This is a genomic window from Sphingomonas sp. 28-62-11 (genome assembly GCF_002278865.1).
In the GTDB taxonomy this organism is placed as follows: Bacteria; Pseudomonadota; Alphaproteobacteria; order Sphingomonadales; family Sphingomonadaceae; genus Sphingomonas.
Genome location: NZ_NCGB01000013.1, coordinates 1 through 57215, shown reverse-complemented (window position 1 = coordinate 57215; position 57215 = coordinate 1). Strand labels below are relative to the sequence as shown.

The following is a 57215-nucleotide window of genomic DNA, read 5'->3' as shown; positions in this document are numbered from 1 at the left end:
CTCGATCAGCCGCACGGCGGTGATCGCGAGATCGTTGAAGACGCAAAATCCGGCACCCGTATCGCCTAGCGCATGGTGGCTGCCACCCGCACTGTTCGCTGCAAAGCCGCGCTCGAGCGCCAACAATGCGGCTGCCCAGGTGCCGCCGGGCACCATCTGCGCGCGGCGGGCGACCTGGGGCGTCACGGGAAAGCCGATCCGACGTTCCTTGTGCGCAGGCACCCGCGCCTCGATCACTTCGGCGACATAATCGGCGTCGTGCACTGCCTCCAGCCAGTCGACCGGCATCGGTTCGGGCACATGCCAGTCGATGGCGACGCCGCTGTCGACCAGTAGATCACGGACAAGCCCGTTCTTGTTCCACTGATAGCCGCTGCGCGCGGGTGCGGGGGCGACATAATCGGGGTGATGGACGACGGCGAACACGCCGCCTAGGTAGGGCGCAAAGTGCCAGCATGCCAGTTTGCCAGGAGAGATCGATGACCGAGCATTTCACCCGCCCCGATGTGGCGATGTTCCTTGCCTTCTTGAACGCGCTGCCCGGCCCAAAGACGCATGAACTGCCCCCCGCGATGGCCCGCGCCATGTATGTGGCGAGCAAGGATGCGGCTGACCTGCCGGTGGGCGAGCTTGCAGTTGTGCGTGATTTGTCCGCCCCCGGCCCGGCAGGCGAAATCCCGCTCCGCCTGTTCGATTCGCGGGCCGACCGTCCGGCCGGTCCTGCGCTGGTTTTCTATCACGGCGGTGGCTTCGTGATCGGCGATCTCGATACCCATGCTGGTATCTGCGCGGAAATGGCGCGCCAGCTCGATCTGCCGGTGATCGCGGTCGACTATCGGCTGGCGCCGGAACACCCCTTCCCCGCCGCGACCGACGATTGCGAAGCGGCAACGCGCTGGATCGCGAGCAGCCCCGCCGAACTCGGCTTGAGCGTGACCGGCCTTGTCCTGTCCGGCGACAGCGCAGGCGGCAATCTGACGATCGTGACCGCGATGGCACTGCGCGATTCTGCTGCTGCCGTGCCAGTGATCGCGCAATTCCCGATCTATCCAACCGTCGACCGCGCCGATGCGCATGATTCTTATGAACTTTTCGGCGAGGGTCGGCTGCTCACCAAGGACGGGATGAAGTGGTTCGACGAAGCCTATGCCGCCACCCCCGGCGATTGGCGCGCGGCGCCGCTCCACGCCAATCATCGCGACATGCCGCCAACACTCGTCATCACGGCCGGGCTTGATCCGTTGCGCGATCAAGGCCGCGCCTACGCCGCCGCGCTGATCGCGAACGGCGTGCCGACGGTGTACCGCGAAGCGACCGGCAACATCCACGGCTTCGTCACGCTGCGAAAGGCTATCCCGTCCGCGCAGGCCGAAGTCGACGGCGCGCTGGGCGTGCTGAAGGGGATCATCGCAGAGGCGGTGGCAGCGCAGCGGTGAGCGACCTCGGTTATCGCCCCTGCGCGGGGATCATCATCATGAACGCGGCCGGGCTGATCTTTGTCGGCCAGCGGATCGATAGCGTCGTCGAGGCATGGCAGCTGCCGCAGGGCGGGATTGATGATGGCGAGGACGCCGAGGCCGCTGCACTCCGCGAGCTGGGTGAGGAAACCGGTATTGCGCCCGCGCATGTCACGCTCATCGCCCAGGCACCCGGTGAGTTTTTCTATGATTTGCCCGATGAGTTGATCGGCAAGGTGTGGAAGGGCAAATGGCGCGGCCAGCGCCAACGCTGGTTCCTCTTTCGCTTCACCGGTACCGATACCGATGTGAACATCGCCACCGATCATCAGGAATTCCGTGCCTGGCGCTGGGCAACCCCGGACGAGGTGGTCGCGCTGGCAGTGCCGTTCAAACGAAAGCTGTACGAGGACGTATTTGCCGCGCTTTCAACACATCTGCCTCAATAGGGCTTGGCGACCATCAACCAAACCGCCGCCACCAGTGGCACCGTGCCGATTAGCCCCCAGATGATCCAGTTGAGACTGTCGCGCCGATAGCTGTCGGGGATCTCGCCACCCTGCGCAAATCCCTTGGCGACGCGCGCTTGCCGGATCTGGATAGGGACCAGAATGATCAGCCAGATCATGCCGGCGATCACGAACATCATCTGGCTCCAAAGCAGCCATGCCGATCCGAACAGGTCGAGGCCCGCGATCCACGCTGCGCCATAACCCCCGCCGATCGTCAGAATGATGCCCCAGAAGGTCAGGCTCCAGTCGGTCAATGTCACCAGCCGCTGGGCGAAGCCGATGATGCGCGGATCGCGGGTGCGATCGGCAAACACCTTCCAGAAGGCGGTCGCGGTGATGTTTCCCATCAGCATCACAATGCCGGTGATGTGGAGGAACTTGGCAATGTCATAAGCCATGGGAATGCTGGTTTTCCGTTACGCGACGACTCGCCGCTCCCTGCCGGGTGGTCCCAATCGCGTCAAGCAGGCTCGCCGCGCTCGATCCGCGCCATTTCGAGGAATGCAACAAACTGACGTGCCTGTGCATCGAGGATCAGGCGCGCGACAACCGCCACACCCGCACCCGCCAACCCGCCGCCCCATGCCGATGCATAGCTGAGCAGCACCTGCTGGGTCGCCAGCGGCGCAACCTGCGCCACCAGCGCACCAACCGAAAACGGGATCGAAACATAGGCGATCAAGATTGTCCGTGCGAGATAGCCTTGCCGTTCTGCATTGGTTCGCGCCAGCGCAATCAGATCATCAAGCATCTGCGTATCGAGCTGGTCGAGTAATGCCATTCCTCGAACGACGGACCGGTTCATCCGCATCTGTCGCAGCGCATCAAACCCGGAATGCGGGCGGGACCATGTCCACAATATCGATCCCAGAAACCGCCAGGTCGGAAACAGGCGGTGGAGCGCCTCCCAATGCTGCCAAACCGGCCGCTCAGGTATGGGGCCGGGCGGGGCAACGCCGGTCAGGCGATACATGATCGACTTGCTTGCCAATGGCTTTTGCCGAGACATAATCCGCTCTTTCCCTTGAAACTTCACCATCATGTCGCTGTCATTCAAGTGATGCAATTGGGTGGAGCAAGTCCGATCAAACCGCTATCAGACCGCATGACCACGCTGACTTCCGCCGAGCGCCACCTGATCGATATCGCTGCCGATCAGCCAATGCTGGCGCAAGTCGAGCGCTGGGCGGCGATCAATTCGGGCACGCGCAACCTAGGCGGGTTGGCTGCCGTTGCGATCGAATTGGCCGATGCGTTTTCTGTGCTGCCGGGAGAACTGACGCTGGTCGAAGCGACCCCGGTAGAAGCCGTGACCAATGATGGCTCGATCGCGTTGCTCGATCACGGAAAGCACCTGCACCTGCGCGTCCGGCCAGAGGCACCGGTCCGCATCCTGCTGACCGGGCATATGGACACGGTGTTTCCGGTCGATCACCCCTTCCAGACGCTGGAGCATCGGCCCGACGGAACCATCAACGGCCCCGGCGTGGCGGACATGAAAAGCGGCCTCGCCCTGATGCTCGCGGCGCTGATCGCGCTGGAGGGCAGCCCGGTGGCCGCGCGGATCGGTTATGACGTGCTGATCAATTCGGATGAAGAAACGGGATCGCTCTCCTCCGCCCCGCTGATTGCGGAAGCAGCGCAGGGCAAGATCGCCGCGCTCACCTATGAACCGGCACTGCCCGATGGCACGCTGGCGGGCGCGCGTGGCGGGACAGGGAATTTCTCGATCATAGTGCGCGGGCGGAGCGCGCACGCCGGGCGCAACCCCGATGACGGCCGCAACGCGCTGGTGGCCGCCGCCGATATCGCGCTGCAGCTGACCATGGCCCGCAGCCCGACGCTGTCGGTAAACCCTGCCCGGATCGATGGCGGCGGACCGAACAATGTCGTGCCTGATCTGGCAATCCTGCGTGTGAACTTCCGCCCGGCCTCGCAAGACGAGATTACGCGGGCCAGGGCACATATCGGTGCCGTCGTTGCGGCGGCGGCAGAGCGTCATGACGTCAACATCACCGTTCATGGGGGCTTCAACCGGCCACCCAAGCCAATCGATCCGGGGGCTGCGAAGCTGTTCGCGTTGGTGAAGGAGGCGGGAAGCGATCTCGGCCTCGACATTGCCTGGCGAGCGACCGGCGGCGTATGCGATGGCAACAATATCGCGGCATGCGGGGTGCCTGTGGTCGATACGATGGGCGCGCGGGGCGGCGCGATCCATTCGGCAGACGAGTTTTTGCTGGTCGACAGCCTGGCCGAACGCGCCGCACTTTCTGCGCTGACGATCATGCGCATCGCCGAACGGGGGCATTTGTGACGTTTCGAATCCGGGCTGCACGCGGTGCTGATCTGCAATCACTGTACGAAATGGCGAAGCTGACCGGCGGGGGCTTTACCAACCTGCCGCCTGATCGCACCGCTTTGCGCGCCAAGCTGGACCGCAGCGACGCCGCCTATGCCCGCGTCGGCGACGGGATCGAGGACGAACTGTTCCTGCTCGTGCTGGAAAATGCGACGACCGGCGAGGTGCGCGGCACGTGCCAGATCTTCGCCAAGGTCGGTCAGCATTATCCGTTCTACAGCTACCGGATCGGTGCCCTGACCCAGCATAGCAAAGAACTTGCCCGCACTTTTCGCGCCGATATGTTAGCTTTAACGACCGATCTTGAGGGTTCGTGTGAAGTCGGTGGGTTGTTCCTGCATCCTGGCGAGCGCGCCGGGGGGCTCGGACTGTTGCTTGCGCGCAGCCGCTATTTGTTCATTGCGATGCACCGCGCGCGCTTTGCCGATCGCATCCTCGCCGAATTGCGCGGTATCATCGATGAAGCGGGCGGCTCGCCGTTCTGGGACGGGGTGGCGGGGCGGTTTTTCGGGATGAATTTCCAGGACGCCGATTATTTCAATGCCACGCACGGCCACCAGTTCATCGCTGACCTGTTCCCCAAACACCCGGTGTACACCGCGATGCTCTCCGAAACCGCCCGGGCCGCGATTGGTTTGCCGCACCCTTCGGGTCGGGCTGCGATGCGGATGCTGGAGAATGAAGGGTTTGCGTTCGAAAACTATATCGACATTTTCGATGGCGGCCCGACGATGACCGCCAAGACCGATCAGGTCCGGTCGATCCGTGACGCTAAACCGGCGACGGTGGCCGCGATCGATAATGCCGTGGCGGATCCGGCGCTGATCGCGACCGGGACGCTCGCCGAATTCCGTTGCTGTTTCGGCAAAGTGCGCGGTGAAGGCGACTCGATCACAATCGACCCCGCCAGTGCCGCCACGCTGGCGATCGACGCGGGTGCCGAAATTCGCTGGGTGGCTCGGGCATGACGTTGGTGGAGATCAATTTCGACGGGCTGATCGGCCCCAGCCATAATTATGCCGGGCTGAGCCATGGCAACCTGGCCGCGACGCGCAATGCCGGCGCAATATCACAGCCGCGTGCCGCAGCGTTGCAGGGCATTGCCAAGATGCGCGCCAACATCGCGCTTGGGCTGACGCAAGGGGTGCTGCTGCCGCATGCCCGCCCCAATCATCGCTGGCTGGCAAGCTTGAACACCGATTATGCCACCGCTTCACTGCCGCTGAAGGCGCAAGCGCTGTCGGCATCGGCGATGTGGGCCGCGAACGCCGCGACGGTATCGCCCGCCCCCGACACCGCCGATGCGCGCTGCCATTTGACGGTCGCAAACCTGGTCACGATGCCGCACCGGAGCCATGAATGGCGCGGTACATTGGCGCAGTTGCGGCTGATCTTCGCAAATCCCGCCTTTGCGGTTCATCCGCCCGTGCCCGCGCCTTTTGGAGATGAAGGCGCTGCCAACCATATGCGCATGGCGGATCGGCATGACGCGCCCGGGATCGAGATTTTCGTCTACGGCGTCTCGGGTGGCGGCTTTCCGGCGCGGCAGCGGATCGAGGCGAGCGAAGCAGTTGCGCGCGGCCATCGGCTCGATCCGGCGCGGACCTTGTTCGTGGAGCAGTCCGAGGCGGCGATCGCGGCGGGTGCGTTTCACAACGATGTCGTCGCGGTGGCGAATGGCCCAGTGTTGTTCGCGCATGAACAGGCCTTTGCCGACAAGGCGGGCGTCTACGCCGCGCTTCTTGAACGCATGCCGAGCGCGCAAATCGTCGAGGTGCCCGCGAGCGCCGTCAGCCTCGATGATGCGATCACTTCCTATCTCTTCAACGCGCAACTCGTGACCTTGCCGGACGAAACGTTGGCGCTGATCCTCCCAGAAGAAGCGCGCGCCAACACACGGGTATGGTCATGGCTGCAAACGATGATCGCCGGCAACGGCCCGATCCGGCGGCTCGAGGTGGTGAATGTGCGCGAATCGATGGCCAATGGCGGCGGCCCCGCTTGTCTGCGACTGCGCGTGGTTGCCGATCCCGCGACAATCGATCCGCGGTTCCTGGTTGATGACGCCCTGCTTGATCACCTCGCGGCGGTTGTCGAGACGCATTGGCCTGAAACCATCGATCCAACAGCGATTGGCGACGCCGCGTTGATCAACCAGATCGAACGCGCGCATGCCGCGTTGCTCGACACCATTGGCGTGACGAACGCCGAAGCTGTCGGGTTAATTGACAGTTTACCCTCTTCGTAAACCCGGAATCGCGCTTTTCCGGGATTGGCCCACCGCTTGCTTAATCAGGGCTATGTTGCACAGCATCGGCCGCCTGTTCGTCATCAAGACCAAGTTCGAGGCGTTTCTCGTCATCTACGGGCTTGGCACCGGCGCGATCGAGCGTGGGCTGCATTATGTGCAGCAATATCCCGGCTTCGGGGGCTGGATGCTGTTTGCAGTCTGCCCGATCGCCGTTTTCATGGCCGGTGCGCGCATTCTCGATTCGATCGAGCGTCAACAAGCGGATTGATCCAGCTTTCTGGCACGCAAAGATTATTTGGTGGCAGCGGCGGGACGGAAAGCTATGCCGAGCGCATGAACGCTCCGCTTACCCATTTGCAACGGCTTGAAGCCGAAAGCATCCACATCATGCGCGAAGTGGTCGCCGAGGCGACCAACCCGGTGATGCTCTATTCGGTGGGCAAGGATTCCGCCGTGATGCTCCATCTGGCGTGCAAGGCCTTTTACCCCGCCCCACCGCCCTTCCCGCTGCTCCATGTCGACACCACCTGGAAGTTTCAAGCGATGTATGCGATGCGCGAGCAGGCGGCCGCAGCGGCTGGCATGCGGCTGATTATCCACCAGAACCCCGAGGCGAAAGCACTCGGCATTAATCCGTTCGATCATGGCAGCCGGCACACAGATATGTGGAAGACCGAAGGCCTGAAACAGGCGCTGGAGCAGCACGGTTTCGACGCAGCCTTTGGCGGGGCACGCCGCGATGAGGAAAAATCGCGCGCCAAGGAACGCATTTTCAGCTTCCGTTCCGCGCACCAGCGCTGGGATCCCAAGAACCAGCGGCCCGAACTCTGGCGGCTTTACAACGCCCGCAAAAACAAGGGCGAGAGTATGCGGGTGTTCCCGATCTCGAACTGGACCGAGCTTGATATTTGGCAGTACATTCAGATCGAGGGGATCGACGTCGTGCCGCTTTACCTCGCGGCGCCCCGCCCGACCTATGTGCAGGATGGCCAGTTGTTCATGGCCGATGATCTTGAGCGGATGGAGCAGGTGCTGGGCCGAAAGGTCGATGTCGAGGAACGCTGGGTCCGCTTCCGCACGCTTGGCTGCTTTCCGCTGTCGGGCGCCGTCGAAAGCAGGGCGACGACGCTTTCCGCCGTCATCCAGGAAATGCTGCTGACAACGACCTCGGAACGCCAGGGTCGGGTGATCGATCATGACCAGGCCGCGAGCATGGAAAAGAAGAAGCAGGAGGGGTATTTCTGATGCCCGATACTGCCCTCACCCCAACCGCCGAACCCCACTATGCCGCCGATGATCTGATCGCACGGGATATCGACGCCTATCTGCATGTGCATCGGCATAAATCGATGCTGCGGTTCATCACCTGCGGATCTGTCGATGACGGAAAATCGACGCTTATCGGTCGGTTACTCTATGATTCGAAAATGATCTTTGAAGATCAGCTCGCAGCGCTGGAGGCTGATAGCCGCCGGTCGGGCACCCAGGGCGATGCAATCGATTTCGCGCTGCTGGTCGACGGGCTCGCCGCTGAACGTGAACAGGGCATCACCATCGACGTCGCTTACCGCTTTTTCGCGACCGAAAGGCGCAAGTTCATCGTCGCCGATACGCCGGGGCACGAACAATATACCCGTAACATGGTGACCGGCGCGTCGACCGCCGACCTTGCCGTCATCCTGATCGATGCGCGTAAGGGCGTGCTCACCCAAACCAAACGCCACAGCTTTATTGTCCAGCTGATCGGCATCCGTCATATCGTGCTGGCGGTGAACAAGATGGATCTGATCGATTATGATCAGGCCCGGTTCGATGCCATTGTCGCCGATTACCGGCAGTTCGCCACCTCAATCGGGATCGAAGCCTTCACCGCCATCCCGCTATCCGGCTTCAAGGGCGACAATGTAGCCGCTCGTTCGCGCGCCATGCCCTGGTATGGTGGTCCATGCCTGATCGAGCATCTCGAAACCGTTGAGGTTGCGACTGACGCCGCGGCACAGCGTGCGTTTCGGATGCCGGTTCAATGGGTCAACCGCCCCAATCTCGATTTTCGTGGGTTTGCCGGGTTGATCGCCATTGGCCGGGTGCAGCCGGGGGACCGGGTGCGTATCCTCCCCTCAGGTCGGCTGAGCACGATTGCCCGGATCGTGACAATGGATGGCGATCTTGACGGCGCCGTCGCGGGGCAAGCAGTGACGCTGACGTTGGCCGACGAAGTCGATTGTTCGCGCGGTGACGTGATCGCGCGCGCCGATTCACCACCCGAAGTGGCCGATCAGTTTTCCGCATCGATCGTCTGGATGGATGATGCCCCGCTGCAACCGGGCCGGTCCTATGTGCTAAAGATCGGCAGCCAGACCGTGAGCGCGACGGTGCGCGCGCCCGATCACCGGATCGACGTCAACACGCTGGGCCGGCTGGCGGCACCAACGCTTGGCCTGAACGATATCGGGATCGCGGATATCCAGACCGATCGGCCGATCGTGTTCGAACCCTATGCCGACAGCACCGAACTGGGTGGCTTCATCTTGATCGACCGGACCACCAACGCCACGGTTGCTGCAGGCATGATCCGCCATGCGCTGCGGCGCGCCCAAAATATTCACTGGCAAGCTGTTGAAATCAGTCGCGAAGCGCATGCCAATCAGATGCGTCAGCAGCCACGCATCCTGTGGTTCACAGGGCTTTCGGGTTCAGGCAAGTCGACCATCGCCAATATGGTCGAACAAAAGCTGCACGCGCTGGGCAAGCACACCTTTTTGCTGGATGGCGACAATATCCGCCACGGCCTGAACAAGGATCTGGGGTTCAGTGATGCCGACCGGATTGAGAATATCCGCCGCGTCGGCGAAGTCGCCAAGCTGATGACCGATGCGGGGCTGATCGTGCTCACCGCTTTCATATCCCCCTTCCAGGCCGAACGCGATCTGGTCCGCGCGATGATGCCTGCGGGCGAGTTTCTGGAGATATTCGTCGATACGCCGATCGAGGTTGCCGAAGAACGCGATGCCAAGGGGCTGTATCGCCGCGCGAGAGCAGGCGAAATTGCGAACTTTACCGGCATTTCGAGCCCCTATGAGCGGCCCGAAAAGCCCGATATCCATATCGATACCACGGTGACATCCGCAGAACAGGCCGCTGACATGATCGTCGAACAAGTGATCGGCATCTGGTCGCCGATGGTCTAGGTTCGACGGATGAAAACGGATATCGCGCCGCCCCCGATTGACCCATCGACCCTGACCGACGTTGCGCTTGCCCGCGCGATCGCCGCTGAGGCCGGTGAGTTGCTTGCGACGATCCGGCGCTCAACCGACAGCACCGCGCGTGAAATCGGCGCGCGCGGTGATGCCGAGGCCAATGCGCTGATCCTCGATCGGCTTCGCACCGCACGGCCTGATGATTTCATCCTGTCCGAAGAATCGCATGACGACAGGAAACGATGCGCCGCGCGGCGTGTGTGGATCGTTGATCCGCTCGACGGCACGCGCGAATTTACCGAAGGCCTTGATGACTGGGCAGTCCATATCGGCCTGGCGATCGACGGCGTGCCGGTTACCGGGGCGGTCGCGTTGCCGGCCAGCGGCCGCATATTCGCCACCGACGATCCCGTCCTGCCGCTGCTGCCGCGATCGTCGGCGCCGCCGCGCATGGTCGTCAGCCGCAGCCGTACCCAGGATATGGCGGGGCAGGTAGCGGCGGATATCGGCGCCGAGATCATCCGGATGGGCTCGGCAGGTGCCAAGGCCATGGCGGTGGTTGCAGGGGATGCAGACATTTATCTCCACGACGGCGGCCAGTATGAATGGGATAATTGCGCGCCCGCGGCCGTAGCGCTGGCAGCAGGCTTTCATTGTTCGCGGATCGACGGCAGCCCACTGGTGTACAATTGCGCAGACCCGCTGTTACCCGACCTGTTGATTTGTCGACCCGAGCTGGCCCGGCGCGTCCTTAACGCCGTCGTGCGCCTGCGTCCCGGCAAGGGACCGTCGTGATTGTCACAAAGCCGATTGTTTCGTGATATAGAGCAGGATAACGGCTTGGGGAGGACGTTGGACGGCATGGGGGCCTGAAAGGTCCTAGGGGAGATTGATTGTGCGGCTATCTCGCGGCTTGTTTCTGTTGCTCGCCGCCCAGGCACTGCTGGTCACGGCGATCCCCTCGCTGGCGTTGATCCTTGGCTTGAAATTTACCACCGATCGCTATCTGGCGGCGGCCAGCGTCGTCGGGGGACCGGATGCGGGGGCGGCGCTTTTTCGTGAACAGTTGATCGTGGTGGGTGTCGTGCTCGGCGCCATGCTCTTGCTGATGCTCATCTTCGCCAGCATCGTCGCCAATCGCTGGACGCAACCACAGCGGATTCTGCATGAAGTGAGCGCTGCCGTTGCCGAAGGTAATTTCTCGGGCGAGTTTCTTGAAACCGGACCGCACGAAACCATGGGGACGATGCGCAATCTGGGGCGGATCGCCCGGTCGTTCGATCGGCTTGAAACCGCACGACGCACCTGGCTGGTCGCGATTGCAGAGGAATTGCGCAAACCCGTCGCCACGCTGGACGACCAGATTCGCGCTGCCCGCGATGTGGACTGCACCATCGGCCCCGAAGCGTTCGAAAAGGTCGATGACAATGTTCGCCGCCTCGTCGAAATCACTGAAGACCTTCAGGCGGTGGCGCTCGCCGATCTGGGTCGATTGCCGGTCAACTTTGCGCAAGTCGATCCATGCGCGCTGATCCATAACGCGATCTGGGCCAACAAGCGCCGTGCCTCGATGGCCAATGTCACGCTCGAGGCCGGCCATATGCCAGCGACGACTGTTATCGTGCGCTGGGACGGCGCGCGAATCGAACAGCTTTTCACCGCCCTGATCGAGAACAGCCTGCGCTACACGCCGCCGGGTGGGCGCATCCAGCTGGGGCTTGAGCCGAGCCGTGGCGCCTGGCGGCTGATGATTGATGACAGCGCCCCGGGGATCGATGTCGATCTCGCGCAACGTTTGTTTGAGCCTTTTTACCGGGCAACCGTGCTGCCAGGTGAATCGGTGACGAGCTCGGGCCTGGGACTCGCGACGGCACAGGCCATTGTCGAGGCCCATCACGGTCGAATCGATGCTGGTTCATCCCCGCTTGGCGGCGTTCGTGTTACCGTGGTGCTGCCCGCGACGACGCCCACCGCCTGATCAACCGCGCCTATTGGCCCCCCAGACTTCGAGATTTCCCGCCCGTTCAACTTGCCGATGGGTCACCAGCGTCGGCAAGGCGGACAATCCGGCATCGGCAAGCAACGCCACCATTGCATCGCCAGCGTCGGCGATGGCAGCCTGCACGCGTTGCATCAGGAAAAAGCGGTAGGGCATCACCACCGTGCGGATCGCATGCCCCCGCCACTCGAATTCGGCCGTGCCGATTGCGCGCGTGCCGGGGTCAGGAAGCCCGTTCGTCCCTGCAATCAGGTCAGGATGTGCGTCCAGCCAGTCATTGGCAAACGCAACATGGGCTGAAAGCTCGGGCATATACTCGTCGGCGACGTAACGCATCACTGCAACCAGCGTCTCAGGAATGCCATCGGCGGCAATCAGCGACTGATCGGGCCAAAGCCCATCAAGCAACGCCTGCGCTGCATTCATCCGCTCCACCCAACGCCAGACATGGAAGAAGCGCGTCTTCATGATCATCGCGGGAAATGGATCGCGTGCCAAATGCGGATAGAGCGGCGCAATCAGGCCATAATCGCCGATCGCCGGCCGCCCGCCGAGCAGATAAGGGTGCTTGGCGAAATGGGCGTTGAGCAGAGCCAGAAAGGTCTCATAACTGGCCTGGATCGTCGGCGCCGTCTCAGGCGAGACGCCAAAGGCAGCCTTGGCCTTGCGCATCCGTCCGCTCGCTGCCCCGAACACGGCCTCACGGACTTCTCCTGTGGCACCCGGCATCAGCGCAGCAACAAAGTCGGTGCGCAGGAAATCAATGTTCGTCTCGTCAAAATCCCAACGGTAATGCATCGCAGGCCGCAACAGCCCTTCGCCGCCAAATAACTCGAACAACAGGCTGACTGCCCGGTGCACGGGCGTTTCAGGATAGGCACTCGCCCGGGCAAGACCGGTATCTTCGATATGATCAATAATCGCCGTACCGTCCTGGATGATCTCGCCGGTCGGCGCCACCAGCACCGGAATGATCCAGCGGCCAATCGCCTTGGTGATATCGGGCCAGTCCGGATCGGCGGGGATCGTTTCTTCGAAATCGATTCGCTGCTTGATCAGATAGGATCGCGCTTTGGCGGTGTAGAGCGATCCGGGCATGCCGAACAGGCGATAGGGGGTCATGAAGCACATCTTTCTAGCCCGGCATTCGCCGCCAGTGATGTGTGCTTACTGCCCCGAACGGCAACTCAAATTCAAACTATTTGCACGTCTCGCGCCAAAATCGTGCCGGACGGGTAATCAGGCAGCCTTGCGCTGCTTGGCCAGCTTCTTCAGCACCATGCTGCGCTTCAGCCGCGACAGATGATCGATGAAAATGATCCCCTCGAGGTGATCCATTTCATGCTGGATGCACGTCGCGAGCAGCCCTTCGAGCTGTTCGTCATGCGCCACGCCATCGGCATCGAGCCAGCGCACGCGGCACGTCGCCGGGCGCTCGACCTCGGCATATTGGTCGGGCACTGACAGGCAGCCCTCGTTATAGATATTCGTGTCCTCGTCAGCTTCGACGATTTCGGGATTGATGAACACGCGCGGATCGCGAACCGGCTTGCCGTCTTCGCCCTCTTCCTGAAGGTCGATTACCAGGATGCGCTTGGGCACGCCGATCTGGATCGCCGCCAGCCCGATGCCACGCGAGGCGTACATCGTATCGAACATATCATCGATCAGGGTGCGCACTTCAGCATCCACCGTCGCAACCGGTGTGGAGATGGTCCGCAAGCGCGGATCAGGAATTTCGACGATTTTATGGACGGCCATGCTGGTCAGCTAGGAAAGCCACGCCGAATCGTCAAGGTCGCGACCTCGTTCAGCCGACCGGGCGCCGCGCGCGAAGTGCCTGGGCGAGCGTACCTTCGTCGAGATAATCGAGCTCGCCCCCGACCGGCAGGCCGTGGGCCAGCTGGGTGACGCGCACCGGAAATTGCTCAATCCGCTCGGCGATGTAGTGCGCGGTTGTCTGCCCCTCAAGCGTGGCATTCATCGCCAGCACCACCTCATCGATCCCGCCCGCCTCGATCCGCCGAACCAGCAGATCGATCGATAAATCCTCGGGCCGAACACCGTCGAGCGCGGAAAGCTTGCCACCAAGCACATGAAAATGACCGGGAAATAGACGCGATCGATCAAGTGCCCAAAGATCGGCGACTTCTTCGACCACGCAGAGCAGGCGTGCGTCCCGCCGGGTATCGACGCAGATCCCGCACGGGTTGGTGGTATCGACGTTCCCGCACGTCGCGCATGCCGTCAACCGATCCCCCACCGCATCGAGCGCCGCACGCAACGGATCGAGCGCGGTCTCGCGCTTTTTGAGCAAATGGAGCACCGCGCGCCGCGCCGAACGCGGGCCAAGTCCCGGCAGCCGGGCGAGCGCCTGGGTCAGCGCATCGATTTCTGGAGAAGCCATGGGGTACAGATAAGGGCTTGCGCGCCCCAATGCCAAGCGGCGAAGGAGCGTTATGCAATCGCCCCCCCTCAAGATCATCTTCATGGGCACACCCGCCTTTTCGGTGCCGGTGCTGCAAGCGCTGGTCGATGCCGGGCATGACGTGGTGGCGTCATACAGCCAGCCGCCGCGACCGGCCGGCCGCGGCAAGGCGTTGATGCCCTCCCCCGTCCAGCAGCGCGCCGAGGCGCTGGGCATTGCCGTCAGGACGCCATTATCGTTGCGCGATCCGGCCGCACAGGCTGACTTTGCGGCTTTCGAGGCAGATGTTGCGGTGGTCGCGGCTTATGGACTGATCCTGCCGCGCGCGGTGCTTGATGCGCCACGGCTCGGTTGCCTTAACGTACATGCCTCGCTGCTGCCGCGCTGGCGTGGCGCTGCCCCGATCCAGCGCGCCATTCTGGCCGGGGATGCGGAAACCGGCGTGTGTATCATGCAAATGGAAGCCGGGCTCGATACCGGGCCAGTGCTGCTCGAAGGGCGGACAGTTGTTGGCAGCAAGACGGCAGGCGAACTGACCGACGAGTTGAGCGCGATGGGTGCTCGGTTGATGGCGCAGGTGCTGACCGATCCGGCGGCCTATCCGCCGCGCGCGCAGCCGGAGACGGGGATGACCTATGCCCCCAAAATCGACAAGGCCGAAGCGCGGATCGACTGGAACCGCCCTGCGGACGAAATTGAGCGCCAGATTCGCGCGTTTAACCCAGTACCCGGAGCTTTTTTCGAGGTTCTAGGTGAGCGCGTCCGCATCCATGAGGCGCAAACCGGGGGGGGCTGCGGCGCACCGGGCACCGTGATCAACGATGCGCTGGAAATTGCCTGTAGCGAGGGCAGCATTATCCCGGTCAAGGTCCAGCGCGCCGGGCGCGCGGTGATGACCTCGTCTGAACTGCTGCGCGGTTTCGCCATCCCGGCCGGTACCGCGCTTTGACGCGGTTTGCGCTGACCATCGAATATGACGGTCGGCCTTTCATGGGCTGGCAGCGCCAGCCGCACGGGCCAAGCGTTCAACAGGCAATCGAGGAAGCCGCCGCGCGCATCGTTCACGAGGACGTCATCGTCTATGCGGCCGGGCGGACCGATGCGGGGGTCCATGCATTGGGGATGCGCGCGCATGTCGATATGGCCCGCCCGATCACGCCGTTCCGGCTGATGGAGGGGCTCAACGCGTTGCTTCGCCCCGCCCCGATCGCGATTCTGGCGTGTGAGATGGTGCCCGATGACTGGCACGCCCGCTTTTCGTGCACATCCCGCCATTACGAATACCGGATCGCCAATCGCCGTGCCCCGCTGACCTTTGATCGCGGGCTCGCTTGGCGGGTGCCGAATGCGCTCGACGCCGATGCAATGGCGGCAGGCGCGGCGCGGCTGATCGGGCGGCATGACTTCACCACATTTCGCTCCGTCAACTGCCAGGCCGACAGCCCGCTGCGGACGCTCGACCGGCTGGATGTCGTGCGGGATGGTGAGGTGATTCGAATCTTCGCCTCGGCGCGGTCGTTCCTGCATCATCAAGTCCGCTCGATGGTGGGCTGCCTGTCGCTGGTCGGGCTGGGGAAATGGTCGGCCGATGACATGACGGCGGCCCTTGAAGCGCGTGACCGTGCGGCACTTGGACTCAATGCGCCGCCCGATGGGCTGTTCTTTGTTCGGGCGGATTATCCGTGAGCCCTAAAAGCATTTCCACACTGAATTGATGCACCACCGCCGTTCGCCCTGAGCGAAGTCGAAGGGCAAGCGCTGGGGCTGGGGCTTCGACTTCGCTCAGCCCGAACGGATGGGGGTGATTTAGGGCAGCCCGGTTTTGACCTAGCCTGATCGACTGAACCGCGCTGCCAGCTCGATATGGGTTGACCAGCGGAATTGCCCGACCGGCTGAATCCAGTCGAGCCTGTAACCGCCATCACAAATCGTCTTCGCGTCGCGGCCAAAGGTGCTTGGATTGCATGACACATATGCGATGACGGGCGCTTTGGTGGCAGCAAGGCCGTCCGCCTGTTCCTTTGCCCCTGCGCGCGGCGGATCGAGCACCACGGCATCGAACCGATCGAGCTCCGCCGGGGTCAGCGGGCGACGATACAGATCGCGGTGATCAGCAAACACCGGCATTTGTTTCAATCCCGCCGCCGCCTTCAGCGCAAAAATTGCATCGCGCCCGGCCTCGGCGGCATAAACCTTTGCAGGCGATGCCAACGCCAGTGCAAAAGTGCCAAGACCGGCGAACAGATCGGCAATCGTCGATGCAGGGCCAATTGCCTCGCGCACCGCCGCGACCAGCGCCGCTTCGCCCTCGGGCGTTGCTTGCAGGAACGCCGCGGTTGGAAACGGCACCGGCACGCCGCCCAGCGTAATCGTCGCGCCGACCGGCTCCCAGCGCGTTTCCGGCCCCAGCCCATTATCGATCGACAAACGCGCAATGCCATATTTGGCGCCGAATTCGGAGATCGCCTCCGCTGCTTCCAGCCCCTCGGCGGCGATGCCGGTGATTAGCATATCGATCCCCTGATCGATCAGCGTCAGGTTGATCTCCACCCGGCGCTTGGCCGTCATCAGCCGCACCAGCAACGCCCGCAAGGGCTTCATCAACGCAAACAACGCGGGATCAAGGATCCAGCATTCGCGCAGGTCGACCAGATCATGGCTCCCCGACTGGCTGAACCCCAAAATGATCTGCCCGCCCTTGCGCTCGGCATGAAAGGCGGCGCGGCGCCTGCTGCGCGGCGGCGAGATCAGCGGCGGGCGGATATCGGTCGAGAGCCCCTGAGCGGCGAGTGCTCCAGCGATCCGATCCACAATGAACTGCGCATAGCTTTCATCATCCAGATGCTGGAGTTGGCACCCGCCACAGCGCGGAAAATGCCCGCAAGGCGGCGCCTGATGATGCGGGCCGGGAACCACAGCACCTTCTTCGGTCAGCCAGTCACCCGGTGCCGCCAGCGCCGCGTGACGGCCATCGGCGGTAACGCCCTCTCCTCGCCCCGCAACGCGGACAATGACATCCCGGTCGTTCATACCGCACCTCTGGCCGCGCTGAGCGCAAAGGCAAGATCATCGGCAATAAAAGCACCCTCGCAACGCCGTGCGGCATCGGCATGCAACCAGACCCCGGCCGCGGCCGCATCGACGGGCGACAATCCCGACGCCAGCATCGCTGCAATCGCACCAGCGAGCACATCGCCTGTGCCAGCGGTCGATAACCAGCTGTTTGCAGCCTCAGCGACGAACACCTGGCCATCGGGCGCTGCAAAAACGGTATCCGCGCCTTTATAGACCACCACGGCACCGCTCTGGCGTGCGGCGAGGCGCGCCTGATCGATCTTGCTGCCACGCAACTCGCCAAAAAGGGCGGCGAATTCGCCGGCATGAGGCGTCAGGATCATCGGGCGATCATGCGCCAAAAGCTGATCGACGGTAACGAGGCGAATCGCATCACCATCGATCACCAGAGGGTGGCGCGACGCGAATGCAAGCGCCAGCTTGTCGAGCGCTACCGCCTCCCGCCCGAGTCCCGGTCCGGCCACTACAGCGCCAATTCTCGGTTCGGCGATCGTCATGGCGTCGAGCGGGCGGTGGACGATAGCGTGCGGCCCGCCCCCATTCCCGCCCAGGACCACTACATAACCGGCACCGCTCCGCAACGCGGCGATCGCGGTAAGAAGCCCCGCCCCTGGCATTGCTCCAGCGATGACAGCGACCATGCCGCGCGAATATTTATGCGCATCGGGCGGCGGTGAACCGAGCACAGGGCGACCGAGCACCCGCGTTGCCACGGGCAAATCGAGTCCCAGATCGACCAGATCGATCATGCCGCACAGAAGCGCCGAAGGCTGTAGAAGATGACTGGGCTTCAGCGCCCCCAGCGCAATCGTGTGGTGAAAGCCGGGCACGGGGCCCAGCAGCGCACCATCATCGCTGGCAACGCCACTGGGCAAATCGACCGCAATCGCCAAATCGGCAGCATTCACCAACCGAGCCAGACCCGCGCCAACATCAGGATCAAGCGCCCGTTTCAGTCCGGTGCCGAACAGGCAATCGACCAGCACTGGGGCGGGACCAGCTGACGCAAGGTCTTCAACCGGCCCTGGCCAATTCGCCCGCGCACGAGCGGCAGCATCGGTACGCGGATCGCCAATCGCCGCCACCCGAACCGAAACGCCTGCCTCTGCCAGGCAGCGGGCCGCGACATAACCATCACCACCATTGTTACCGGGACCGCATATCACCAGTACCGACCGACCCTCGGCACGCGCCGCAACGAACGCCGCACCCCCTTCGCCCGCCACCGCCATCAGGTAATCAACCGTCCGGCCAGCATTGATCGCCTGATCCTCGGCGGCGCGCATTTCAGCCGCGGTGACGATCGGCTGGCCAGCGATGTTCCTCACGGCACCGACTTTCGCTTGCCGGATTTAGTCGCGGGCAGCATGTATCGGTCTCCGCCAATCACGACCTCAATTTCATTTTCGCTGACAAGCTTCACAACGGCTACTTCGGCTCCGTCGGCAGCAATGACGCCGCGGCCATCGGTCGTGATCCTGAACCGGCGAAAGCCGCCATCGGGGTGGCGGATCGTCAGGAGCTGGCCTTCGGCATCCCGCGCGGTTTCGACAATGCAGGTTCGGGTCAGCGCGGAGGCTGGTGCGATCGCGCAGGTAATCCGATCGGCTTCATCGACGCTATCGGTAGACACGGGCTGCGCGGGCAAGCTGGCGCCAGTCGGTGCAGCAATCGGCGTTGTGCCGTCACAGCCTGTGGCGGCGAACGATATCAGGCCAAGGATGCAGGCACGAAGCATCTGCCAGCGACTAGGCGGCCTGCCCGGCTTCGGCAATGGTAGTCAGCACTGGGGCTATCACCCCGGCCCATTCGACAACTCCATCACTATGATCGATCAAATCGTTGCGCAGCTCGATCGCAAAGCTCGGAATGCCATTCGCTTCACCGTGGCGGTTGAGCGTGACATTCAGCACACGCCCAGAATAAGGCTGGTTATCGCCGGTTATCACCCCAGCCGCGCCGAACAAATCGATCGCGGCGCGCGCGGCGCGGGTGTCACGGTTGTACAATACGCCGATCTGCCACGGGCGCGGCGCGCTGCCGGTCTCAAGGGCAGGGGTGAAGCTGTGGATCGATGCGAGCAAGCGCGGTCGATGCTGCGCGATCAGGGCAGCGATGGCGCGATGATAGGGAGCGTGGAATCGCGCGATCAGCGCGGTACGATCGGCAGCGACATTGCCGGGGATAGCGTGACCATCGCTCTCAATAGGGACGAGCCCCGGATGATCGACCGGGCGGTGAAGATCGATGACCAACCGCGATACGGTAGCCAGGATGGCGGGCGCGCCGAGGATCGTGGCCAGTGCGCGGGTAACATCGGCTGCGCCAATATCGATCGCAATATGCTTGACGAGCAACGCCGAGGCGATCCCCAGATCAATATCGGGCGGGACCGAATTGGCGGCATGATCGCAAATCAGCAGGATTGGCCCCGTGCCGTCGATGATTTCAGCCGGAGACATGGCAAGTCACTCGAAACGAATGGGCGGTGAAGGGCGGCGACGCGATCGCCGCCCTTCGACCCTGATGATGCCCGGGGGAGCGGGGACCATCCACGGACGCGCCGTGGTTGACGACGGACCCGCTCGACGGTCGGTTAAGCAAGAGCCGGGCCAATCCCGCATTTGCGTCGATTACTCGCTTCGCGTGACGATCCCGTCCCGAAGCGGGGCACAAAACTGTCACGCGAGTGCCGATTCGAGACACCACCAGTCGGGCTGAGCGGCGTGAATGATCGCGGCGGCCCGTTCGCGCGCGCGTGCCGTTTCGAACAATGCGAAACAGGTTGCGCCCGATCCGGACATGCGCGCGAGAAGAACCCCGGCCTGTGCCTGAAGCAGCGTCACGACATCGCCGATCACGGGAGCGAGCGCCCGGGCAGGCGGCTCCAGATCATTACGGCCCGCCATCGCCCGCGCCAGCAGATCGCCCGGCCCGATCGGCCCGCGATCAACCCCGTCCCACGCCCGAAAAACCGGCCCAGTGGATACGGCTACGCCCGGATTGACCAGTAGCACCGGCGTATTAGCCAAGCCGTCGACCGGCACCAGTTGTTCGCCCTTGCCCGTACCGATTGCGCTTCGCCCGAGCAGGCAGGCAGGCACATCGGCACCCAGTTCTTCGGCAATCGTGAACAGCCGGGCATCATCGATCGCCACCGCGCGGAGTCGCGCGAGGGCACGCAGCGTCGCGGCTGCATCAGCCGATCCGCCGCCAATCCCCGACGCGATGGGCAAATGTTTGTCGAGCACGATCGCCAGCGATCCAGGATCACCGAAAGCCTCGCCAAACAGGCGCGCGGCCCGTGTGACGAGATTATCGCCCTCGCCGACCAGACCGGCGGCGAAGGGACCGGTGACACGGAACGACGGCGCGTTGGCCGGTTCTATGCTGATCATGTCACCGTGCTGCAGAAACGCGAACAGCGTTTCGAGCTCGTGATACCCATCATCCCGCCGATGCCGGACGTGCAAGGCAAGGTTGATCTTCGCTGGCGCTCGTTCGACAATCATTGTTGTTGATCAGCGGGCTTGAGGGCCGTTGGCGATCTTGCCCGCCAGCCGTTCGACATCGGCCGAATCAGCCACCACAGATGCAGCACGCCAAGCGTAGCGCGCTTCATACCGCCGGCCCAGATGCCAATAGGCGTCGCCCAAATGCTCGCTGATCGTGCTGTTGGCGGGTTCACCTTTCGCGGCTAGTTCAAGCAACGGCAGCGCCCGGACCACATCGCCTTGCTGGAAATAGGCCCAGGCAAGCGAATCGAGAATCGACAGATCCTGAGGGCGAAGGCTGCTTGCGCGCTCTAGCAGCTTGCGGGCGGTTGCCGGATCGCCACCATTTTCAAGCAAACCATACCCCAGATAATTGAGTGCAACAGGCTGATCGGGGGCCAACGCAACCGACTTTTCAAGCATCGGCCGGGCCTTTTGCCACCGCCCAGCGCGATCGAGGGCGCTGCCGAGCTGAAGATACCCGACCCAGTCAGCCGCCTTGGGATCACGATCAATTGATCGGCGATAGGCGGTTGCCGCGGCATCATATTGCTCGCCCAACGCCAGCAGATCGGCATAGCGACGAATATCAACCGCCGCTGCATCGGGCTTTTCGGCGATCCGCGCGGCGGCGGCGAGCGCAGCTGCCGCATTGCCGCCGCGTTCGAGCAACGCAATGCGCCGTTGGGCGGCGATTTCCTTCAACGGGCTCGACGCTGGGATCTCATCCAATGCCGCCAATGCCATCGTGGGATTGTCGTCTGCTGCCAGCGCCTCCGCCAGAACGAGCCGCGCGCGATCATTTTGCGGATCGAGCCGGAGTGCCGCCCGCACCATAACGATCAGCAAGCGCCCTGACTGGCCGTCATTCAAATCGGCTGAGAGGCGACCAAGAACATAGGAAATACCTATCGCCGTTGTCGCGCGCCGTCCCTTGCCGATCGACTGGCGGACCGCGAGCAACGACTTGTCCGGCCCGGCAAATAAGCCATCGCTGACATCGCTTCGCCCCGAATCGGCGAGTATCTGCGCCGCCGCGATCCGCAAATCGATGCTGCCCCGGTCCGCCCCCAGCATCACCCGAACCAAATCGGCGCCTTGATCAACCTTACCGGCAGCAAGCAGCAGAAGCGCGCGACTTTCCTGCGCATAGCGCCGCTCGATCGGATTGGTGCCAACCGAATCGAGCGCGGTGAGCGCCGCAGCCGGATCAGCCATGGCCGCCCAGGCGCGGAAAGCCGGTGCCAGAAAATCGAGCGGCCCCGTCTTGATCCGATCAATCGCCTTTTGGGTAGCTGCGGTGTCATTATCCCGAACCGCCTCGGCCAGCGCCAGCAGCGCGGCATCGGCCGGTGCGAGGTTGGCGCGCTCGAGCACCATCCGGGCGCGGTTCAGCACCACGAAATCGCCCGCCGTGATTGCCGCGCGATAGGCGCGCAGTGCGATCACAGCATCGCCGGGTGCCGCTTCCAGCGCATTGGCATAACCGCTCGACGCCATCGCCGCCTTACCATCGGCATCTGCAGCCCGCGCACGGACATAGGCGGCGAGATCGCTGGGATTGGTTTTAGCGTGGACAGGCGCCACTGACGCCAACAGCGCCAACATCACCGCTGCAACGCGAATACTGATTGGGCGATTACATATTGGGATAGGTTGGCCCTCCGCCGCCTTCGGGTACCACCCAGTTGATGTTCTGGGTCGGGTCCTTGATGTCACAAGTCTTGCAGTGAACGCAATTCTGCGCGTTGATCACGAACTTGGGATCACCGGTTTCTTCGCCAACCACTTCGTACACCCCGGCCGGGCAGTAACGCTGCGCAGGCTCATCATACATCGGCAGATTGAACGCGATCGGAACGCTCGGGTCCTTCAACTGCAGGTGAATCGGCTGATCCTCGGCATGGTTGGTGTTCGACAGGAACACCGAGGACAGGCGATCGAACGTCAGCACACCATCGGGCTTTGGGTACTCGATCTTGGGTACCAGATCCTTGCGCCACATATCCTCATGGTTGGGATGATGACCGAGGGTGAATGGCATTTTGATACCGAGGCTTTCTGCCCACATCGTCGCATTAGCGAGCGCTGCCCCCGCCAGCATGCCGAATTTTTCGACAAGCGGCAGCGCGTTACGGACAATCGACAGTTCCTTCTTCACCCAGCTATTCTTAAAGGCCTTGGGGTAGGCGGCCAGCTCATCGCTGGTACGTCCTTCGCCGATCGCGGCAAAGGCCGCTTCAGCCGCCATCATGCCCGATTTCATCGCCGTGTGGCTGCCCTTGATGCGCGGCACGTTCAGGAAACCTGCCGAACAACCGATTAGCGCGCCGCCGGGAAACACGAGCTTCGGGATCGATTGAAGCCCGCCATCGCTGATTGCACGCGCACCGTAAGAAACGCGCTTGCCGCCTTTCAGAATCGCGGCGATCGATGGATGCGTTTTCCACTGCTGCATTTCGTTGAACGGCGAGAGATGCGGGTTGGAATAGCTAAGCCATGTCACCAATCCCAACGCGACCTGACCATTGGCCTGATGATACAGGAACGCGCCGCCATTCGCCTTGTCATTCAGCGGCCACCCCTGGGTATGGATCACCCGGCCCGGTACATGGTTTTCGGGAGCGATATCCCAAAGTTCCTTGATGCCGATGCCATAGACCTGGGGCTGGCTCTTCTTTGCCAGATCAAACTGGCGGATCAGCTGCTTTGAGAGGTGCCCCCGCACGCCTTCAGCAAAAAAAGTATATTTGGCGTGGAGCTCAAGCCCCGGCTGATAATCGTCGCGGTGGGTGCCATCCCGCGCAACACCCATGTCGCCGGTAGCGACGCCCTTTACCGATCCATCATCGTTGAACAGGACTTCCGCGGCAGCGAAACCGGGGAAAATTTCAACCCCCAGCCCTTCGGCCTGCTCGGCCAACCAGCGGCACAGGCTCCCCAGGCTGCCCGTATAGGTGCCGTGATTGTTCAGGAATGACGGCAGCAGCCAGTGCGGCACCTCGCGGTGACCCTTTTTGCTGAGAATCCAGTGATGGTTTTCGGTCACTGGCGTATCGGCCATCGGGCAGCCCATTGTGCGCCATTCCGGCAGTAGCTCGTCAAGCGAGATCGGATCGATCACCGCGCCGGACAGAATATGCGCGCCCACTTCGGCGCCTTTTTCAAGGACGCAAACCGAAATCTCACCGCCTTGTTCGCTTGCCAGCTGTTTCAATCGGATCGCAGCAGCCAAGCCCGCCGGGCCGGCCCCCACAATCACAACATCATACGGCATTGACTCGCGTTCGCTCATGATCGTCTCCACTGGCAGACGGCACCGGGCTGTCGTCGCGTTCCGGCAACGTCTTGTCCAATCACGCGTGCCCGTGAATTGACCATCACGTCAACCGGGACTTTAGATGATCGTCATGGGGGCAGATCAGAAATTCGACTGGGCAGCCAGTATCGCCAGCACGATCGATTGGTGGCGCGAGGCCGGGATGGATGTGGCCATCGCCGAAGAACCGCGTAACTGGCTGAAACCCGTAGCGGAAGCGCCAGCCTTTTCCGACGCGCCGGCGGCCAAGCCGACCCCTGTGTCGGTTGCAGCCAGCACCGCACCCGCATCCGCTGCGCCAATCCGCGTCAATGTCGCAATGCCGAGCGAAATCGCCGCATTCGAAGCTTGGCGATTGAGCGATGCTGCACCCGATTCGGCCTGGGGCAGCACGCGTATCGGCGCGACCGGTTCGCCTCAATCACCGCTCATGGTTGTGCTCGAAATGCCGGAACGCGATGACATGGCGACTGGTACACTGCTGAGCGGCGCTGTTGGTATTCTGTTCGATCGGATGCTGTCAGCGATCGGCCGAGACCGGGCTTCCGTCTATCTGGTGCCGATGTGCGTGGTACGGCCAAGCACGGGCAGCATTGCTCCTGATGTTTTGCCCGCGCTTTCGGCAGCGCTTCGGCATCAGGTGTCGCTGGCCGGCCCGACACGGGTTCTATTGTTCGGCAATGCGGTCAGCCGTGCGCTGCTTGGGGCGGATATTGCCGAAATGCGCGGCGCTTTACGGCCAGTTAACCGAAAAGAGAGAAAACAAGTAACGCCGATCGAGGCAGTTGCGAGCTTTCACCCGCGCTTCCTGCTCGAGCGTCCTGCCGCCAAAGCGGAGGCGTGGAAAGACTTGTTGCTGCTCGCCCAGGGAATTGATGCGTGAAAAAACTGTTGCTCCTCGCCACGGCGCTCGGCCTGATCTCGACAACACCAGCGATGGCCGGGGAGATTCCGGTAGCTGCGCAGCCCGAGACTGTTCCCGCGCAGCTCGATGCTGAACAACGCGCCGGTTATCGGACGGTGTTCTCCGCCATTCGTGACAAGAAATGGGTCGACGCACGCCTCCAGTTGACGACGATGAAGCCCGGCCCCCTGCATGCAATCGCTATGGCCGAATTGCTCGTGGCCCCCGGATCGCCCAAGGCGACCGCCGAGGAATTGACGAAATTGCTCGCGGAGGCGCCCGAGCTGCCAGAGGCTGAACAGATCGCCCGCATGGCGAAGGCTCGCGGTGCCAATGAGTTACCGACCCTGCCTTATACCCAGGCGCTCAGCTGGATTGGGGGTGCGCCTGTTCGCGCGCGCGCCAAGAGCCTGAAAAGCGATCAAGTCGCCGCTGATCTCGCGATCCGAATGCAGCCCCTGATCAAGGAAGATCGCGGGGCCGACGCGCAGTTGCTGCTGGAAAGCACGTCCGGATTATCGCCCGATGCGCTGACCGAATGGCAGCAAAAGGTCGCCTGGATTTATTTCGTCTCCGGCGATGACGCAAACGCCCGCCTTATGGCGGCCAAGGCTCGGCAGGGCTCTGGCGACTGGGCGATCCAGGGCGATTGGGTAGCGGGCCTGGCGTCGTGGCGGCAGCAGGATTGCGCCGGGGCGAGCGATGCCTTTGCTGGTGTCGCCAGCCGATCGACCGATATCGAACTGCGCGCGGCCGGACTCTACTGGGCATCGCGCGCCGATATGGCCTGCGGCCGTCCCGAAAAGATTGAAGCTCGGCTGAAGGGCGCAGCGCAATATGACGAGACCTTTTATGGGCTACTCGCGCGTCAAACACTCGGGATTAAATCGCCGGTTGATCGCGCTGACGACACGCGAGTCACCGCCGATTGGGCAGCGCTGAACCGGCGACCGAACATCCGCGTCGCTGCTGCACTTGTCGAAATCGGCGAGCACGATCTGGCCGATGAAGTGCTCAAGCGCCAGGCGCGGATCGGCGACTCAGCCGACTATGCCGCCCTTTTGCGGCTGGCGGGATCGCTGAACCTGCCGGCGACGCAGATCTGGCTATCTCACAATACACCCGCCGGAGCATCGCCAAGCGTTGCCGCGCGCTACCCCGCGCCCAACTGGACCCCCGATGGCGGCTGGCGCGTCGATAAGGCGCTGGTTTACGCTCACACGCTGCAGGAATCGAAGTTCCGCACCAATGTGGTGAGCGCAGCGGGCGCCTATGGCCTGATGCAGGTGCGCCCGGGCGCGGCCAGCGATATGGGTCGCACGCGCGGCATGCGGGCGGATCGGGCAGCGCTTACCCGTCCGTCGACCAATTTTGAAATCGGCCAGAGCTATCTTGAATGGCTGCGTGATCAGCCAGCAACCGGCGGTCTGCTCCCAAAAGTGATCGCGGCGTATAATGCTGGCGCTACCCCGGTTGAGGCGTGGAACGCGCTGGTGAAGGACGGCGGCGATCCGCTGCTGTACATCGAATCGATCCCGTACTGGGAAACCCGCGGCTATGTCGTGACGGTGTTGCGCAACTATTGGGTGTACGAACGCCAGGGTGGCAAGACGGTTTCGCCGAGCCGCGCCGCCTTGTCGCAAGGTCTGTGGCCACGCTTTCCGGGGCTTCCCGGGGCAACCGCCGTCCGGATCACCAACACCAGCAAACCGCGAATGACCGCCAGTGCCAATTGACGAAAGCGCGACCTTCCTGCCCGTCCGCATCGCCGTTCTTACCGTTTCCGATACCAGGGGACTAGCCGATGACCGGTCTGGCGACACCCTCGTCTCGCGATTGAGCGCGGCCGGTCATGTGCTCGCGGCACGAGCAATCGTGCGGGATGATGTGCCGACGATCGTTGCTACGCTGCATCAATGGATCGATGATCCGATGGTGGATTGCATCATTAGCACCGGCGGCACTGGCGTTACCGGGCGCGACGTAACACCAGAAGCGCTCGAACAGGTTCAGGACAAAACGATTCCGGGCTTTGGTGAGTTGTTCCGTTGGCTCAGTTTCCAGACAATCGGGACATCGACCATCCAGTCACGCGCCTGCGCTGCCGTTGCGCGCGGCACCTATATTTTTGCGCTGCCAGGATCGACAGGCGCGGTGAAGGATGGCTGGGACGGCATCCTCGCTACCCAGCTCGATAGCCGCCACCGGCCCTGTAATTTCGTCGAACTGATGCCGCGCTTGATGGAACGCTGAAGGCGGACCAGTCACCCGGTCACATCATGCCTCGGACGATACGGCCGCATCCGGTGTCATCGCTGCCAGTTCATGGCCCGCGAGATCACGAAAATGAAATCGCCTGCCCCCCGGAAAAGCAAAAATCGGCATGGTGACGACACCGCCGGCTGCGATCACCGCCGCCAAGGCCGCTTCCAGATCGTCGACCTCAATCACGGGCAGCAACTGCGCCGTCGATTGGGCGACATCGCCGTCCAGGCCGAGATCAGTATCGCCGGTCGTCGTTGCGGCATAATCCGGCCCGAAATCGGTGAAAATCCAACCAAACGCCGCCGCATAAAAGGCTTTGCTCGCAGCCACATCACCTACGGGCAATTCCAGATAACTGAACCTGGCTTTCATCATCGGCTCCTGTTGTTCTTGTTGTGTTCTAGTCGATATGCTAGCGATCCGCAATGGCTGATCGTTCCCGTCCCGCGCGCGGCGCCACCATCAACGCAGCAAGCAACCGCTTCAAGCTGCCACTTACCGAGATGGACGGCGACTGGCTCGACGTGCGCGTTGCCATCGATGGCGCGCCGCCGCCGCTACAGACCATTGTCACCATCGAAACGCCCCGCACCATCATCACCCGCAACACCTCGCCCGACGTGCCGTTCGACCGGTCGATCAATCCTTATCGTGGCTGCGAGCATGGCTGCATTTATTGCTTTGCCCGCCCGACCCACGCGTTCCTTGATCTGTCCCCAGGGCTCGATTTCGAAACCCGGCTTTTTGCAAAGCCCGACGCCCCAACGCTGTTGCGTGACGAGCTCGCTAAGCGTGGGTATGTGCCGGCCCCCATCGCCTTTGGGACTAATACTGATGCGTATCAGCCGATCGAGCGTGACTGGCGGATCATGCGGGCGTGCCTCGAACTGCTTTCGGCCTGCAACCATCCGGTGACGATCACGACAAAATCAGACCGGGTCGTTCGTGATATCGACCTGCTGGCGCCGATGGCGGCAAGGCAGCTTGCATCGGTCATGATCTCAATCACCACGCTTGATCCAAGGACGGCGATGACGATGGAGCCGCGCGCGCCGAGCCCGGCAAAGCGGCTCGCGGCTATCCGCGCGCTATCGGCCGCGGGGATCCCGGTACATGTATCGATTTCCCCAGTCATCCCGGGGATTACCGATCACGAAATGGAGACCATCCTCGAGGCCGCGGCAACGGCAGGAGCGGATACGGCTTCGTTCATTCCCGTTCGCCTGCCGTGGGAAGTCGCGCCCCTGTTTCGGGCCTGGCTTGATACGCATTTCCCGGATCGGGCAGCCAAAGTTATGGCGATTGTTCAGCAATTGCGCGGGGGGCGTGACAATGATCCGGGCTTCGGCTCCCGAATGCGTGGCCAAGGGCCATGGGGCGACTTGTTCCGCACGCGGTTCTTAATCGCGTGCCGGCGGTTGGGCCTGAACCTGAGCCGGATGGAACTGCGAAGCGATCTGTTCAGGCCACCTGCCGGGCCCCAAGGCGAATTGTTCAACGGCGCGTGAAACCCCTATGAATCAGGAGGGCAAGTCAATATCCTACTAAAATGATGCGGATTAGCGCGGCCATAATCGCCTGTTGTCTGGCGACACCGGCCCTGGCCGAGGAGAAGCCGGGACTCGATGTGTCTGCCGCCGTGCGGCTGCGATACGAAACCATTGCTGGCCAGGCTCGCGCGGGCCTGCCCCCCAACGAAGACTTGATCAACCTGCGGACGATCATTCGGACGCGGTATCGCTCCGGTCCGGTCTCGCTTACGTTTGATGTGTGGGATAGCAGAGTGTTCGATGCCGGTCGGCCGAGTGCTGTATCAAACAACGAAGTCAATGGGCTGGAGCCAATGCAGGCCAATGCCGCGATCGATTTTGGCAGCAAAGGCGGAATCAGCGGTCGTGCGACAATCGGCCGGATGGTTTTTGAGCTCGGTTCTGCGCGATTGATCGCCAATGACGATTATCGCAATACCACATCTGGCTTCACGGGCCTGAAAGTCGATTTGAAGGGGCCTTCACGGCTATCAGGCACGTTGCTCTACGTGCTGCCGCAGCAGCGTTTGCCCGATGATGCAGATGGCTTGCGCCAAGGAGCGATCCGGCTGGATAGGGAGGGGTTCGACTCCCGGCTTTGGGGCGGGCAGATTGGTCAGGCACGCGCAATCGGCCCCATCGACGTCGAGGCGACAATGTTGCGTTTCGAGGAACGCGACCGGCCCGATCGCGCCACCCGCGACCGACAATTGACCAACCTCGGCGCGCGATTGACGATCGCGCCAAAGCCAGCGCGCTGGGACCTTGACGTCGAAGCGATCTGGCAGACCGGCAGCACACGCACTGGCCTGGGCGCGACCGCAGCCATCGTGCCGGTCAGCGCGTGGTTCACGCATGCCGAGGCAGGGTTCAGCGTGGCGAGCGGATGGAAGCCGCATCTATCGGCTGAATTTGATTATGCGAGCGGCGATGATCGCAACCAAAGTTTTGGCCGGTTCGATACGCTGTTCGGGATGCGCCGCCGCGACTTCTCGCCCGCCGGGCTGTTGAGTGCCATTGGTCGCAGCAACATGATCGCGCTTGGCGGGCGAATAGAGGTCAAGCCGAGCAGCCGCACCGATGGATTTCTGTCGGTGCGTAAAATGTGGCTCGCATCAGCGACCGACGCGTTCAGCACGACCGGCGTCGTCGATCCGACCGGTCGATCAGGCCGCGATGCCGGTTGGGAAATCGACAGCCGGGTACGCTATTGGCTGGTGCCGGGAAAGCTGCAGTTTGAGGGGGATGTCGTTTGGATCCCAAAGGGCCGGTTCCTGCAAACGGCGCCGAACCGTTCCAGCACTGCCGACACGCGCTATCTGTCGCTCAACTTGACGGTCCTGCTTTGAGTTGGGTCTTGGACGGCGGGCTTTCCTAATACTTCGGCATGAGTCACACTGGCGACGGGGCTGTCGTAAGCATGCAAGCTAGGCTTGCTGCGATCGGCTTGGGGGGCATCGATGATTTCGACGACGGCGCTGCTGTTGAACCTTGCTTTTGCCTGCATCCTTGGTGCGGCATTGGCCCAGAAACCGCAGATCAGGCGATCGCTGATTGCCGCCAGCGCTACCCTGTTCGGCTTTCGGGCGATCATCGGGCCGATTGATATCATCACCCTTGTGTGGACTTCGATCATCCTGATCGTATGCCTATTGCTACTCTGGCAACCCTTTGTCCGCGACGCATCGGTGCGGTTCACGCCTGAAGAGACCGAACTGCGCGCCGCGATTTTCGATGCCCTGCCCGCGAGCGCTGCTCGCCACTTGATGACGCAAGGGTGGTGGGTGAACGGGGCCGAAGGGGAAACGCTTACCCGACAGGGTAAGCCAATCGAATCACTCGTTTTCCTGGCATCGGGCGGCGCCCGTGTGTTGCTTGACGATCATCAGGTCGGCAATTGCGTACCGGGCGACTTGATCGGGGAAGCAACGGCGTTAACGGGCATGCCCGCCACGGCCACAGTCGTATTACAGGCCCCATCGCGGCTGTGGTGCATCAAATCAGCGACGCTGCGCGACTATATCGCCGCCCATCCCGATATCGGATCGGCGCTTGAGCGCAGCTTTCGTATCGCGCTAAGAGCCAAGCTTTTGGCGAGCAATCAGGCAATGGCGAGCAATCGTCCCCCGGAGTAATTTCTCGCCATAGCCCGAAAACATCAGGCCGTTGCCAGTTGATGTTCCTTATACTGCGCGCGTAACGCCGTCTTGAGCAGCTTGCCGGTTGCGGTATGCGGCAGGCTTTCGACGAACAGAATCTCATCGGGCAACCACCATTTGGCGACGTGATTGGCGAGGTGGGCCGTGATCTCCGCCGCGCTGACATCGCTGCCCGCCTTACGCACCACCAGCAATAGCGGTCGCTCATCCCATTTGGGATGATAAATGCCGATCGCGGCCGCTTCCGCCACGCCGGGGCAACCAACCGCAGCATTTTCGAGATCAACCGAGCTGATCCACTCTCCCCCCGATTTGATCACGTCCTTCGCGCGATCGGTGATCTGCATGGTCCCGTCAGGATGGAGCACCGCGACATCCCCCGTATCAAACCAGCTATCGGCATCGACGCAATCGGCCTCTGCCTTGAAATAACGCTTGATCACCCAGGGACCGCGGATCTGGAGACGACCCGAGCTTGCGCCGTCACGCGGTTGTTCAACGTCTTCGTCATCGACCACGCGCAGCTCAACCCCGAACGGAATGCTGCCTTGCTTGGACACCATATCGATCTGTTCGCCCAGGCTCATCTCGTCCCAATGTGGGGGCGGCGCGCCTGCGGTGCCGATCGGCGAGGTTTCGGTCATGCCCCACAAATGCGCGACGCGCGCGCCCATGCCCATGATCCGCTCAATCATCGCGCGGGGTGCCGCCGATCCACCGATCGTCACTTGTTGCAGATATTGCGGCACTTCTCCGGTGGCATCCATGTGCTGGAACATCGACAGCCATACTGTCGGCACGCCCGCCGAATGCGTCACGCGCTCCTGGTTCATCAACCGGCACAGCACCGCCGGATCGTTGACACAGGCATAGACGAACTTTGCCCCCGCCAGCGCGCCCGCAAAGGGCAAGCCCCAGGCCGCCGCGTGGAACATCGGCACCACCGGCAGGATTACTGCCTGGCGTGAAATGTTGAGCAGCCACGGCGCAACACCGGCCAGAGCGTGGATCATCGTCGATCGGTGTTCGTACAGCACGCCTTTGGGATTACCGGTCGTACCGCTGGTGTAGCACAGCATGCAGGGTTCGCGTTCCGGCCCTTCATGCCAAGTATAGTCGCCATCATGCAGCGCAAGCACGCCTTCAAAACTGTCCGCCCCTTCACCATCGAAGCAGATATACCGTTCGATACTCGTCCACTGCGTCTTCAGGCGATCGACGATCGGCTGAAATGCCTTGTCGTACAGCAGCACCCGGTCTTCGGCATGGTTGGCGATGTAGACAAGCTGTTCGTCGAATAGGCGTGGATTGATCGTGTGGATCACCCCGCCCATCCCGATCGCACCGTACCAGGCGGCAAGATGGCGGCTGTGGTTCATGCCGAGGGTCGCGATCCGATCACCGGGGTTCATGCCCATTGCAACTAGCGCTTGCGCCAACCGCTTGGCGTCGCGCGCGATGCCCGCCCAGGTTGTTCGGGTTTCATGGCCGTCGGCCCAATAGGTCACAATCTCGCGTGCGCCATGTTCGCGCGCTGCGTGATCAATCAGCCGCGGCACCCGCAATTCGAAATCCTGCATTCCCCCGATCATCGCCGTCCTCTCCTGTCCGGCGCCATCGCGACCGGCATTATCCCACCAGCGCCAGCCGCTTCGTCTCGGCGGTCCGCAGCGCAACCTCACTTACACCCTGCATCGACTCGATCCGGCTCGCAAGTTCCCCATCGAGCAGAAAATCGCGGCCGAGTAACATCAGCGCCTCGCCCCCACTCGGCAATGCGGCACGCACATAGACTTCCCCCCTGGCACCGCGCGCCTCAGCGATCAGCGCGCTGAGCTCGCCGACGGCTCGAGCATCGTGCACGATGATCTCCATCACCATGCGGGCGCTATTCGCCAGATCCTCAAACAACTGCAGCCGCTTCACGGTAACGCGCGGCGTTTCTTCGCCAGGTCGCCGGTCAAGCTCGACCGTGACGATGCCGCAGCCGCCGCTACGCGCGGCATCCTCCAGCTCGGCGGCCACGGCATCATCGAAGCACGTCGCGACAAACTGGCCCGAGGCATCCGACAGCGTGGCCATCAAGTACCGCCGCCCCTTGGCCGAGGTGCGCCATTTCGCATCCTCCACGAGCACCGCCATCGTCGCCCCGGCGCGGGTCCCATCATCGGGGATGTTGAGTTCGCCCAGCCCCACATAGCTGCGCGCGCCGTGCATTTTCGCCAAATGTCGGTGACGATCGACTGGGTGTGCCGAAAAATAGAAGCCGTAAGCTTCTTTTTCCTGGTCCATGCGCTGCGCCAGCGTCCAACGCGCGGACAGCGGGAGCTTGATCGATGCTCCCGACGAAGGTTCACTTTCGCCGAACAGGCCCCCCTGCCCGCTGGTACGCTGATCATGTAGCCGGGCGGCAACCGCCAGGATCGTTTCAGCAGCCGCAAAAATACCCGCACGGTTGGGATCAATCGAATCGAACGCACCCGCCGCCGCCAAAGTTTCAAGCTGGCGCTTGTTGAGCAGGCGCGGATCGACGCGGGCGGCTAGATCGTCGAGCGAAACAAAGGCACCATTATCGACACGCTCGACAACCAGCCGCTCCATCGCGCCCTCACCCACCGATTTAAGCGCAGCCAGCGCATAACGCACCGCGAGTCCGTCAGCGGTCGCTTCAACGGTAAACTCGGCATCGCTCGCATTGATGCACGGCGGCAGGATCGCCACGCCCATGCGCCGCATATCATCGGTAAACACGCCGAGCTTGTCAGTCAGGGTCATGTCGAAACACATCGACGCTGCGAAGAAATCCTCCGGATAATGCGCTTTCAGCCAGGCCGTCTGATAAGCAAGGAGCGCATAAGCGGCTGCGTGCGACTTGTTGAAACCATAGCCAGCGAACTTGTCGATCAAATCGAACAGCTCATTGGCCTTCGCCGCTGGAATGCCATTCACGCTCAGGCAGCCGTCCACAAAGGTCGCGCGCTGCGCATCCATCTCGGCCTGGTTCTTCTTGCCCATCGCGCGGCGCAGCAGATCGGCGCCGCCAAGCGAATAGCCCGCCAGCACCTGGGCCGCCTGCATCACCTGTTCCTGGTAAACGAAAATGCCGTACGTTTCGGCCAGGATCTGTTCGAGCAGCGGATGGGGGTAATCGATCGTCTCGGTGCCGTTCTTGCGACGACCAAAGCTCGGGATATTGTCCATCGGCCCCGGTCGATAGAGCGAGACGAGCGCGATGATGTCGCCGAAATTGGATGGGCGAACCGCCGACAGCGTACGCCGCATCCCTTCGGATTCGAGCTGGAACACGCCGACGGTGTCGCCCTTTTGCAGCAGCTTGTAGACGCCCTCATCATCCCATTCGAGCGCATCAAGATCGACCACAATCCCCCGCGCTGCCAGCATCTGTTGCGCTTTCTTCAGCACGGACAGCGTTTTCAGCCCCAGAAAATCGAACTTCACCAACCCCGCCGCCTCGACATATTTCATGTCGAATTGGGTCACGGGCATGTCCGATCGCGGATCGCGGTACAGCGGCACGAGCTGCGCCAGCGGCCGATCACCGATCACCACCCCGGCGGCATGCGTCGACGAATGGCGCGGCAGCCCTTCGAGCTTCATCGCCAGATCGAGCAGATGCTTCACCCCGCTATCGGTGCGATACTCTGCCGCCAACTCGGACACGCCGTTCAGCGCGCGGTCGAGCGTCCAAGGGTCGGTCGGGTGGTTTGGCACGAGCTTAGCGAGCCGATCGATATGGCCATAGCTCATCTGAAGCACGCGCCCGGTATCCTTCAGCACCGCGCGCGCCTTTAGCCGGCCGAAGGTGATGATCTGCGCCACATGATCGCTGCCATATTTGGCCTGAACATAGCGGATCACTTCCTCGCGCCGGGTTTCGCAAAAATCGATGTCGAAATCGGGCATTGATACGCGTTCGGGGTTCAGGAACCGCTCGAACAGCAGGCCGAGCTTCATCGGATCAAGGTCAGTGATCGTCAGCGCCCATGCCACGACCGAGCCAGCGCCCGAACCGCGACCCGGCCCCACCGGAATATCATTGTCCTTCGCCCATTTAATGAAATCGGCAACGATCAGGAAATAGCCCGGAAAACCCATCTGGATGATGACGTCGAGCTCGAATTCGAGGCGTTCGCGATAGGGTTGCTGCCAGTTCTCTTCGTTTCCCTTGATCCGCGCCAGTCGCTGCTCCAGCCCGGCTCGGGCATCGGCGCGCAACGCTTCTGCCTCGGCATTGCGGTTGCCGGCCAGGCTCGGCAGGATCGGCTTGCGCTTTGGCGCCGCGATCGCGCAGCGTTGCGCGACGACAAGCGTATTGGCGATTGCCTCGGGCAGGTCATCGAACAGCTGGCGCATGTCCCGGGCGGGCTTCATCCATGCATCGGGCGAGCTTTTCGGGCGATCTTCGCTGGCGATGTAGGACGAACTGGCAATGCACAACATTGCATCATGGGCCGGGCCAAAACTCTGTTCGGCATAACAGCACGGGTTGGTCGCGACGATCGGCAGATCGCGGTCGTACGCCAAATCGAGTAGCGCACCCTCGGCACGACCCTCAATCTCGTCAAGGCGACGGGTCAGCTCGATATAGAGCCGGTCCGGGAACAGCGCCTGCAGCCGATCGGCATAGGCAAAAGCTGCATCGGGCTGATCCTCGGCGAACAACCGCGCCAACGCGCCTTCGCGTCCCGCCGTTAACGCAATGAGGCCGTTGCTGTGCGCGCCAAGCGTGGTGAAATCTACATGCGGTGCGAGCTCCAGCGGGCGCGCCAGATGCGCCTGCGACACCAGAGCGCACAGATTCTGATACCCGGTCTCATCTTGCGCATAGAGCGCGATCCAGTCGAGCGGGGTGGCGACACCCTCTGGCATGTCCGGACGGGCAACGCCCAGCATCGCGCCAATGATCGGCTGCACGCCCGCTGCGAACGCGGCCTCACCAAACGCCATCGCCGCATAAAGCCCGTTCCGGTCAGTCAGCGCGGCAGCGGGAAAGCCAAGTTCCTGCGCGCGCTTGGCGATTGCCTTGGGCTCGATTGCCCCGTCGAGCATCGTGAACGATGAAAAAATGCGGAGGGGGACGAAACCGGAATGCGCCATGGCGGCGACTATGCGGGCTCGCGACGATTCGCGAAACCGTCATAAAGTGCCTTTGCGGTAGATAACCGCGTTCAGGCCGCCAGCAGCGTTTCGATATCTTTCTCGATTTCGGCAGGCGTAGTCTGCGGGCCGTACCGCTTCACCCTTTCGCCGGTCCGATCGACAAGGAACTTTGTGAAGTTCCACTTGATTCCGCGCGACCCCATCAGGCCTGGCGCGGCATCCTTCAGGCGGTCGAACAGCGGATCGGCACCCGACCCGTTTACCTCGATCTTGGCAAAGACCGGGAATGTCACATCGTAGTTGATCGTGCAGAAAGTCGCGATTTCCTCGGCATCGCCCGGCTCCTGCGATCCGAATTGATTGCAAGGGAAGCCGAGCACCTCGAAGCCCTGATCGGCATATTTGCGGTGGAGCGCTTCCAGCCCCTTATACTGCGGCGTGAACCCGCATTTGGAGGCGGTGTTGACGATCAGCAGCACCTTACCCGCATAAATCGACAGGTCGACCGGCTTGCCATCGGCACCCTTGACCTTGAAATCGGTGATTGCGGCCATTCTATCCCCCTTTGTGACGTTGCAGCAGGAAATTCAGGTTCTGCTTCACCCCGGCCCATTCGCTGGCGATGATCGAATAGACGACAAGATCGCGGATCCGTCCATCCATCAGCTGATGATTGCGCAGCACACCATCGCGCTTCGCCCCCAGCCGCTCGATCGCGGTTTGCGAGCGCTTGTTGAACCAATCAGTGCGGATCTGAACGACGTTGCACCCCATGTCCTCGAACGCATGGGTGAGCAGCAGCAACTTTGCCTCGGTATTCACGCCGCTGCGCTGCACTGATCGCGCGTAAAAGGTCCCGCCGATCTCGAGCCGGCGGTGCGCTGCATTCATCCGCATGTAGCGCGTCATGCCGACCACCCGGCCCGCAACCTCCACAGCAAAGGGCATTGCCCGCCCGAAATCGCGCTCCTTGAAGATCGCCGACATGTAAGCATCGGGATCACGCAGGTTCGCCACGTTGGTAAAGAACAATTCGGTGATGTCGCCATCCGCTGCAGCCGCCACCAGCGAGTCGCGATCGTCCATTACCAGCGGGCGCAGCGTCGTGTGCGTGCCGATCAAGGTCGGCGCGATCGTCCACGCATTACTCAATCCGGTCACCCCAGCCGCCCCTCGTTCAGCCGCACCACCCGGTCCATCTTCGCGGCCAGCCGCTCATTATGGGTGGCGATCAGCGCAGAGGAGCCTTCTTCGCGCACCAATCGCAGCAGTTCGGCGAGAACGATCTCCGCCGTCGTCTCGTCCAGATTGCCGGTCGGCTCGTCCGCCAGCACCAACGCGGGTTTGTTAGCCAGCGCGCGCGCCACCGCTACGCGTTGCTGCTCGCCGCCGGACAATTGGCTCGGACGATGGGTCAGCCGGTGGCCCAGGCCTAGCGTGGTGAGCAGCGACGTCGCGCGTGCCTCCGCTGCTTCGCGGGTGCTCCCATGGATCAGCAATGGCAAAACGACATTTTCGGTCGCGTTGAAATCGGGCAGCAGGTGATGGAATTGATAGACGAAGCCCAGATAATCGCGGCGCACCAGCGTGCGGCCATGGCTGTCGAGCTTGGCCGCTTCGCGTCCAGCAATCTGGATCGATCCGCCAAAGCCACCCTCAAGCAACCCGACGGCCTGCAGCAAAGTCGACTTGCCCGATCCCGACGGGCCGAGCAGCGCGACAATCTCGCCCTTGGCGATGGTCAGGTCGACGCCGCGCAAGACGTGGATGGTATCTTCGCCCTGCACAAAGCTGCGCGTCAGGCCGGTAATCTGGATGACGGGGTCATTCATAACGCAGCACCTGCACCGGATCGGTATTGGCTGCCTTGAAAGCCGGGTACAATGTGGCGAGGAAGCTGAGCACCAGCGCCATGACAGCGATAACGATGATTTCGACCGGGTTGGGCTTCGACGGTAGTTCGGTGAGGAACCGTATCGAGGGGTCCCACAGGTTTTGACCTGTCACGAGCTGGATGAAGTTCACCACGCTCTGCCGATAGAACAGAAACACAAAGCCAAGCAGCAGCCCCGCGACCATGCCCAACGCGCCAATCGTCGTCCCGACAACCATGAAAATCTTGATAAGCCCGCTGCGCGTCGCGCCCATCGTCCGCAGGATGGCGATGTCGCGAGTCTTAGCGCGGACCAGCATGATCAGCGATGACAGGATGTTGAACACCGCGACCAGGATGATGATCGACAGCACGGTGAACATCGCGATCCGTTCCACCTCGAGCGCCTCGAATAGTTGCGCGTTCAGTTGGCGCCAATCGGCCACGACGCCCCGGCTGCCGATTTTGGCGGCGAGCGGCGACATGATCGCCCCGACCTGGTCGGCGTTGACGGTGTTCACCTCCACCACGCCAACGGCATCGCCAAGCAGAAGCAGCGTCTGCGCGTCCTCCAGCGGCATCAACACATACGCCTTGTCGTAATCATAAACGCCGATCTCAAAGATCGCGCCGACGGTGTAGGAAACAATACGCGGCACCGTGCCGAAGGGCGTCGTTTGCCCCTGCGGACTGAGCAGCGAGACCTGGCTGCCCACCTGCGCACCCAGCGCCTCTGCCAGCCGCGAGCCGATGCCGATCCGCCCGCTACCCGGCGTGATGCTGGCAAGCGATCCGCTCAATTCCTTGCCCTTGAGTGATGGGTTGCTGCGGATATCCGCGACCCGCATCCCGCGGACCAGCACGGCTTCGACCCGACCATTGTAGCTCGACATCAGCGGTTGTTCGATCAGGGGGGTGGCCTCGATAATGCCCGGTGTTGCGCGCGCCTCCGCCACGATCTCGCGCCAGTCGGGCAAGCGACCGCCATAGCCCTGGATCACCGCATGGCCGTTCAGCCCCACAATCTTGTCGAACAGTTCGGCGCGAAAGCCGTTCATGACGCTCATCACGATCACGAGCGCGGCAACGCCGAGCATCACCGCTGCAAGACTGATACCCGCGACAAGGAAGATGAACCCCTCCCCTCTGCCGGGCAGCAAGTAACGGCGCGCGATCATCCGTTCATAGCGCGAAAGGAGCATAAATTTCAGTCCCAGGCCCCAGCCCGGAACGGGGCCGATCACCCTCTAGGGCGGCGATGCTCGTCGTGCAACCGGGACACATCTGTTGCGATTTCGCCACAGAGTGCGCCAATTGTGCGATGAACGCACGATTTACCGATGACAATTCAATGCTGCAGACCTAGCGTTTTTGCACTGACACACAGGCAACGGCCGTGGTTCGGGGATGCTGGAAGCCTTTGAGCGCGAACAGGGGCGCACGCTCGGGCAAAGGCAATAAGGGGGCTGACGAGCAATCGTCACGCAGGCGCCCGGGCTGGCAACAGCCCGGGCGTTTCGCGTTAACGGTCAACGCGCTTTGTCGATCAGAAACTCTTGGCGACCGTGAAGCCAAAAGTACGCGGATCGCCCGGCTGGCCAACGATCAGGCCTGTATTCCCGGGCTGCAGCGCGAGAAGATCAAAATAGTTCTGATCGAACGCATTGCGCACCCAGGCGAAAGCATTCCACTTGTCGCGTGCCTTCACACCGATCCGGAAGTTGCTGATCGCATAGCCCGCAACATCGGTGAAAATCGACCGAGACGGGTTGGACGAAAAGTTCGATCGATAGCTGCCATCATAACCAATGTAGAATTGACTGTTTGCCCCCGCGATCCGGACCGGCACATTATATTCAGCACCATAGGAAAACGCCCATTCCGACACACCGGGGAGCCGCTGGCCGGAGATATTGCAATTGGCCGGGCTGAACCCGCCGGGCGTTGCCGCCGGGCTGGCCGGGTTCGCTGCCGTCGCTATTGCGCCGCCTGAAAGCTCGGGCGGGCACGGTGCATCGGTGAAGCGCACATAGCGGGCATCGGTATAGGCGCCATTGGCGTATAGACTCAGCCGTGTCGTCGGCCGGAAGGCGGTATCGATTTCGATACCCCGCGTGCGCACTTGGCCGGCATTGGCCAGAAACCCCCGCAACACCCCAAGCTGACCGTTGGTGACGGTTGCCTGATAATCATAGATGTCAGTCCAGAACGCCGAGAGGTTCACCGTCGCCCGGCGATCGAGAAACTGGGTCTTCAAGCCCAGCTCAAAATGATCGACTTTCTCCGGCTTTACCGTTGCCGCCGCCAGGATAGGATTGTTCGCAGCGTCAAGCAGGAGACCAGACAGGTTGACCCCGCCCGATTTGTTGCTGCGCGCATAGGTGGCATAGCCAAGCACATCCGGATTGACCTGGTAAGACGCGGTGATGTCACCCGACACATTCCAGTCGTCGAATGTCGGCTGATAGCTTTGCGGTGCCAACACGGCGCGTTGATCGGCGTTGAGCACCGTGCTGCCCGTGCCAGTCGTGACGACCGAGACGAACGATCCGTCCTTCTTGTCATAATTCACGCGCAGGCCGGGCGCGATGGCGAGCTTGTCCGTAATATGCCACGTCAGCTTGCCGAACACCGCTGCGCTGGTATTGGTAAAGCCGATCGCATTGCGCGCGGTCAGATTGTTCAGCACAGCCGGGTTATTGGCGTTTGCTGCGGTCGGGTTGATCAGGAAACGGCTTGCGGCTGGTCCCTGCACCTGCAGCCCTTGCGTGTCGATGCTCTGGTAAAAATAGAAGGCGCCAACCACATAATCGAGTGTGTTGGAGCCGTTGGAGGCCAGCCGCACTTCCTGCGTAATCTGATATTGCTGCGATGGATTGGCCGACACCGTCGTGATCGGCAAACCGATGAAATCGCGGTCATTGGACGGCACCCAATCCCAGAAACGATAGGCCGAAATCGATGTCAGCGTGCTGCCACCCAGGTTCCAGTTTGCCAACAACGAAACCCCGCCCAATTCCTGCTTGGCGCGAATCGGCGAATCGATATCGGTCACCCGGTCGAACGGATCGGTTGACGGCACGGCATAACCGAATGCCGCCGTCAGCGCCGCATATTGACGATTCAGCGGTCGCTGGGTGGTGCCGACGCGCGCAAAATACTGCACGCAGCAATTGGGGTCCTGTCGGTTGTAATCGCCGTACAGCGTCAGATCGAGATTGTCGCTCGCGCGCAGCAGCAACTGGCCACGCAGGCTGACATTATCCTGGCTGTTCTGAAACTGGTTCTGACGCACATTGAAGATCGTGCCGCGCCGCGTGGTGACCGAAGTCGACAGCCGCAGAGCGAGTTTGTCGCTGATCAGGGGACCGGAAATCGATCCTTTGCCCTGGAAGAAATCATAGTTGCCGCCCGTCAATTCGACCCGCGCTTCGGGCGAAAAGCTCGGCGCGCGCGTCACGACGTTGATCGCACCGGCGGTAGTGTTCTTGCCGTAGAGCGTCCCCTGGGGACCGCGCAAAACCTCGATCCGCTCGGTATCGGTAAAATCGAAAGTCGCTGACGCGATCCGGCTGTAATAGACTTGATCGACATAGATGCCGACGCCCTGTTCGATCCCGTCATTGGTAAGACCGAACGGCGCACCGAGTCCGCGAATGTTGGCTGCCGAATTGCGCGGGTTGGTCGAATAGAATTGCAGCGTCGGCTGGAGCTGAGTCAACCGACCCACATTGTAGGTGCCCGTTTCGGCCAGCGCCTGTCCGCCAATGACCGAAATCGCAATCGGCACGCGCTGCGCCGTCTCGTTACGGCGGCGCGCGCTAACGACAATGTCGCCGCTGCCCTGCTGCGCGGTCCCCAGACGCCCTTCTTCGGTCGTCTCCTGCGCCGTTTGCGACTGATCCTGTGGTGCTGTTGCCGATGCAGGATCGGCTTGTGCCGTTTGAGCGAGCAGCAACATGGGTAGGTGCGCGAGCATGATGTCCCCTCTTTTTCGACTATCACCAATTCGAGTCGGATCATAATGCCTACTGAATTGATGGGAATTCACGCCGCCAAAACTATCCCCCTCAAAAGCCGAACTTTATCGTCGCAAATTTTCCCCGTTCCGGGTCTTGACGCTGCGCCAGGACGCCCCAAATCAGCGCCCGCATGGTGCCAAACGGGCCGTGCACATCCGGTGTCGCGCAGCTGCGGGCACCGACATAGACGTTCAACATTGCTCATTGGAGGATTTGAAAATGCGTCAGTTTGATTTGACCCCCTATCGCCGTTCCGCGATCGGTTTCGACCGGCTGTTCGACATGCTCGAAGCCAGCGCGCGGCAGGCGACGACGGAAAACTACCCGCCCTTCAATCTCGAACGGCTCGGCGAAGATCGCTACCGGATCACGCTCGCCGTCGCCGGTTTTGCGCGCGACGATATCGAGATCACCGCGCAGCAGAACCTGTTGCTCGTGAAGGGCAAGAAGGACGAAAATGCCAGCTCGACCGGCGCGTTCCTGCACCTTGGCATCGCCAACCGCAGCTTCGAACGCCGTTTCGAACTCGCCGATTTCGTCCGGGTGGACGATGCGCGGCTGAATGATGGCCTGCTGACCATCGATCTGGTCCGCGAAGTGCCGGAAGCGATGAAGCCAAAGACGGTTGCGATCAAGATGGGCGCCCCGCTCGCCTCGATCGACAGCGGCAACGACACCGCCGTGGCGGCCTGATGACCCGCAGCGCCCCTTGCTAAAGAGCGAGGGGCGCTGCTTGGCCTTGCTCTAAACAGATACGCAACCGTCATAACCCGCAGGGCGCTTGCAAATCGACTGCGGCTGGGATCAAGTGTCGGTTGGCGGGGCGTAACGCGCTGGCTCTACGGGAATGAGACGACCGGCAGCGATGGATAACCGCAAGAACGACTCGTCTGCCCCAAAAGCCCGCCGCATGGGCGGCCTTAATCGCCGGATGATGTCGGTCTGGATGGGCTGGGGCACGGGTGTGCTGCCCTTTGCCGATGTTGCAACGGACGATCTGCCGCTATCGCGTCTGCTGCGGCTTTCATTGATCCAGGTGTCGGTCGGCATATCGCTCGTCCTGCTGGTCGGCACCCTCAACCGCGTCATGATTGTCGAGCTTGGCGTCCCCGCGACGTTGGTTGGCGTGATGCTCGCGCTACCGCTCCTCTTCGCCCCGTTTCGGGCCTTGATCGGCTTTCGCTCCGATACCCACCAATCCGCGCTCGGCTGGCGGCGCGTACCGTTCATTTTTCGCGGCACGATGCTGCATTTTGGCGGATTGGCGATGATGCCCTTTGCGTTGCTGGTGCTCGCCGGCGCCGGGCAATCGAGTCAGGCCCCCGCCTGGATCGGACAATTGGCCGCCGCCATCGCATTTTTGCTGGTCGGCGCAGGCGTCCACATCACCCAGACCGTCGGGCTGGCGCTGGCCACCGATCAAGCGCCCGAATCGGCGCACCCCAATATTGTCGGGCTGATGTATTCGATGCTGCTGATCGGCATGATCGTGAGCGCCCTGGCCTTTGGCGCGGTGCTGGCCGATTTTTCACCTGGGCGGTTGATTCAGGTGATCCAGGGGACGGCAGTAATTACCTTCCTGCTCAATTTTGCCGCACTGTGGAAGCAGGAGGCACGTCAGCCGAACCGCCCCGTCGAGATTCAGCGGACATTTGCCGAATCATGGGCGCTTTATGCCGCCGAAGCGCACGCCGTCCGGCGGCTGATCGCGGTTGCCCTGGGCACATTGGCGTTCAGCATGGAAGATATCCTTCTTGAGCCTTATGGGGGCCAGATCCTGGGCATGTCGGTGGGTGAAACGACCACATTAACAGCGACCTTTGCGGGCGGCGGGCTGCTGGGCTTTGCGCTCGCGTCGCGCATCCTCAGCCGCGGTTTCGATCCGTTCCGGATGGCAACGATCGGCGCGTTGATCGGGATACCCGCATTCCTGATGGTGATCCTGGCCGCGCCTCTGGACCAGGTATCGCTGTTTGTTGTGGGCGTCGCGATGATTGGCTTTGGCGGTGGCCTGTTTGGCCATGGCACGTTGACGGCAACGATGAATTACGCCCCGAAGGAGCAGATCGGCCTTGCACTGGGCAGCTGGGGCGCCGCGCAAGCGACAGCAGCCGGGGTCGGGGCAGCACTTGGCGGGTTTCTGCGCGATGTCGGCCATCCTGCAGGCATGGCTCTGCCCTGGCCACCTGCCGCGACGGGCTATCTTGTCGTCTATGCGCTAGAAGTGGCGCTGCTTCTCATCACGTTGGCAGTGATGCTGCCGCTATTGCGCGTGGCGCCATCCCACGCCGCCGAACGATCATAAATACGGTTCGACGATAAAAAAGGCCGGGATTTCTCCCGGCCTTTTCTTTCTCAGCGCCAAAAGGGCCTGCCGCCGGAGCGACATCGGCCTTATTTGGCAGCTTCGTTGGTCGCCATGGCATCTGCCGCTGGTTCAGCTGCAGGGGCCATTGCATCAGCAGCAGGTGCTACTGCGGCAGGAGCAGGAGCTTCTACCTTGGCACCACCCTGCCAGAATGCTGCCATCCATGTGGTATTCGTCATGATCGACGCATGAACGAGCAACGATGCTGTCACAAAAGCGATAAAGAACAGCGGGATACCAACATTAGGGCTGACATAAAGCCAGATACGTCCTTCTTTCATGGTCAGTCCTCCCTATGAATGCAGCCAGGGTGTATAAATATACGCCAGAACATGGGCGGCTATCGCGATACCTGCATAGATTCGCGTCCCCCACATCAGGCCTTCCTGGATTTCTTCCGCCTGTTTAGGCGTCAATCCGGTTGGATAGACCATCTCACTATCATCTGCCATTGAACCATCCCTCTTCTGAGACACGTTTTGTCTGGTGTGCAGATGGTGTCTCAGCCCCCGGCACGACCATGAATCGGCCACAAGGCCGTTTGGCACACGCGACGATCAAGCCACAGGATCAGAAGAGCCACTTCACATCGACCCTGCAATTCAACGCAAGTGTCAAGATATCGTAACAGTTACATGTGTCAATTTTTTATGACGTCAGCGGTGGAACCAAGCCAATCGTCAGTCGTTTTTCGGCGCCACTTCTCGATCGGCCTATCGATCAACGACCCAGCTGTGATCCTCAACGATAACGGCAGGCACCGGCCTACCCGCCGCGTTCCGGCGCGGTTTGAAGCGGAAGCGTTCGGTGATCAGGCGGCAGGTGGCCGCATCGAGCTCGGCGTTGCCGCTTGAGCGGGTGACGGTGCAGTCGGTCACGCGACCGCGCACCCCAACGATGTAGCGCACGAACAAGGTGCCGCCGATCCCCGCCTCGAACGGTCGGCGGGGATAATCATTGCCGGTGATCCGCCCGGCGATCTGGCGGAGCGGCGCGCCGCCGCCGCTGCCGTCGCCATCGCCTGCGCCACCACTGCCGCTACCATCTCCCTGCCCGCCACTGCCGGTGCCCGGTCCAATGATCGTCGACGCTCCCGAGATGGACGCTGCCCCGGTATTGGCCTTTTCAGCCACGATCACCAGTGGCGGCACGGGGATCAACACGACGGGCGGCGGCACCACGATCGGCGTCGCGGTCGCGCGCAAATTCGGGGGCGAAGCGGCCCCCTGGGGCCGCGAAACCGTTTCGCGGGGCGGAGAAACTGGCTCTTTTTTTGGAGAGGGCGGCGGCAATGGCGGCTTCACAGCGAAAAGCTTGAGCGCATCTGGCACCGATTCGGGAAAGCGCACGACCAGCCCGGTGATCAGCGCATAACCGAGCACTCCCTGCACGATCACGGCAGCAATCCCGGCCCGCACCCGATCGGTTCTGCTCGACGACGCAAACGACATAAGGGCGGTTCCGGTAATCGGGATAGCCTCCGATAAGAGACCGAACCTGATGAACGCCGCCTTGCGCTGCCTGTTCCGCTAGCGGTAGCCTAGACCAACCGGCTCTGCCGCACCGCCGCCTCGATAAAGCTCGCGAATAGCGGGTGCGGATCGAAGGGCTTGCTCTTCAGCTCGGGGTGGAACTGTACGCCGACGAACCAGGGATGATCGGGCCGTTCGACGATTTCGGGCAACATCCCGTCGGGTGACATACCGGAAAACACCAGCCCGCCCTTTTCGAGCACATCGCGGTAGCCGGTGTTCACTTCATAACGGTGACGGTGGCGTTCGCTGATCTCAGCCGCGCCGTAGATCGACGACACCACGCTGTTGCCATCGAGCTTGGCGGGATAAGCACCGAGCCGCATCGTACCGCCCAAGTCGCCGCCTTCCTCGCGCTTCTGGATGCCGTCCGCTGTCATCCATTCAGTGATCATACCGACGACGGGTTCGCTGGTCGGGCCGAACTCGGTCGAGCTTGCTGCGGCAATGCCACCCAGATCGCGCGCGCCCTCAACGCAGGCCATCTGCATGCCGAAGCAAATCCCGAAATAGGGGATTTCGCGTTCGCGCGCGAAGCGGACGCTGGCGATCTTGCCCTCTGCCCCGCGTTCGCCGAACGCACCGGGGACTAGGATCGCGTGCAACGGCTCAAGCCGCGCGGCAACATCGCTATCGGGGCGTTCGAACAGCTCGGCATCGATCCATTCGATGTTCACCTTCACCCGGTTGGCGATGCCGCCATGGACAAGTGCCTCGTTCAGCGACTTGTACGCATCCTGCAGCCCGACATATTTGCCGACCACGCCGACGGTCACTTCGCCCTCGGGATTGGTGAGACGGTCGACGATGTCGATCCAGCGCGAGAGATCGGGCGTGCTGCCGGGTTCAATGCCGAACGCGCGCAACACCTCCGAATCGAGCCCCTCGGCATGGTATTGCATCGGGACGGCATAAATGCTCGCCGCGTCGAGCGCAGGGATCACCGCTTCCTTGCGGACGTTGCAGAACAGCGCGATCTTCGCGCGGTCGCTTTCGGGCAGCGGATGTTCGCAGCGGCACACGAGCACATCGGGCTGCACGCCGAGCGCCGCCAATTCGCGCACTGAATGCTGGGTGGGTTTGGTCTTCAGCTCACCCGCCGCCGCGATATACGGCACCAGCGTCACATGGATGCTGACCGACTGGCCGCGCCCCAGATCGTTGCGGAGCTGGCGGATCGCCTCGATGAAGGGCAGCGACTCGATATCGCCCACCGTGCCGCCAATCTCGCACAGCACGAAATCGACATCGTCGGTCTGCGCCTGGGCGAAGGCCTTGATCGCATCGGTGACGTGCGGAATCACCTGCACCGTCGCGCCCAGATAATCACCGCGCCGCTCGCGCTGGATGATCGTCTGATAAATTCGGCCTGAGGTGATATTGTCAGACTGTCGGCTCGGCACGCCGGTGAAGCGTTCGTAATGGCCGAGGTCGAGGTCGGTTTCGGCGCCGTCATCAGTCACATAGACTTCGCCGTGTTGATAGGGCGACATCGTCCCAGGATCGACATTCAGATACGGATCGAACTTGCGAATCCGGACAGAATATCCGCGGGCCTGGAGCAATGCTGCCAGGCTTGCCGCCATGAGACCTTTGCCGAGCGACGAGACCACGCCGCCGGTAATGAAAATGAACCGCGCCATGGGAGAAAACGCCTAGCGTTGAATTGCCACTGTCGACAAGCGCTCGAATCCGGCATGACGCCAGAAAAGCGACAAGCAACGGAATTGTCAGTGCAATTATTGCTCGAGCGGAACCGCGCTGTTGCTTGCAGGCAGCGTGATATTCGCGACAGGGGCGGCACTGTTGCCGTTCGCCGCTGCCGCCGCGACCGCCGCAGCTGATGGTGCTTCACCAAGCGTCGGCGCCGGTGCGCCGGGAGCGCGAAGGGGTGCGGTAGGTCGCCGCGCGAGAGAGGCATCGACCGACTGAGTCTGCCGTGACGCCGCCAGGAACGCGAGCAGGATGCTGAGCGAAATAAAAGCCGTTGCCAGCACCGATGTCGAGCGGGTGAGGAAATCGGCGGCACCGCGCGCCGACATCAATCCGCCGGGGCTGCCGCCCATGCCAAGCCCGCCGCCCTCGGACCGCTGCATCAGAATAACGCCGACCAGCGCAGCCGCGACCATAGCGTGAACGACAAGGAGAAAGCTGAAAAACATAAGCTGGCTGAATTTTCCGAGATGAGAACCAATGCCGGGCACATAGAGGAGCAATGGCTCGTGATCAACCAGCGCCCACGGCCTGAAAGACCAAATCGTAACCGAGGCGAAACCAGCAGGTCATTCGGGCGTTCAGACCAGACCATTCATTTCACAAGCCGATTTTTGAGCCATGTCCACCAATATCATGACAGCACCGACCCTGCCGGCCAGTACCGCGTTTCGCGGACTCACCAACTGGATGGCGACATTGATCGATTATGTCCGTTCAGGCGAACCCGATCTGACAAATCGCCAAATGGCGCTTTTGCTTGTGGTCTATCTGCAATCCGGCCCGCATACCGTACGCGGATTGGCCAGCAGCCTGAAAGTTTCGAAGCCGGTCGTCACACGCGCCTTGAACAGACTTGGCAGCCTCGGCTATCTCCGCCGCCAACGTGATGAAAGCGACAAGCGCAACATCTATGTCGTGCGCACCGCCGAAGGGGCAGAGTTTCTTGAACAATTCGAGCATTTCATCGGGACAGACTCAGCCCCACAACCTGCCCACATCCAACGGCACAGCGTCGCGTAAGAGCTTTTCGCTCGGCGGTCCGTCGGTCGTCATCGACCCGCGTACACAGGCCGTTCGACGGGATCTTGCCGATATCCGCTTGGCCGATCAGGTGTTCGCGCCGCATTACGCATCGCCATTACCGATGGTCGTCAACCAACCGGCGTCGCTGCGTGCCGGTGCCGATTCCGCCGCACAATCGATCGCAGATTTACCGGCTGGTTCGGTGTTCGAGGCCCTGGACTTTTCCGGCGGGACGGCTTGGGGGATTGCCGTCTCGCTGGGCCTTGTCGGTTATGTAGATCGCGGGTCGATTGCCTTTGATCCCGCGCAGGATTGAACGCCGCTCATGGCCCTGAATGTCTTTATCGACGGCGCGGCCGGCACGACAGGGCTCGAAATCCGCGAGCGGCTGGCGACTCGCACCGATCTCGCCCTGATCACGCTCGATGAGGCTTCGCGCAAGGATGCCGATGCCCGCCGTCAGGCACTGAACGATGCCGATTTCGTAATCCTTTGCCTGCCGGATGATGCCGCGCGCGAAGCCGTAGCGCTGATCGACAACCAGCGCACCCGCGTGATTGACGCCTCGACTGCGTTCCGGACGGCAGAGGGCTGGATTTACGGACTGCCCGAACTCGAACCGGGCCAATCCGCCGCGATTGGCGAAGCCGCCCGGGTCAGCAATCCCGGCTGTTACCCCACTGGATTTCTTTGCCTTGTCAGGCCGTTGGTCCGCGCAGGGCTGGTGCCTGCCGATTGGGCGCTGAGCGTGAATGCCGCGTCGGGCTATTCAGGCGGCGGCAAGACGATGATCGCAGAATTCGAAAGCGGCGAAGAAACCACCGCACTGCGCGGCTATGCGTTGGGGCTGGCACACAAGCACGTGCCCGAAATGCAGAAACATGCCCGACTAGCCCATCCGCCGATTTTCATGCCGTCGGTTGCCAACACCTATCGCGGGATGATCGTGGAAGTGCCCCTGCCCCTTCAAGCGTTTCTCCGCCGCCCGAGCCTCGCCACGATCGAAAGCAATCTGCGCGATGCCTATCGCGACAGTCCAGTCATCCGGGTTGCAGAGACAATTGATGACGATCCCGGACTCGTGCGGATCGAAGACGATGCCAACACTGATCGGCTAACGCTCCGCGTGGTGGGGAATGGCGATACCGGCCAGGCACGACTAATCGCGACGCTCGACAATCTGGGCAAGGGCGCCGCGGGCGCCGCCGTACAGAACCTGAACATCATGGCCGGGCTTGATCAGACACTTGGCCTGAACCTGTAAGGAAGTATCGGCATGACTCGCCAGCCTGCCTCGAAATTGCTGTTGTTCGGTGCCACGGGCGATCTGGCACAGCGCATGTTGCTGCCGTCGCTTTATGGCCTGCACGCCGATGGGTTGTTGCCCGAAGGGCTGACGATTACCGGCACGGCGCGGTCGGACCATGATGACGAGAGCTACCGCGCATTCGCTGCGACCGCGCTCAGCACCCATTTGCCTGCCGACCGTAAGGATGATGCGGCGATTGCATCATTCCTCGAACGGGTTTTGTATCAACCGCTCGACGCATCATCGATCGGCGGTTTTGCCGCGCTGGCGGACAAGATCGGCGACACATCGGGCGGGCTCGCGATCTTCCTGTCGACCGCGCCTTCGCTGTTCCGCCCGACGATCAAGGGGCTCGAATCGGCCGGACTTGCGGGGCTGAATGTGCGGATCGGCCTGGAAAAGCCGCTCGGCCATGATCTGAACTCGAGCCGCGAAATCAACGATGCCGTCGCCGAGGTTTTCCCCGAAGACCGAACTTTCCGGATCGATCATTATCTCGGCAAGGAAACCGTCCAGAACATCCTCGCGCTCCGCTTTGGCAACACGCTGTTCGAGCCGATCTGGAATGCGCGCGGGATCGACAATGTCCAGATCACCATCTCCGAAACCGTGGGGTTGGAAGGGCGCGCGGGCTATTATGATGGCTCGGGTGCGATGCGCGACATGGTGCAGAACCATATGCTGCAACTCCTCGCGCTGATTGCTATGGAGCCGCCGGCCCGCTTCGACGGCACCGCGATCCGTGATGAAAAGGTGAAGGTGTTGCGCTCACTCCGCCCGATCAGCTCGGCCGATGCCCCGTCGCTGACCGTGACGGGGCAATATACCAGCGGCGCAGTGAAGGGCGAAATCGTTCGCGGCTATGCCGAAGAGCTGGAGCGCGCGTCGACCACAGAAACGTTCGTCGCGATCAAGGCCAATGTCGATAACTGGCGCTGGCAGGGCACGCCCTTTTACCTGCGTACCGGCAAACGCATGCCCACGCGCCAGTCCGAGATCGCGATCCAGTTCAAGCCCGTGCCGCATTCGATGTTTGCAGCGCGCGGGGGGAAGCTCCAACCCAACACGCTCGTCATCCGGTTGCAGCCCGAGGAATATGTGCGGCTGCTGGTGATGGCGAAGGAGCCGGGGCTAGACCGCGAAGGGGTGCGCCTGCGCGAAGTGCCGCTCGACCTGAGCCTCGACACCGAATTTGCAGGCACGCGGCGGCGCATCGCCTATGAACGGCTGCTGCTCGACCTGATCGAGGGCGATCCGACCTTGTTCGTCCGCCGCGACGAGGTGGAGGCGCAATGGACCTGGATCGACGGCATTCGCGAAGGCTGGATCGCCAACGACATGAAGCCCAAGGCCTATCCCGCGGGCAGCTGGGGCCCATCGGCCGCGGTGGCGCTCACCGAGCGCGATGGCACCACTTGGCATGATGGGTGAGGGTCAAAACCGCCTACCCAAAGCCGTTCGCGCTGAGTAGGGACTGAGCGACATTGAGGGCACGTATTGAAGCATTTTTTGATGCAGTCGAACCGTGCTTCGATACGCAACTTGGACAAGTTCAGCGGCTGCTCAGCACGCACGACGCTTTCAAATTGTTGAGGAATGACAATGACCGAGATTGAATGGTGGGATTATGACAGCGCCGATGAAATGGCGGATGCTGTATCGGGCGATGCAGCCTTCATCATCGAAAGCGCGATTGATGCCCGCGGCGGCGCGGTGATCGCGCTGCCCGGCGGCACCACCCCCCTGCCGATCTATGAAAAACTCGCCAAGGCCAAGCTCGACTGGAAACGGGTGACGATCCTGCCGACCGACGACCGACTGGTGCCGATGGGCGACGCGCTCTCGAATATCACTGCGATCGCCAAGGTTTTCCTGCCTAAAGGCGTGCGCGTGCTGCCGATCACCAGCGAGGCGGCGGCCGATTACAAGGCCGCCGGGCGCGCTGCCGATGCCCGGTTGCAAGATGTGCACTGGCCGCTCGATCTGTGCGTGCTGGGGGTAGGCGCCGATGGCCACACCGCCTCGATCTTTCCCGGCCCCGATTTCGAGGAAGCCGTGGCCGGCCCGCGCGAGCGCCGCGCCGTCGGCGTCATGCCGGGTGACCTGCCCGCCGAAGCCCCTGTCGCCCGCGTTACCCTGACCCGCGAGGCGATCATCTCGGCGCGTGCGCTGATGATCGCGGTGACGGGGCAGGCCAAACGCGACATCATCGAACGCGCGATCAAGGACGGGCCGATGTCCCCCTATCCTATCGGTCGCGTGCTCGCCGATGTCGAATTGCCGGTGGATATTCACTGGAGCGCGTAAAGCCATGGCCCTGCACCCAGCAATCGCCGCCGTTACCGACCGGATCATTGAGCGATCGAAGCCGACGCGCGATGCTTATCTCGCGCTGATCCGGCGGGAGCGGGAAAACGGGGTGGATCGCCCGATGTTGGGCTGCGCGAACCTGGCGCATGGCTTTGCAGGGACCGAAGAAGATCGCGACACGATGCGTGCCGGGCGCGCGATGAACATCGGCATCGTCACGGCGTATAACGACATGCTTTCCGCGCATGCGACCTATTATCGCTACCCTGAACAGATGAAGATCTGGGCGCGCGAGGCGGGCGCCACCGCGCAGGTGGCGGGCGGCGTGCCGGCGATGTGCGACGGGGTGACACAGGGGTTCCCCGGCATGGAACTCTCGCTGTTCAGCCGCGATACGATCGCGCTCAGCACCGCCATCGCGCTCAGCCATGGCATGTTCGAGGGCGCGGCCCTTCTTGGCATTTGCGACAAGATCGTGCCGGGGCTGCTCATGGGCGCTTTGCGCTTCGGCCATTTGCCGATGATCCTGATCCCCGGCGGGCCGATGCGATCGGGCCTGCCCAACAAGGAAAAGGCGGCGATCCGCGAGCAATATGCTGAGGGTAAGGCAACCCGCGAGCAGCTGCTTGATGCCGAAATTGCCGCTTATCATTCGAAGGGTACCTGCACTTTTTACGGCACCGCCAATTCCAATCAGATGATGATGGAAATGATGGGGCTACACATGCCGGGGGCAGCATTTGCGAACCCCGGCACCAAGCTGCGTCAGGAATTGACACGAAGCGCCGTCCACCGTCTCGCCGCCATCGGCTGGAATGGCGACGATTATCGGCCGCTCGGCGAATGCGTCGACGAAAAGGCGATCGTCAACGCCGCGATCGGCCTGCTCGCGACCGGCGGATCGACCAACCATCTGATCCACTTGCCCGCCATTGCCGCCGCTGCGGGGATCGTGATCGACTGGGAGGATTTCGACCGGCTTTCCCCCGCCATTCCGCTCATCACCCGCGTTTATCCGAATGGATCGGCCGATGTAAACGCGTTTGAAGATGCGGGCGGCATGCCGTTCGTGATCCGCGAACTGCTCGATGCCGGGTTGCTCCACCGGGATATCCGCACTGTCGCGGGCGATGACCTGTCGGCCTATGGCATGAAGCCCGTGATTGCGGACGAGGCGCTCGCCTGGGTCGATCCCGGCCCGAGCGGCGACGAAACGATCGTTCGCCCGGCGAGCAATCCTTTCTCCCCCGAAGGTGGCTTTCGCATCCTGACCGGCAATCTGGGCCGCGCGTGCATCAAGGTGAGCGCGGTCGAGCGGGATCGCTGGACGATCGAAGCCCCGGCCCGCGTGTTCGAGGATCAGGCGTCAGTCCAGGCCGCGTTCAAGGCGGGCGAGCTCGACCGCGATGTGGTCGTGGTCGTGCGCTTCCAAGGGCCGCGCGCGAATGGCATGCCCGAACTCCACAAGCTGACCCCACCTTTGGGCGTGCTGCAAAATCGCGGGTTTCGGGTCGCGCTCGTCACCGATGGCCGCATGTCAGGCGCGAGCGGCAAGGTGCCGTGCGCGATCCATGCCAGCCCTGAGGCGCTCGGCGACGGCCCGCTCGCCCGGGTGCGCGACGGCGATGTGATCCGGGTGTGCGCGCAGGACGGCGTTCTGCAGGCATTGGTCGACGATGCAGAATGGGCCGCGCGCGCCCCGGTGCAAGCCCCCGCCTGGGCGAGCGGCACGGGGCGAGAATTGTTCGCGATGTTCCGCCACGGCGCGAACGAGGCCGAAAAGGGCGCCAGCGCGATGCTGGCGGCAATGGGGGCGTAAGTGGCCAGCGTCGTCGCGGTCGATATTGGCGGCACGCATGCACGCTTTGCGATTGCAGAAGTGGCGGCGGGCCGGGTGGTATCGCTGGGCGATCCCGTTACGCTGAAAACCGCTGAATATGCCAGTCTGCAAACGGCGTGGCAGGCATTCGGGGAGCAGCATGGCACGCCCCTGCCCCGCGCGGCGGCGATTGCGGTCGCCTCTCCGATCGGCGGCGAGATCATTAAGCTTACCAACAACCCGTGGATCATCCGCCCCGCACTCGTACAGGAACGGCTCGACGTCGATGATTTCGTGCTGATCAACGATTTCGGCGCGGTCGGTCATGCGGTGGCGCAAGTGCCCGCCGCGATGTTCGCGCATCTTGCGGGGCCAAACACATCGTTTCCCGATCAAGGGATCATCACGGTGTGCGGCCCCGGCACGGGTCTTGGCGTCGCGCAGGTGCTGCGGACCGACCATGGCTATCATGTTCTCGAAACCGAAGGCGGGCACACTGATTTCGCGGCGCTCGATTCGCTAGAGGACGCCATGCTGAAGGCGCTCCGTAAGACGTTCCAGCGCGTATCTGTCGAACGAATCGTTGCGGGGCCAGGGATTGTCGCAATTTACGAGGCGCTCGCCGAGATCGAGGGGCGTGCGGTGCAACGCATGGACGACAAGGCGATATGGCAAATGGCACTGGAGGGCAGCGACAGCCTGGCGCTCGCCGCGCTTGACCGGTTCTGCCTGTGCCTGGGCGCGGTGGCCGGCGATTTGGCATTGGCGCAAGGAGCAAAAGGCGTGGTCATCGCCGGCGGGCTCGGGCTGCGGCTGAAAGATCACCTCGCCCGGAGCGGCTTTGCCGAGCGTTTCGCCGCCAAGGGCCGCTTCCGATCAATGATGGAGGCGATACCCGTCAAGCTCATCACCCATCCGCAGCCCGGCCTGTTCGGCGCGGCAGCGGCCTATGCGCAAAGGTTTGCCTCACGATGACAGACATCGCCACGATCATGCGCACCAGCGCCGTCATTCCCGTGCTGGTGATCGACGATATCGCCACCGCCGTCCCAATCGCCGAGGCGCTGGTCGCGGGTGGGCTGCGGGTGCTCGAAGTGACGCTGCGCACCCCCGCGGCACTCGACGCAATCCGCGCGATGAAGCGTGTACCCGGCGCGATCGTCGGCGCAGGCACGGTGGTTAATGCCGATCAGTTCGCGCAGGTAATGGACGCAGGCGCGGAGTTCATCGTATCGCCGGGCCTGACCGAGCGGCTCGCAGAGCCAATCATCGACAGCGGTGTGCCATTCCTGCCTGGCATCGCTAACGCAGCAGACATCATGCTGGGGATGGAGCTGGGTCTCACCCACTTCAAATTCTTCCCCGCCGAGGCGAATGGCGGGCTGAAAGCGCTGAAGGCGCTCGCCGCCCCTTTCTACCAATGCCGTTTCTGCCCCACCGGTGGCATCACCGCGGCGAGCGCGCCTGAATGGCTGGCGTTTGATCCGGTGCTGTGCGTCGGCGGAAGCTGGGTAACGCCGAAAGGCGCAACCATGGCAGAGGTCGAAGCGATTGCGCGAGCGGCAAGCGGGTTTCGCGGGTCGTAACATCGCAAATTGGCGAAAAACATGGTCCGGAAGAGAGGATTCGAACTAACACAGCAACCTTGACAAGGGATCCCTGCGAGTCGCTGATTTCTGTGACTCGATGGCTCTTCCGCTGTATTTTTCTGTGTATATTCTATAGGTTAGGGTGCATCGTCGGGCATGGAAACCTCACATCCAGCGATCACCCGTTACCTATGGGACCGCCCCGGATAGAGATCAATCTGGTTCCGAATGGCAGTGCCCAAACAATACCAAGACCAAGACGGCCGAAAATCATCCAGCGGTCACTTAACACCGCCGATCGTCGCGAAGCATCGATCCTGGCTGGTAAATTCCGCGCCGAACTTTTTGAATAATGGCGCGGCTGCGTCGTCCCCAACGAAGAGGATTTGGAGGAAGCTGCGACCGTCGTCGGCTACGAAATGGAGCTCGAGCGAATGGACGCTGGCACCAGAGTGAGCTGCGCGACCGGATGCGCGCAGCGGCGACGAACGACAGCAAAACGGTATCATAGCTTGCCGATGAGATTGTCGATGCGCTTGGTTGGATGTGACCAAAACACAGCGACGGATACGCGCGGCTCTGCGAGCTTTTAAACCAAACGACCTTAGAAGCTGGGAAAGTGAAACTTAGCCGGCTGGCTGGCGCAGTTGACGCCTCCACGGACAACAAGCTCATGCAGCGCGTCCAGCAGCGGGAGCGTGAAGCAACGCCTGCGGGGGAATCGATTCTTGAAATTTTTGAACGGCATGCCTCCGAACAACTGGGTGCAGGCAAGCGCCCCGATACAGTTAATGGAACGCGTATCGTGATCGAAATGTTCACCGGCTATGTTGGCAACGATCGGCGGCTTGCTGCTATTGGCCGGGACGAAATCCGCGATTGGCGTGATGCAATGGCCGCCCTGCCCCGAAACTATAGAAACTCGAATGAGTACAAAAATCTCGACATGTGGGCGGCAGTTGCGAAAGCGGCCGCTTTAAAGGCGGGGAGGATCGATCCTCAAACCGAGAACAGCAAGATATCGGCACTTTCGTCAATTTTCAACTGGGCAGTCAGCAACGGATACGCAGACACCAACGCCTGCAATGGCTTGTTCGTCGGGGTCTGCAAAACTGGTAAAATCGATGTAAAAGTCGAGAGCGATGGGCTTGGCTCCCACGCCTTTCGTCACACTATGGCCGACGAACTTCGCGTGACGGGCTTCCTAGATGATCAGTTCGGTCCGCTTATTCTCGGCCACCACAAAGGCGGCGTCACAGGCGATTACAGCCGGCTTGCACAACGCACTGCTGCCATGCAGTGCGAAATGATCGATGACGTAAAGTTCGTCGGCGTGAATTTCGATCATCTTTGCGATGAAGCCTATGCTACCGGCGCCGATCGACCGCTTTTGGTCGGCAACCACGGCGTAGCTGCCGTTTAATTGCATTGCGCGGTGCTGACCGTTGTCGACCCATTGTCGGTCATTCCTATGTTCGCCGATAAACGGCAGCTTCTGCGAATTGCTGCCGTTCGAAAGTGCGAATTCAGTGACTTAGCTGTGCTCTGAACTGTCGCCGTTCTGAGGTGACTGCCTCGTTGT

General features: G+C 62.1%; 56 protein-coding genes (1 of these 56 running past the window's edge). 29 read left to right on the top strand and 27 right to left on the bottom strand.

What is annotated here, in order from left to right; translation table 11 throughout:
- A protein-coding gene (locus B7Y49_RS05970) for a histone deacetylase (protein WP_374126662.1) crosses the window boundary here: on the bottom strand, positions 1-426 show its beginning. It extends 495 nt beyond the left edge of the window; only the first 426 of its 921 coding nucleotides appear in the window; the start codon lies at positions 424-426; the stop codon falls past the left edge of the window.
- A 53-nt stretch (positions 427-479) separates the two neighbouring features.
- Here B7Y49_RS05970 and B7Y49_RS05965 point away from each other — a divergent pair, with 53 nt between their 5' ends.
- Entirely contained in the window at positions 480-1436 is a 957-nt protein-coding gene (locus B7Y49_RS05965) for an alpha/beta hydrolase (protein WP_374126661.1), read from the top strand.
- The gene (locus B7Y49_RS05960) at positions 1433-1906 is read left to right on the top strand and encodes an RNA pyrophosphohydrolase (protein WP_374126660.1); all 474 of its coding nucleotides are present in this window, start codon (positions 1433-1435) and stop codon (positions 1904-1906) included. The genes B7Y49_RS05965 and B7Y49_RS05960 overlap by 4 nt, the downstream gene beginning before the upstream one ends.
- Here the strand turns inward: B7Y49_RS05960 and B7Y49_RS05955 are convergent.
- Both B7Y49_RS05955 and B7Y49_RS05950 read right to left on the bottom strand, forming a co-directional pair.
- Entirely contained in the window at positions 1900-2367 is a 468-nt protein-coding gene (locus B7Y49_RS05955) for a DUF2269 domain-containing protein (protein WP_374126659.1), read from the bottom strand. The genes B7Y49_RS05960 and B7Y49_RS05955 overlap by 7 nt on opposite strands.
- A 62-nt stretch (positions 2368-2429) precedes the next feature.
- A complete protein-coding gene (locus B7Y49_RS05950) occupies positions 2430-3011 on the bottom strand; it encodes a hypothetical protein (RefSeq protein ID WP_374126658.1) in 582 nt (193 codons plus the stop codon).
- 63 nt (positions 3012-3074) lie between these two features.
- On the opposite strand from B7Y49_RS05950, the gene B7Y49_RS05945 reads away from it, so the two are divergent.
- From B7Y49_RS05945 to B7Y49_RS05910, 8 genes are all read left to right on the top strand, one after another.
- Positions 3075-4283, top strand: a complete 1209-nt coding sequence (locus B7Y49_RS05945; protein ID WP_374126657.1) for a hydrolase — start codon at positions 3075-3077, stop codon at positions 4281-4283.
- A complete protein-coding gene (locus B7Y49_RS05940; protein WP_374126656.1) occupies positions 4280-5296 on the top strand; it encodes an arginine N-succinyltransferase in 1017 nt (338 codons plus the stop codon). Before B7Y49_RS05945 ends, B7Y49_RS05940 begins: the two co-directional genes overlap by 4 nt.
- Positions 5293-6576: an N-succinylarginine dihydrolase gene (locus tag B7Y49_RS05935; protein ID WP_374126655.1), complete on the top strand. Its 1284-nt coding sequence runs from the start codon at positions 5293-5295 to the stop codon at positions 6574-6576. The genes B7Y49_RS05940 and B7Y49_RS05935 overlap by 4 nt, the downstream gene beginning before the upstream one ends.
- A 52-nt stretch (positions 6577-6628) precedes the next feature.
- Positions 6629-6847, top strand: a complete 219-nt coding sequence (locus B7Y49_RS05930; RefSeq protein WP_374126654.1) for a hypothetical protein — start codon at positions 6629-6631, stop codon at positions 6845-6847.
- A 65-nt stretch (positions 6848-6912) separates the two neighbouring features.
- Positions 6913-7824, top strand: coding sequence for a sulfate adenylyltransferase subunit CysD (cysD, locus tag B7Y49_RS05925; protein ID WP_374126653.1), 912 nt, complete (start codon positions 6913-6915; stop codon positions 7822-7824).
- Positions 7824-9767: a bifunctional sulfate adenylyltransferase subunit 1/adenylyl-sulfate kinase gene (gene cysN / locus B7Y49_RS05920; protein ID WP_374126652.1), complete on the top strand. Its 1944-nt coding sequence runs from the start codon at positions 7824-7826 to the stop codon at positions 9765-9767. The genes cysD and cysN overlap by 1 nt, the downstream gene beginning before the upstream one ends.
- Before the next feature lie 9 nt (positions 9768-9776).
- A complete protein-coding gene (locus B7Y49_RS05915) occupies positions 9777-10574 on the top strand; it encodes a 3'(2'),5'-bisphosphate nucleotidase CysQ (protein ID WP_374126651.1) in 798 nt (265 codons plus the stop codon).
- Between the two features lie 100 nt (positions 10575-10674).
- Positions 10675-11757: an ATP-binding protein gene (locus B7Y49_RS05910; RefSeq protein ID WP_374126650.1), complete on the top strand. Its 1083-nt coding sequence runs from the start codon at positions 10675-10677 to the stop codon at positions 11755-11757.
- Here B7Y49_RS05910 and B7Y49_RS05905 read toward each other — a convergent pair whose 3' ends face one another.
- From B7Y49_RS05905 to recR, 3 genes are all read right to left on the bottom strand, one after another.
- The gene (locus tag B7Y49_RS05905) at positions 11758-12900 is read right to left on the bottom strand and encodes a glutathione S-transferase N-terminal domain-containing protein (protein WP_374126649.1); all 1143 of its coding nucleotides are present in this window, start codon (positions 12898-12900) and stop codon (positions 11758-11760) included. It lies immediately after the preceding gene.
- Positions 12901-13017: 117 nt separating this feature from the next.
- Positions 13018-13539, bottom strand: a complete 522-nt coding sequence (gene def / locus B7Y49_RS05900; protein ID WP_374126648.1) for a peptide deformylase — start codon at positions 13537-13539, stop codon at positions 13018-13020.
- Positions 13540-13588: 49 nt separating this feature from the next.
- Positions 13589-14185 (bottom strand): recombination mediator RecR, encoded by a 597-nt coding sequence (recR, locus tag B7Y49_RS05895; protein ID WP_374126647.1) that lies wholly within the window; start codon positions 14183-14185, stop codon positions 13589-13591.
- 52 nt (positions 14186-14237) lie between these two features.
- On the opposite strand from recR, the gene fmt reads away from it, so the two are divergent.
- The gene (gene fmt, locus B7Y49_RS05890; RefSeq protein ID WP_374126646.1) at positions 14238-15155 is read left to right on the top strand and encodes a methionyl-tRNA formyltransferase; all 918 of its coding nucleotides are present in this window, start codon (positions 14238-14240) and stop codon (positions 15153-15155) included.
- Positions 15152-15892 carry a tRNA pseudouridine(38-40) synthase TruA gene (truA, locus tag B7Y49_RS05885; RefSeq protein ID WP_374126645.1) on the top strand — a complete coding sequence of 247 codons (741 nt, stop codon included), beginning with the start codon at positions 15152-15154 and terminating at the stop codon, positions 15890-15892. Before fmt ends, truA begins: the two co-directional genes overlap by 4 nt.
- A gap of 141 nt (positions 15893-16033) precedes the next feature.
- On the opposite strand, the gene B7Y49_RS05880 is transcribed toward truA, so the two are convergent.
- The 7 genes from B7Y49_RS05880 to B7Y49_RS05850 form a co-directional block, all read right to left on the bottom strand.
- On the bottom strand, positions 16034-17236 hold the full coding sequence (locus tag B7Y49_RS05880) for a class I SAM-dependent RNA methyltransferase (protein ID WP_374126644.1): 1203 nt from the start codon (positions 17234-17236) through the stop codon (positions 16034-16036).
- Positions 17233-18609: an NAD(P)H-hydrate dehydratase gene (locus B7Y49_RS05875; RefSeq protein ID WP_374126643.1), complete on the bottom strand. Its 1377-nt coding sequence runs from the start codon at positions 18607-18609 to the stop codon at positions 17233-17235. Before B7Y49_RS05875 ends, B7Y49_RS05880 begins: the two co-directional genes overlap by 4 nt.
- Positions 18606-19019, bottom strand: a complete 414-nt coding sequence (locus tag B7Y49_RS05870) for a hypothetical protein (protein ID WP_374126642.1) — start codon at positions 19017-19019, stop codon at positions 18606-18608. The genes B7Y49_RS05875 and B7Y49_RS05870 overlap by 4 nt, the downstream gene beginning before the upstream one ends.
- Positions 19020-19029: 10 nt before the next feature.
- A complete protein-coding gene (locus tag B7Y49_RS05865; RefSeq protein ID WP_374126641.1) occupies positions 19030-19743 on the bottom strand; it encodes an N-formylglutamate amidohydrolase in 714 nt (237 codons plus the stop codon).
- A 219-nt stretch (positions 19744-19962) separates the two neighbouring features.
- Complete coding sequence (locus B7Y49_RS05860; protein ID WP_374126640.1) at positions 19963-20793, bottom strand: 4-(cytidine 5'-diphospho)-2-C-methyl-D-erythritol kinase; 831 nt, start codon at positions 20791-20793, stop codon at positions 19963-19965.
- 9 nt (positions 20794-20802) lie between these two features.
- Entirely contained in the window at positions 20803-22383 is a 1581-nt protein-coding gene (locus B7Y49_RS05855; protein ID WP_374126639.1) for a tetratricopeptide repeat protein, read from the bottom strand.
- Between the two features lie 31 nt (positions 22384-22414).
- Complete coding sequence (locus B7Y49_RS05850; RefSeq protein WP_374126638.1) at positions 22415-24070, bottom strand: electron transfer flavoprotein-ubiquinone oxidoreductase; 1656 nt, start codon at positions 24068-24070, stop codon at positions 22415-22417.
- A 106-nt stretch (positions 24071-24176) separates the two neighbouring features.
- Between B7Y49_RS05850 and B7Y49_RS05845 the strand changes: the two genes are divergently transcribed.
- Genes B7Y49_RS05845 through moaB form a run of 3 tightly spaced genes read left to right on the top strand, consistent with a single transcriptional unit; the run spans position 24177 to position 27251 of the window.
- A complete protein-coding gene (locus B7Y49_RS05845; protein WP_374126637.1) occupies positions 24177-24977 on the top strand; it encodes a uracil-DNA glycosylase family protein in 801 nt (266 codons plus the stop codon).
- A gap of 53 nt (positions 24978-25030) precedes the next feature.
- Positions 25031-26734 carry a lytic transglycosylase domain-containing protein gene (locus tag B7Y49_RS05840; RefSeq protein WP_374126669.1) on the top strand — a complete coding sequence of 568 codons (1704 nt, stop codon included), beginning with the start codon at positions 25031-25033 and terminating at the stop codon, positions 26732-26734.
- Complete coding sequence (gene moaB / locus B7Y49_RS05835) at positions 26724-27251, top strand: molybdenum cofactor biosynthesis protein B (RefSeq protein ID WP_374126636.1); 528 nt, start codon at positions 26724-26726, stop codon at positions 27249-27251. The genes B7Y49_RS05840 and moaB overlap by 11 nt, the downstream gene beginning before the upstream one ends.
- Before the next feature lie 24 nt (positions 27252-27275).
- Here the strand turns inward: moaB and B7Y49_RS05830 are convergent, their stop codons facing one another.
- The gene (locus B7Y49_RS05830; protein WP_374126635.1) at positions 27276-27635 is read right to left on the bottom strand and encodes a VOC family protein; all 360 of its coding nucleotides are present in this window, start codon (positions 27633-27635) and stop codon (positions 27276-27278) included.
- 53 nt (positions 27636-27688) lie between these two features.
- Here B7Y49_RS05830 and B7Y49_RS05825 point away from each other — a divergent pair, with 53 nt between their 5' ends.
- The 3 genes from B7Y49_RS05825 to B7Y49_RS05815 all read left to right on the top strand — a co-directional run bounded on the left by B7Y49_RS05825 (position 27689) and on the right by B7Y49_RS05815 (position 30927).
- Entirely contained in the window at positions 27689-28771 is a 1083-nt protein-coding gene (locus tag B7Y49_RS05825; protein WP_374126634.1) for a PA0069 family radical SAM protein, read from the top strand.
- A 41-nt stretch (positions 28772-28812) separates the two neighbouring features.
- Complete coding sequence (locus B7Y49_RS05820) at positions 28813-30141, top strand: alginate export family protein (protein ID WP_374126633.1); 1329 nt, start codon at positions 28813-28815, stop codon at positions 30139-30141.
- 111 nt (positions 30142-30252) lie between these two features.
- Positions 30253-30927: a Crp/Fnr family transcriptional regulator gene (locus tag B7Y49_RS05815; RefSeq protein ID WP_374126632.1), complete on the top strand. Its 675-nt coding sequence runs from the start codon at positions 30253-30255 to the stop codon at positions 30925-30927.
- 23 nt (positions 30928-30950) lie between these two features.
- On the opposite strand, the gene B7Y49_RS05810 is transcribed toward B7Y49_RS05815, so the two are convergent.
- The 8 genes from B7Y49_RS05810 to B7Y49_RS05775 all read right to left on the bottom strand — a co-directional run bounded on the left by B7Y49_RS05810 (position 30951) and on the right by B7Y49_RS05775 (position 42162).
- Positions 30951-32543, bottom strand: a complete 1593-nt coding sequence (locus tag B7Y49_RS05810) for a long-chain fatty acid--CoA ligase (protein WP_374126631.1) — start codon at positions 32541-32543, stop codon at positions 30951-30953.
- A gap of 37 nt (positions 32544-32580) precedes the next feature.
- Positions 32581-36069 (bottom strand): DNA polymerase III subunit alpha, encoded by a 3489-nt coding sequence (dnaE, locus tag B7Y49_RS05805; RefSeq protein WP_374126630.1) that lies wholly within the window; start codon positions 36067-36069, stop codon positions 32581-32583.
- Positions 36070-36140: 71 nt separating this feature from the next.
- Positions 36141-36626 carry a glutathione peroxidase gene (locus B7Y49_RS05800; protein ID WP_374126629.1) on the bottom strand — a complete coding sequence of 162 codons (486 nt, stop codon included), beginning with the start codon at positions 36624-36626 and terminating at the stop codon, positions 36141-36143.
- A 1-nt stretch (position 36627) separates the two neighbouring features.
- Complete coding sequence (locus B7Y49_RS05795) at positions 36628-37224, bottom strand: GNAT family N-acetyltransferase (protein WP_374126668.1); 597 nt, start codon at positions 37222-37224, stop codon at positions 36628-36630.
- A gap of 5 nt (positions 37225-37229) precedes the next feature.
- Positions 37230-37904: an ABC transporter ATP-binding protein gene (locus tag B7Y49_RS05790; protein WP_374126628.1), complete on the bottom strand. Its 675-nt coding sequence runs from the start codon at positions 37902-37904 to the stop codon at positions 37230-37232.
- A complete protein-coding gene (locus B7Y49_RS05785; protein WP_374126627.1) occupies positions 37897-39147 on the bottom strand; it encodes a lipoprotein-releasing ABC transporter permease subunit in 1251 nt (416 codons plus the stop codon). Before B7Y49_RS05785 ends, B7Y49_RS05790 begins: the two co-directional genes overlap by 8 nt.
- 344 nt (positions 39148-39491) lie before the next feature.
- Positions 39492-41924, bottom strand: coding sequence for a TonB-dependent receptor (locus B7Y49_RS05780; RefSeq protein ID WP_374126626.1), 2433 nt, complete (start codon positions 41922-41924; stop codon positions 39492-39494).
- A gap of 91 nt (positions 41925-42015) precedes the next feature.
- Positions 42016-42162, bottom strand: a complete 147-nt coding sequence (locus tag B7Y49_RS05775; RefSeq protein ID WP_374126625.1) for a hypothetical protein — start codon at positions 42160-42162, stop codon at positions 42016-42018.
- Between the two features lie 24 nt (positions 42163-42186).
- Between B7Y49_RS05775 and B7Y49_RS05770 the strand changes: the two genes are divergently transcribed.
- Both B7Y49_RS05770 and B7Y49_RS05765 read left to right on the top strand, forming a co-directional pair.
- The gene (locus B7Y49_RS05770) at positions 42187-42660 is read left to right on the top strand and encodes an Hsp20 family protein (RefSeq protein WP_374126624.1); all 474 of its coding nucleotides are present in this window, start codon (positions 42187-42189) and stop codon (positions 42658-42660) included.
- Between the two features lie 172 nt (positions 42661-42832).
- Positions 42833-44272: a PucC family protein gene (locus B7Y49_RS05765; protein ID WP_374126623.1), complete on the top strand. Its 1440-nt coding sequence runs from the start codon at positions 42833-42835 to the stop codon at positions 44270-44272.
- Between the two features lie 89 nt (positions 44273-44361).
- Here B7Y49_RS05765 and B7Y49_RS05760 read toward each other — a convergent pair whose 3' ends face one another.
- The 5 genes from B7Y49_RS05760 to secG form a co-directional block, all read right to left on the bottom strand.
- Positions 44362-44616 (bottom strand): light-harvesting protein, encoded by a 255-nt coding sequence (locus tag B7Y49_RS05760; RefSeq protein WP_374126622.1) that lies wholly within the window; start codon positions 44614-44616, stop codon positions 44362-44364.
- A gap of 12 nt (positions 44617-44628) precedes the next feature.
- A complete protein-coding gene (locus B7Y49_RS05755) occupies positions 44629-44787 on the bottom strand; it encodes a light-harvesting protein (RefSeq protein WP_374126621.1) in 159 nt (52 codons plus the stop codon).
- Between the two features lie 261 nt (positions 44788-45048).
- Positions 45049-45786, bottom strand: a complete 738-nt coding sequence (locus tag B7Y49_RS05750; RefSeq protein WP_374126620.1) for an energy transducer TonB — start codon at positions 45784-45786, stop codon at positions 45049-45051.
- A gap of 89 nt (positions 45787-45875) precedes the next feature.
- Complete coding sequence (locus tag B7Y49_RS05745; protein WP_374126619.1) at positions 45876-47510, bottom strand: CTP synthase; 1635 nt, start codon at positions 47508-47510, stop codon at positions 45876-45878.
- Between the two features lie 96 nt (positions 47511-47606).
- Positions 47607-48029 carry a preprotein translocase subunit SecG gene (gene secG / locus B7Y49_RS05740; RefSeq protein WP_374126618.1) on the bottom strand — a complete coding sequence of 141 codons (423 nt, stop codon included), beginning with the start codon at positions 48027-48029 and terminating at the stop codon, positions 47607-47609.
- A gap of 241 nt (positions 48030-48270) precedes the next feature.
- Between secG and B7Y49_RS05735 the strand changes: the two genes are divergently transcribed.
- The 9 genes from B7Y49_RS05735 (at position 48271) to B7Y49_RS05695 (ending at position 57056) form a co-directional block, all read left to right on the top strand.
- Entirely contained in the window at positions 48271-48603 is a 333-nt protein-coding gene (locus B7Y49_RS05735) for a MarR family transcriptional regulator (protein ID WP_374126667.1), read from the top strand.
- A 79-nt stretch (positions 48604-48682) separates the two neighbouring features.
- On the top strand, positions 48683-48922 hold the full coding sequence (locus tag B7Y49_RS05730) for an SH3 domain-containing protein (RefSeq protein ID WP_374126617.1): 240 nt from the start codon (positions 48683-48685) through the stop codon (positions 48920-48922).
- 9 nt (positions 48923-48931) lie between these two features.
- Positions 48932-49870 carry an N-acetyl-gamma-glutamyl-phosphate reductase gene (argC, locus tag B7Y49_RS05725; protein WP_374126616.1) on the top strand — a complete coding sequence of 313 codons (939 nt, stop codon included), beginning with the start codon at positions 48932-48934 and terminating at the stop codon, positions 49868-49870.
- Positions 49871-49882: 12 nt separating this feature from the next.
- On the top strand, positions 49883-51346 hold the full coding sequence (gene zwf / locus B7Y49_RS05720; protein WP_374126615.1) for a glucose-6-phosphate dehydrogenase (NADP(+)): 1464 nt from the start codon (positions 49883-49885) through the stop codon (positions 51344-51346).
- A gap of 171 nt (positions 51347-51517) precedes the next feature.
- The gene (gene pgl, locus B7Y49_RS05715; protein ID WP_374126614.1) at positions 51518-52222 is read left to right on the top strand and encodes a 6-phosphogluconolactonase; all 705 of its coding nucleotides are present in this window, start codon (positions 51518-51520) and stop codon (positions 52220-52222) included.
- Between the two features lie 4 nt (positions 52223-52226).
- Complete coding sequence (gene edd, locus B7Y49_RS05710; RefSeq protein ID WP_374126613.1) at positions 52227-54044, top strand: phosphogluconate dehydratase; 1818 nt, start codon at positions 52227-52229, stop codon at positions 54042-54044.
- Positions 54045-55019 (top strand): glucokinase, encoded by a 975-nt coding sequence (gene glk / locus B7Y49_RS05705; protein ID WP_374126612.1) that lies wholly within the window; start codon positions 54045-54047, stop codon positions 55017-55019. It abuts the gene before it with no gap.
- Complete coding sequence (gene eda / locus B7Y49_RS05700) at positions 55016-55630, top strand: bifunctional 4-hydroxy-2-oxoglutarate aldolase/2-dehydro-3-deoxy-phosphogluconate aldolase (protein ID WP_374126611.1); 615 nt, start codon at positions 55016-55018, stop codon at positions 55628-55630. The genes glk and eda overlap by 4 nt, the downstream gene beginning before the upstream one ends.
- Before the next feature lie 622 nt (positions 55631-56252).
- Complete coding sequence (locus B7Y49_RS05695) at positions 56253-57056, top strand: hypothetical protein (protein WP_374126610.1); 804 nt, start codon at positions 56253-56255, stop codon at positions 57054-57056.
- Positions 57057-57215 lie beyond the last annotated feature (159 nt).

Excerpts from the sequence above, each read along its gene's own strand:
- B7Y49_RS05965 (WP_374126661.1), top strand. The coding sequence starts at position 480 with ATGACCGAGCATTTCACCCGCCCCGATGTGGCGATGTTCCTTGCCTTC.
- B7Y49_RS05955 (WP_374126659.1), bottom strand. The coding sequence starts at position 2,367 with ATGGCTTATGACATTGCCAAGTTCCTCCACATCACCGGCATTGTGATG.
- B7Y49_RS05950 (WP_374126658.1), bottom strand. The coding sequence starts at position 3,011 with ATGATGGTGAAGTTTCAAGGGAAAGAGCGGATTATGTCTCGGCAAAAG.
- B7Y49_RS05945 (WP_374126657.1), top strand. The coding sequence starts at position 3,075 with ATGACCACGCTGACTTCCGCCGAGCGCCACCTGATCGATATCGCTGCC.
- B7Y49_RS05935 (WP_374126655.1), top strand. The coding sequence starts at position 5,293 with ATGACGTTGGTGGAGATCAATTTCGACGGGCTGATCGGCCCCAGCCAT.
- B7Y49_RS05930 (WP_374126654.1), top strand. The coding sequence starts at position 6,629 with ATGTTGCACAGCATCGGCCGCCTGTTCGTCATCAAGACCAAGTTCGAG.
- cysD (WP_374126653.1), top strand. The coding sequence starts at position 6,913 with ATGAACGCTCCGCTTACCCATTTGCAACGGCTTGAAGCCGAAAGCATC.
- cysN (WP_374126652.1), top strand. The coding sequence starts at position 7,824 with ATGCCCGATACTGCCCTCACCCCAACCGCCGAACCCCACTATGCCGCC.
- B7Y49_RS05915 (WP_374126651.1), top strand. The coding sequence starts at position 9,777 with ATGAAAACGGATATCGCGCCGCCCCCGATTGACCCATCGACCCTGACC.
- B7Y49_RS05905 (WP_374126649.1), bottom strand. The coding sequence starts at position 12,900 with ATGACCCCCTATCGCCTGTTCGGCATGCCCGGATCGCTCTACACCGCC.
- def (WP_374126648.1), bottom strand. The coding sequence starts at position 13,539 with ATGGCCGTCCATAAAATCGTCGAAATTCCTGATCCGCGCTTGCGGACC.
- recR (WP_374126647.1), bottom strand. The coding sequence starts at position 14,185 with ATGGCTTCTCCAGAAATCGATGCGCTGACCCAGGCGCTCGCCCGGCTG.
- fmt (WP_374126646.1), top strand. The coding sequence starts at position 14,238 with ATGCAATCGCCCCCCCTCAAGATCATCTTCATGGGCACACCCGCCTTT.
- B7Y49_RS05880 (WP_374126644.1), bottom strand. The coding sequence starts at position 17,236 with ATGAACGACCGGGATGTCATTGTCCGCGTTGCGGGGCGAGGAGAGGGC.
- B7Y49_RS05870 (WP_374126642.1), bottom strand. The coding sequence starts at position 19,019 with ATGCTTCGTGCCTGCATCCTTGGCCTGATATCGTTCGCCGCCACAGGC.
- B7Y49_RS05865 (WP_374126641.1), bottom strand. The coding sequence starts at position 19,743 with ATGTCTCCGGCTGAAATCATCGACGGCACGGGGCCAATCCTGCTGATT.
- B7Y49_RS05860 (WP_374126640.1), bottom strand. The coding sequence starts at position 20,793 with ATGATTGTCGAACGAGCGCCAGCGAAGATCAACCTTGCCTTGCACGTC.
- B7Y49_RS05855 (WP_374126639.1), bottom strand. The coding sequence starts at position 22,383 with ATGTTGGCGCTGTTGGCGTCAGTGGCGCCTGTCCACGCTAAAACCAAT.
- B7Y49_RS05850 (WP_374126638.1), bottom strand. The coding sequence starts at position 24,070 with ATGAGCGAACGCGAGTCAATGCCGTATGATGTTGTGATTGTGGGGGCC.
- B7Y49_RS05845 (WP_374126637.1), top strand. The coding sequence starts at position 24,177 with ATGATCGTCATGGGGGCAGATCAGAAATTCGACTGGGCAGCCAGTATC.
- B7Y49_RS05840 (WP_374126669.1), top strand. The coding sequence starts at position 25,031 with ATGGCCGGGGAGATTCCGGTAGCTGCGCAGCCCGAGACTGTTCCCGCG.
- B7Y49_RS05830 (WP_374126635.1), bottom strand. The coding sequence starts at position 27,635 with ATGAAAGCCAGGTTCAGTTATCTGGAATTGCCCGTAGGTGATGTGGCT.
- B7Y49_RS05825 (WP_374126634.1), top strand. The coding sequence starts at position 27,689 with ATGGCTGATCGTTCCCGTCCCGCGCGCGGCGCCACCATCAACGCAGCA.
- B7Y49_RS05820 (WP_374126633.1), top strand. The coding sequence starts at position 28,813 with ATGATGCGGATTAGCGCGGCCATAATCGCCTGTTGTCTGGCGACACCG.
- B7Y49_RS05815 (WP_374126632.1), top strand. The coding sequence starts at position 30,253 with ATGATTTCGACGACGGCGCTGCTGTTGAACCTTGCTTTTGCCTGCATC.
- B7Y49_RS05810 (WP_374126631.1), bottom strand. The coding sequence starts at position 32,543 with ATGATCGGGGGAATGCAGGATTTCGAATTGCGGGTGCCGCGGCTGATT.
- dnaE (WP_374126630.1), bottom strand. The coding sequence starts at position 36,069 with ATGGCGCATTCCGGTTTCGTCCCCCTCCGCATTTTTTCATCGTTCACG.
- B7Y49_RS05800 (WP_374126629.1), bottom strand. The coding sequence starts at position 36,626 with ATGGCCGCAATCACCGATTTCAAGGTCAAGGGTGCCGATGGCAAGCCG.
- B7Y49_RS05790 (WP_374126628.1), bottom strand. The coding sequence starts at position 37,904 with ATGAATGACCCCGTCATCCAGATTACCGGCCTGACGCGCAGCTTTGTG.
- B7Y49_RS05785 (WP_374126627.1), bottom strand. The coding sequence starts at position 39,147 with ATGCTCCTTTCGCGCTATGAACGGATGATCGCGCGCCGTTACTTGCTG.
- B7Y49_RS05780 (WP_374126626.1), bottom strand. The coding sequence starts at position 41,924 with ATGCTCGCGCACCTACCCATGTTGCTGCTCGCTCAAACGGCACAAGCC.
- B7Y49_RS05770 (WP_374126624.1), top strand. The coding sequence starts at position 42,187 with ATGCGTCAGTTTGATTTGACCCCCTATCGCCGTTCCGCGATCGGTTTC.
- B7Y49_RS05765 (WP_374126623.1), top strand. The coding sequence starts at position 42,833 with ATGGATAACCGCAAGAACGACTCGTCTGCCCCAAAAGCCCGCCGCATG.
- B7Y49_RS05760 (WP_374126622.1), bottom strand. The coding sequence starts at position 44,616 with ATGAAAGAAGGACGTATCTGGCTTTATGTCAGCCCTAATGTTGGTATC.
- B7Y49_RS05755 (WP_374126621.1), bottom strand. The coding sequence starts at position 44,787 with ATGGCAGATGATAGTGAGATGGTCTATCCAACCGGATTGACGCCTAAA.
- B7Y49_RS05750 (WP_374126620.1), bottom strand. The coding sequence starts at position 45,786 with ATGTCGTTTGCGTCGTCGAGCAGAACCGATCGGGTGCGGGCCGGGATT.
- B7Y49_RS05745 (WP_374126619.1), bottom strand. The coding sequence starts at position 47,510 with ATGGCGCGGTTCATTTTCATTACCGGCGGCGTGGTCTCGTCGCTCGGC.
- secG (WP_374126618.1), bottom strand. The coding sequence starts at position 48,029 with ATGTTTTTCAGCTTTCTCCTTGTCGTTCACGCTATGGTCGCGGCTGCG.
- B7Y49_RS05735 (WP_374126667.1), top strand. The coding sequence starts at position 48,271 with ATGGCGACATTGATCGATTATGTCCGTTCAGGCGAACCCGATCTGACA.
- argC (WP_374126616.1), top strand. The coding sequence starts at position 48,932 with ATGGCCCTGAATGTCTTTATCGACGGCGCGGCCGGCACGACAGGGCTC.
- zwf (WP_374126615.1), top strand. The coding sequence starts at position 49,883 with ATGACTCGCCAGCCTGCCTCGAAATTGCTGTTGTTCGGTGCCACGGGC.
- pgl (WP_374126614.1), top strand. The coding sequence starts at position 51,518 with ATGACCGAGATTGAATGGTGGGATTATGACAGCGCCGATGAAATGGCG.
- edd (WP_374126613.1), top strand. The coding sequence starts at position 52,227 with ATGGCCCTGCACCCAGCAATCGCCGCCGTTACCGACCGGATCATTGAG.
- eda (WP_374126611.1), top strand. The coding sequence starts at position 55,016 with ATGACAGACATCGCCACGATCATGCGCACCAGCGCCGTCATTCCCGTG.